Raw genomic sequence first — 56482 nt, 5'->3', positions numbered from 1 at the left:
GAAGTGGATGGCGGCTTCCTGGCCACGCCCAGCATGCTGCCCTTCGTCAAGGCGGGCAAGGTGACGGCGCTGGCGGTGACCAGCCACCAGCGCTCGCGGCTGGCGCCGGGCATTGCTACCGTGGCCGAGCTTGGCATGAAGGAACTGGAGCATGAGGTACTGTATGTGGCGATGGTGCCGGCGGCCACGCCGGAGCCGGTGGTGCGCGTGCTCGAGCGTGCCATCGCCGATGCGCTGGCGCGGCCCGATGTGCAGGCTCGCATGCAGGCGCTGGACCTGCAGCCCGAAGGCATCACCGGCGCGGCGGCCGCGCGGCGGTTGTCGGACCTGTCCGAGCGATATCGTCAACTCATTGTTGCCACCGGCATGAAAGTCGAATGAAACCGAACCTGATCTATATCGTCGCCGACGATCTTGGCTACGCGGACCTGGGCTGCTATGGCGGGCGCGAGCCGGTCTCTCCGGTACTCGACAGCCTGGCCGCCAACGGCCTGATGCTGACGCAGGGCTATGCCAACTCGCCGGTGTGCTCTCCCACGCGCTTTGCATTGATGACGGCGCGCTACCAGTACCGGCTGCGCGGCGCGGCCGAGGAGCCGATCAACAGCAAAAGCCGGGGCAGCAACACGCTGGGCCTGCCGCCGGCGCATCCCACCTTGCCCTCGCTGCTGCAGGCGCAGGGCTACCGCACGGCGCTGATCGGCAAATGGCACCTGGGCTTTGCGCCAGCGTTCGGGCCGCTGCTGTCGGGCTATCAGGCATTTTTTGGCCCCATGGCGGGCGGTGTCGATTACTTCACGCATTGTGATTCCAGCGGCCGTCACGATCTGTGGCACAACGACGCGCAGCACCAGGAACCCGGCTACCTGACCGATCTGCTGTCGCGGCGCGCGGTAGATTACGTGACGCGCATGAGCGGGGAGGGCGCGCCGTTTTTCCTGAGCCTGCATTACACCGCGCCGCACTGGCCGTGGGAAACCCGCGATGACGCCGCGCTGGCGCCGCAGGTCAGCAACAACCTGTTCCATCTCGACGGCGGCAACATCCACACCTACCGGCGCATGATCGGCCACATGGACGAGGGCATCGGCTGGCTGGTGGACGCGCTGCGCCGGCTCGGCCAGCTCGACAACACGCTGATCGTCTTCACCAGCGACAACGGCGGCGAGCGCTTCTCGGACAACTGGCCGCTGGTGGGCGGCAAGATGGACCTGACCGAGGGCGGCATCCGTGTGCCATGGATCGCGCACTGGCCCGCGATGATCGCGCCGGGTGGCACCAGCGCACAGCACTGCATGACGATGGACTGGTCGGCCACGATGCTGGATGCGGCGGGCGTGCAGGCCGATCCCGGCTACCCGCTGGACGGCGTGTCGCTGATGCCGTTGCTGCGCGACGCGGCGCACCGCTTCCACCGCCCGCTGCACTGGCGCATGAACCACCGCGACCAGCGCGCGCTGCGCGACGGCGACTGGAAGTATCTGCAGGTGGACGGACACGAGTACCTGTTCGATCTCAGCCGCGATGAGCGCGAGCGCGCTAACCTGGCGAAGCGCGAGCCCCAGCGGCTGGTGGCGATGCGCGAGGCTTGGCTGGCATGGAATGCGGGCATGCCGCCGATTCCGGAGGATGCCACGGTCAGCCTGGGGTATTCGGCGGCGGATATGCCGCAGCGGTAACGACCCGGCCGCGGCTCCGATCCGCACCTTGGTGTATCGTTGAAGATTGCGCGAAACGCGGGAATCTCCAACGGGAATACATCGAATGCTGACGATCTGGGGCCGTGCGAATTCGGTCAATGTGCAAAAGGTACTGTGGGGTTGCGAAGAACTTGGCTTGCCGTTCCGGCGGATCGACGCCGGCATGCAGTTCGGCGGCAACAACGAGCCCGACTATCTCGCCATGAATCCCAACGGGCGCGTCCCGACCATCATCGATGGCGATTTTGTGCTGTGGGAGTCGAATTCCATTCTGCGCTACCTCGCCATGGAGTACGGCAAGTCAGGTGCGCTGTACCCGGCCGGGCCTAAGGTGCGCGCCAGCGTGGACCGCTGGCTGGACTGGGCGCTGTCGACCTTGCAGCCGGCGGAACGGCCGGTCTTCTGGGGTTTCGTGCGCACGCCCGCCGCCGAACGCGACGTGGCTCGCCTGACGGCCGAAGCCGGCGTGGTGGCCGGGCTGTGGCGCTTGCTCGACCAGCACCTGGAAGGCCGCGACTATATGGAAGGCGGCGGCTTCACGCTGGCCGACCTGGTGCTGGGCGCCTACGCACGCCGCTGGTTCGGCCTGGACGCCCAGATCGATCGTCCCGCGCTGCCCAATCTCGAACGCTGGTATGCGCACGTGGGCGAGCGCGCCGGCTTCCGCCAATACGTTGCGGCGCCCTTGAGCTGAGCCTGGATCCCCTCATCACGAACCGATCGCGAACCGATTTCCATGACTATCACCCTGCACACCTGGAATACGCCGAACGGACGCAAGATCAGCGTCGCGCTCGAGGAAATGGCGCTGCCTTATGCCGTCAAGACGGTGAACATCACCAAGGGCGAGCAGCATCAGCCGGATTTCCTGCGCATCAGCCCCAACAACCGGATCCCGGCCATCGTCGATGCGGATGGCCCCGATGGACAGCCGATCAGCGTCTTCGAATCCGGCGCGATCCTGCTTTACCTGGCCGAGAAGACCGGCAAGTTCCTGCCGGCGAGCTTGCGTGACCGTGTGCCGGTGCTGGAGTGGCTGATGTGGCAGATGGGCGGCTTTGGGCCCATGCCGGGCCAGGTACATCACTTCCGCACGGTTGAGGCGGAGGCCGACCGGCACTATGGGCTCAAGCGCTATTCGGAAGAAACGCGGCGCCTTTACGGCGTGCTGGACCGGCGGCTGGCGGAGGTGGAGTACGTGGCCGGCGACCTGTCCGTGGCGGATTTCGCGATCCTGGGCTGGGCCTGGCGCCACGAGCGCCATAAGGTCTCGCTGGAGCAGTTTCCGAATGTCGGGCGCTGGTACGACGCCCTGTTTGCGCGTCCCGGCGTGCAGCGCGGCTTTGCGGTCAAGCTGGATGACCTGGCTTGACGCCGGCAAATCCGTACAAGCTCCATACAATCGCCACACCGCCTTCGCACTACCTTCGCACAAACCGGACGCCCATTTGACATGGGTCAAGAACCCGAATGGTGCCGCCCGCTAATATGATTTCCGTCATGGAGATGCGGGGGCGCTCTTCATGACTTGTCTACCCGTTTCCAGAATACGGAAACTTGGCCCGCGCCACGCAAGTGGGGCGGGCTTTTTTCTTGTCGCTTGTCCGCCCGGCGCTATCGGTTCCTATCGGCCCGGCTCATCCGGTTGTGCGCAGCGGCCAGCGCGTGGCAACTGCTAATATGCAAGACGGTCCCCGCAGACGGGCCAGCGACCCGCAGGTATATCCGGAGGACTCGAATGCCTCAGACAGAAGCCCCTTCGCCGCATGACGCCGCCGTGCAAGACCGCGTGTTCCAGGAAGGCCGCCTCTCGCTTGGCCTGACCTTGCCGATGCTGCAATCCGGTCAGGTCGTCGCGGACTTCCGCGAGCAGGTGGCGCTGGCCAAGCTCGCCGACGCGCTCGGATTCCGCGCGCTGTGGGTGCGCGACGTGCCGCTGAACAGCGTCGGCTACCCGGACCCGGTCGGGCATCTCGATCCCTGGGTGTTCCTTGGCGCGCTGGCCAGCCAGACCGAGCGCATCGCGCTGGTGAGCGGCGCTATCGTGCTGACGCTGCGGCATCCGTTGCATGTCGCCAAAGGGGCGATTTCAGTCAGCGCGTTGTCGCAGGGCCGCTTCGTGCTCGGCCTGGGCTCTGGCGACCGTCCTGCCGAGTACGCTGCGTTTGGGCAGGCTACGGCCGCACGGCGCGATTTGTACCTGCGTCACTGGGAGACGGTGGCGGCGGCGGTGGGAGAGCCTTCGCGGGTGATCCCGGATCAGTTCCATGACGACACGCCCGAGTTTTTCGTGCTCCCCAAGCTCCCCGCGCCCATTCCCTTGCTGGCCGTGGGCTCGGGCGGGCAGAGCGTCGACTGGATCGCGCGCCATTCCATCGGCTGGATGACCTATCACCGCGAGCCTGCGGTGCAGCGGGAGCGCTATCGCATGTGGCGCGCGGCGGTTGAGCGTGCCGCGCCCGGGCAGTTCCGCGCCTTTGGCGTGGCGATGCAACTGGACCTGAGCGCCGATGCCGGCGAGCCGCCTACCGCAATCTCGCTTGGCTATCGCACCGGGCGAAATGGGCTGAGGGAGTTGCTGCGGGACATGCGCGGCAGCGGCACGCATCATGTTTCGCTCAACCTGCAGGCATCCGAACGTGCGCCGCGAGAGGTGATTGAAGAATTGGCCGTCGAGGTCCTGCCGGCATTTCACGCGGACTAGTTTTTTCTCTTCGCTAAGCGATGTCGCGGCGCAGTGCCGCTTCCACGAACGCGACAAAAGCCTTGACCTTCGCGCTGGCCATGCGGCCGGTCGGAAATACCGCCCAGAGGTCGACCGGTGCCAGCGTCCATTCGGCGAGCACCTGTCTGACTTCGCCGCTGGCCAGTTCCGGCGCGAACATCCATTCGGAGCCGATCGCCACACCGATATCCGCGAGCACCGCGGCGCGCACGCCCTCGGCGGCCGTGACCCGCAAGCGGCCGGACACCCCGACGGATACCTCGGCGCCGTCCCGGCGAAATGCCCAGGCATCGCCGCCGCCCTCACGGTCGTAGACGATGGCCTCATGCGCGAGCAAGTCGGCGGGCACCTTTGGCTCGCCGGCAGCGGCAAAGTAGCGCGGCGTGCCGACCACGACCCGCCGGCTCTGCGCGATCTTCCTGGCGGTCATGGCCGAATCTCGCAGCGCGCCCATGCGCAGAGCGACATCCACTCCATGCTCAAGCAGGTCGATATTGCCATCCTCCAGCAGCACGTCCACCACCAGTTGCGGATGCTCGGCCAGGAAGGCTTTGAGGTGCGGGACGATATGCAGCCGCGCGAAGGTGACGGCCGCGGTCACGCGCAGGCGGCCGGAGAGACTGGTGCCCGAGCCCCTGGCCGCATGCTCCGCCGCATCCGCTTGCTCGATCGCGCGCTTGGCGTGTTCGTAGAAATTCTTTCCTGCTTCGGTCGGCGACAGGCCGCGGGTGGACCGCACGAGCAGCCGCACGCCGAGCTGTTCTTCCAGTTGTGCGACCGACTTCGATACGGAGGGCTGCCCGACCTTCAGCAGCCGCGCGGCGCCCGAGAAAGAGCCTGCCTCGACGACGGCAACCAGTGTTTCCATGGCAGTCATCCTGTCCACGATGCGCTTCCTCTCATTGGATTGCCGCCGGGTTATGCCCAGAAAGAATGAATCATATTCCCGCGGCTCGCCTACCGCCGTGAAGCGGCTTGACCGAACATGATTCCAGCGACGTGCACCTTCGCATCGAGCAGCTTACTTGGATCAGATGGAGTAGTCATCATGTCACTGCAGCAAAAACTCGACGCCTTCAAGGCGGACTTCAAGGCCGGCAAGGCACCGTATTTTGCACCGCCGGAAATCCATCCCATCATGGAGCGGGCCACCGCTCAACTGATTGCCTCGGGACAAGCAAGCCGCGCGCTGAAGGCGGGGGACAAGGCGCCCGTCTTCACGCTGACGGACCCGGAGGGCGCACCGGTTCCCTCGGAGGAACTACTGGCGCAAGGGCCTCTCATCGTCAGCTTCTACCGCGGGGTGTGGTGCCCGTATTGCAATATGGAACTGCAGGCGCTGGAGGAGGCCGTGCCGGCGTTCAGGGAAGCCGGCGCCAGCGTGGTGGCCATTTCGCCGCAGAACGCGGTCAATAGCCGCAAGTCCGTGCGCACCAACAAGCTCAGCTTTCCCATCCTCAGCGACACGCATAACGACGTGGCTGCCGCGTTTGGCCTGCGCTTCGCACTGCCGGACTATCTGGTGGATCTGTACAAGCAACTGAAGAACGACTTGCCCGCCTTCAATGGCGACGCGAGCTGGACGCTGCCGATGCCGGCGCGCTACGTGATCGGGCAGGATGGGACCATCCTGTATGCCGAGGTCAATCCTGACTACACGCACCGGCCGGAGCCTTCCGAGATGTTGCCGGCGCTGCGCCACGCCAAGGGCGGCAGGCAAGGGCAGCACCATCCTGTGTCGGTGTGATGGGTGAGCAAGACCGGCGGAATTGTACCGCCGGCTAGCCACGGCGGCCCAGGGAGTGCGCGGCAGGTGTGGCTGCGTCCCCTGGTGCCGCAAGGAGAGCACCGCTGGCCCTGGGCTCCAGGTTGCGGCAGGAACCTAGTCCGGCTGGCGCTTCTTCAACAGGTAGCGCTGTGTGCCTTCCATCACGAGCATCGCGGACTGGTTATGCACCGTGGAACGCATCGTCAGCACGCCGGTGCTCCGGTTCGGCGCGAGTTCGCTGACTTCCAGCGTGCTGTAGAGGGTATCGCCGGCAAAGACGGGATGCAGGAAGCGGCTGCTCTGGTCGATGAACCCCTTCAACGATTCCTCGACCATATGTGGAAAGAGCCCGGCGCCGGCGGCCGTCTGGATCACGACCTGGAAGCCATGGGCGAGCAGTTGCGGCATGCCGTGCGCGCGGCAGTATTCCACGTCGTAGTGCACGGGATGGTTATCGCCGCTGGCGAGTTGAAACGCGGCAAACATGGCATCGGTCATGGTGCGGGATGGCAGTACGAAGCGCTCCCCGACGGTGAAATCCTCGAAATACCGCTGTGCGCACATGCGGTGCTGGCTGGGGTCGAATGCGCTTGCAAAGTCGGGTCGGGTCATGCTTCACGGCTCCTTGATATCGGCCGCCTGCGCGACGGTCCGCCATTTGGCGATCTCACTGCCCACGTGCGCGGCGAGTGCCTGCGGCGTCGGATCGGACTCGAGAACCAGGCCCATCTCGAAGGCTCGCTTCTTGAGGCCGGGGTCGGCAAGCGCACGGCGCAACGCACCATTGAGCGTGGTGATCACCGCCGCCGGCGTTCCCGCGGGGACGAAGGCGCCATTCCACGTATAGGCTTCGTAGTCGGGTACCGCTTCGGCGATGGCCGGCGTGTCCGGTGTCTGTGCGAGGCGCGCTTGCATCGACGTGGCAATCAGCCGCACTGTTCCCGCGCGGACCTGCGCGAGTCCCGTCGGCGCGCTGTCGATCATGAAGCCGATCTGCCCGCCGATCAGGTCGGTCATGGCGGGCCCGGTGCCGCGATACGGGATGTGCGTGGTCTTCAGCGCGGCTTTGAGGTTCAGCAGCTCGGTCGCGACATGCGGTGCGCTGCCATTGCCGGCGGACCCATAGTTGATCTGCCCAGGATGCGCTTTGACGTACGCCAGGAATTCGGGGAGATTCCTGGCTGGGAAGTTCTTGTTCACCAGCAGGACCAGGGGCGCCTTGGCCGCCAGTCCGACAGGCGCGAAGTCCTGCGTGGTGCGGTAGGGCAGACGGGGCACGATACTCTCGTTGACAGCGTGCGCCACCGTCGTCAACAGGACCACATAGCCATCCGGCTTGGCCTTGGCCACATAGTCGGTGCCAACCACCGTGCCGGCGCCCGTGCGGTTCTCCACGATCATCGGCTCGCCCAGCTGCTTGCCCCATTGCTCAGCCAGCACGCGCGCAAAGGCATCGGTCGGTCCGCCGGCTGCATACGGCACCACGAGCCTCACGGCCTGGGCGGGCCATGCATCCTTCGCGCTGGCGCCACCGGGGTGCGCTGCGAGCAGCACAAGGATGGCGGGGGCGCTCCGGCGCAGGGTGTTCAGGAATCGCATGCGTTCACTCCGCTTCCGTTGAGGGCGATTGTTAAATGATTGTTGATGCCGGCACGCTCAGGCTTGCCAGGATGGCTTGCGCTTTTCCACGAACGCGGCGATACCTTCCTTTGCATCGTCCGTTGCCACCACATTGCCGAAGCTTTCCACCGCCGCGGCGACGCCGCGCCGGTAGTCGTTGTCATTGGCGCGCATGAAGGCCTTGCGTCCCATCTTGACGACGACCGGAGATTTCGCGCACAAGGTCTGGGCAAGCGCTCTAGCCTCGCGCATGACGTCCTGCTCGGGCACCACGCGGCTGACCAGTCCGAGGGACATGGCTTCGGCGGCGTCGAACGCGCGTCCGGTGAAAAGCAGGTCGAAGGCCCGGTGACGGCCAATCACACGCGGCAGGTGCGTGTAGTGGATGGCGGGCGTCAGCCCGACGTCGATCTCCGGATAGCCGAAGGTGGCCGTGTCGGCGGCGACGATCATGTCGCAGGAGATCGCGAGCGTCATGCCGCCGCCGCGGGCGGTGCCGTTCACGGCGGCAATGGATGGCTTGCCCAGGTTGAATTGCGCGTCGCACAGTTCGTTGTACAGCTTGTCGACCAGGCCATAGATCCGGGCCGGCTGCGCCCCGTGCAGCGCATCGAGGCGCAGCCCGGCGCAAAAGCGCCGGGGCAGGGCGCTGCCCAGGATGACGGCCCTGACCGAATCGTCCTGGGCCGCGCGTCGCAGCGCCGCCAGCACGTCGTCGATCATCGCCTCGTTCAAGGCATTGACCGGCGCGCTATCGAGGAGGATTTCCGCGACCCTGTCGCGCACTTCATATCTGACTGAATTGACTGAAGGCATGGTGACTCCTGATGTCATGCGGCCGTGCAAAGGCCGCCGGTTTTGCTGGCATCGGCGCTGGCAATCACGCCGCGCGCCTTGAATCGTTCAATGGACTCGGGCGTATAGCCCGCTTGCAACAGGATCTCGTCGGTGTGCTGGCCCAGCAAAGGCGGCGCGCGGTGCGCTTGCCGGCTGCCGCCGCGAAAGCGCACGGGCAAGCCCATATTCCTTATCTTGCCCAGCACCGGATGCTCAGACTCGGCGATCAGCGCGCGCTCGGCCACTTGAGGGTGCGCCAGCGCCTGGTCCAGCGTGTGGATCGGGGAGCAAGCCACGCCAGCCTTGCGCAATGCGTCGATCCAGTAGGCAACCGGCTGGGTCCGAATACGCGCCTGGACCATCTCGACGGTTTCGGTGAAGTGCGCGACACGGGCCGCATTGGTGGCGAACCGCGGTGCGTCGGCCACATCCTGCAACCCGGCGACCGGGCAGAAGCGCCGCCACTGCGCGTCGTTGCCGACGCCGATCATCACCGGCCCGTCGGCTGCGTCGAACACCTGGTAGGGCGCCATGGCCGGATGCGCGGTGCCCATGGCCCGCGGCACCTTGCCGCCGAGCCAATAGTTCTGGGCGAGATAGCCCATGAAACCCATCGCCGTATCCAGCAGGGACACCTCCAGGTGCATGCCGTGGCCGGTCTTCTGGCGCTCGATCAGTGCCGCCAGGATGCCACTGAACGCATGCATGCCGGTGCCCAGGTCCACCGGCGAAAAGCTGGCGCGCGCATGCTGGCCGCCGGCCTGGCCCATCGTGCTGATCATGCCGCTGAATGCCTGCAGCATGACGTCGTAGCCGGGTTCCTGGCCCAGCGGGCCCGTGCGTCCGTAGCCAGAGATCTCGCAGTAGATCAGGGCCGGGTTCAACGCGGACAGCGTGTCGTAGTCAACACCGAGCCTGGCGGCGGCGCCACTGCCGAAGCCTTGCAGCACGACGTCCGCCTTGGCCGCCAGCGTCTGGACGATCTGCCTGCCCTCGCTGGTCTTGAGGTCAACGGCGAGACTGCGCTTGTTGTGATTGACGGCGAGAAAGGTGGCGGACTGCCCGCGATCCTGCGGCAGCCAGGCACGCGTATCGTCGCCGCTGCCGAGCGGCTCGACCTTGATGACTTCGGCGCCAAGTTCACCCAGATACTGTCCGCACAAGGGGCCGGCGAGCACTTTGCTCAAGTCGAGGACGCGAATGCCCTGCAATGCGATCATGGATGTGTCTCCAAAACAGATCAACGGCGGGATCAATGGCCGGATCGACGGCGGACGCCGCCCGGAGTCGCGGGCGCAGGTCCGGCGTCGTGTTGTGGCAATGGGATGCCGGGTGAGTCGGGGCTGCTACTCGGGCTTGATATCGATGGAGCGGGCCAGGGCCGTCCATCGGGCGGTATCGCGATTCACATAGGCCTGCACATCGGCGGGCGCCATGTGGAATGGCTCGGCTCCCCGCGCAATCAGCGCATGGCCGTAGCCTGGATCGCCCGCGCTTTGCGCCACGGCCTGGCGCAGTGTCTCGACGATGGCGGGCGGCGTCTTCGCGGAAGCCTGCAACGACAGCCAGAACTTCAGGTCCAGCGCCGGATAGCCGGCTTCCTGCAGCGTCGGCACATCCGGCAGCAGGGGCGAACGCGCAGCGGAAGTGATCGCCAGGGCCTTGAGCTTGCCACCCTGTATCTGGCCGATGGAGGTGGTCATGCTGTCGAAAAGGAAATCCACATTCCCGGCCATGACATCCGTGCTTGCCGGCGCGCTGCCCTTGTAGGGCACGGCCACCGCGGTGAAGCCCGCGGCCTTCTGCAGCAGCGCACCATAGATATGCGGGGAGCTTCCCGCACCGAAGGTGGCATAGGTGAGATTGTCCGGCCGTTGTTTGCCGACACGGACCAGTTCCGCCAGGGAGCTGACCCCCAGCTTGGTTGGATGCACCACCAGCACGTTCGGCACCATTGCAACCACGCCGATGGCCACCAGGTCGCGTTGCGGGCGAAACCGCAAGTCGGGAAACAGCAGCGGGTTGACCGCATGCATGCCGACCGTGTTCAGCAGCAGCGTATAGCCATCGGCGTTGGCGTCGAGCACATTCTGCGTGCCGAGATTGCCGCCGGCGCCGGGCTTGTTCTCGATCACCACGGGCTGGCCGAGCCGGTTGCCCAGCGGTATGGCAATCAGGCGTGCCACGAAGTCGCCGGGGCCACCCGCCGCGAACGGGACGACAAGCTTGATTGGCCGCGACGGCCATTGCTCGGCGTGGAGCGACGAGGCGAGCAAGGATGCGGCTGCGCCCGTCAGGAAAGTACGGCGGCTGAGTCCCATTGAGTCTCCGTGGTTTATCGGTCTTGGCATCCGCGTGCGTTGCGCGGCAGCTGGCATCACTATGGGCTTCGGTACCGCTATATGTCCAAGATAGATTTTTGATATGCGATATATTTTTATGCTATACCCGGCTGGACCTTGCTGCCATCGTGCCGCCGCCCCGGCAGGCCCTGTGGTGTCACATGCGGAGACTTGCTTATGTCGATCGATGTACGTGGACTCAGATGCTTTCTGGCGGTGGTGTCGGCGGGATCGATCTCCCGGGCTGCGCAGAACATGCATCTCGCGCAACCGGCGCTGAGTCTCCAGATCAAGCACATCGAGCAGGATCTTGGCGTGGCCCTCTTCATGCGCAGCCACAAGGGTGTCGTCCTGACTGCCGCCGGGCTGAGATTCGAGAGCCACGCCAGGGATATCCTCAAGCGGCTCGACGTCGCCTGCGAGGACGTACGTGATCTGGTGACCGATCCCGCGGGCAGGGTCGCGATCGGCCTGCCGCAATCCATGGCAAAGATCCTGACCGTGCCGCTGGTGCGCGAGGCCATCCGGCGCTGGCCTAAGGTCCAGTTGCAGGTGGTGGAGCTCAGCACCGGGTACATCCCCGACCATCTGCTGAGCGGGCGCATCGATATTGGCCTGACCTTCCAGGCGGACGCTGGCTCCGGCCTGCTGTTCGAGCATGTGGTCGACGAGGATCTTGTCTTGCTGGCGCCCCCGGGGCAGTTCGCCGATGCCCGCAAGCGCGGAGCCGATCTGACGAAGACGGTGCGGTTCAAGGACCTGCATCGCTTCCCCATGATCCTGCCGGCCGGCGAGCATGGCCTGCGCGCGTTGATCGATGGGTATCTGCGCGCTCACCAGGTCGCGCTCTCGGTGCTGGCGGAGGTGAATGCCATACCGCAACTCATCAATCTCGCCGCGGCAGGCGTGGGGTGCACGATCCTCTCCTACGCATCGGTCTGCGAGGAGTTGCACAATGGCTTGCTGTCCGCGGCGCGGATCACCCATCCGAGCATGTCGCGCCCGGTCTATCTGTGCCGCTCCGCCACCATGCCACTGTCGATCGCGGTCTCTGCGGTGCTGGATCTGCTGATGGAAACGGTTCGCGCGCTGATCGCCGATGGACAGTGGCCGGCCCGCGTCAACAGCGCAGGCCGCTGACGGCAATGTCCAGGTGGTGAGCCGGGGCGGTCAGCGTCGATACAGGTTGGTGTGCTGGCCGCCCCGGGATGCCGCTGCGCTGAACTCAGGGCGCGGGCGTGGCCAGCGGCTTGCCCTTCTCGACAACGTACACGCCAATCAGCCGGGTCGGTGCCGTGCCGGAATTGTGGGCGTCATGCACAACGCCCGCGGGCACCACGAACGACTCGCCCGCCTTGATGAGGCGAGGTGGCTGCCCCTCGACCAGCAACTCGGCCTGTCCCTCGGCCACATAGCTGATCTCGTCTCCCGGGTGCGTATGCCGTCCGGCATAGATCCCTGGCGCCAGCTCCACGCGCGCCACTACCGCTTCGCGCCCCGGCACGGAAACGTCGGCCTTGCCGACCAGCGTGCGCGTGAGGCCGCTGTTTTGCGCCAGCACGGCGCCGGACGCGATCGACAGGCCGATGCCCGCCAGCACACCCAGAATCCGGATCTTCATCATCTGTCTTCTCCCGTTATGGTCTTCTTCTGCTGCGTTGGACTACAGAAGGCATGTCCCCTGGAAAGCGAAACACGCCGGTGACGCGTGGAACCGGGCTCAAGCGGGCAGGGCGGCTGCATGCCGCTGAATGTCGGACATGCTAGCAGCTGGCTCGTGAAATTGCCTCACCTGCGTGATATGTCGTTTGATGCACATTTTTTGGTGGCCGGTGCCAGTGTCTTGCCTCTGCGAGCCGCGCTACCACCCCCTCCAGCATGTTCATATTTCCGTCGAATCTTATGCGGAAAACGTGCAAGGATCGGCGAAACCATTCGTTCCTTTCAGATAGGCCCCTCGGTAGTCTTCATCCCTGACGCAAGCCTTCCCACACAAGGAGGGCCATGAAACGCGGCGCGCACGCGCCATTTCACGACGAGAATACGGGAGCAAGACACATGATTCGCAAGCTGGCCATCGGACTCGCGGCACTGGCCGTCATCGGTTCCACCCAGACCGCCTGGGCCAACACCGCCCTCCTGAACGTTTCGTACGATCCCACGCGGGAGCTGTATGTGGACGTGAACGCCGCCTTCGCCAAGGCGTGGAAGGCCAAGGGCGGCGACACGCTGACCATCCGCCAGTCGCATGGCGGCTCGGGCAAGCAGGCGCGTTCGGTGATCGATGGGCTGGATGCGGATGTGGTCACGCTGGCGCTGGGCTATGACATCGACGCCATCGCCGAGAAGGGCTTGCTCAAGCCGGACTGGCAAAAGCGCCTGCCGCACAATGCGTCGCCCTATACCTCGACCATCGTGTTCCTGGTGCGCAAGGGCAACCCCAAGGGCATCAAGGACTGGAGCGACCTGGTCAAGCCGGGCGTGCAGGTGATCACGCCTAACCCGAAGACCTCGGGTGGCGCGCGCTGGAATTACCTGGCGGCCTGGGGCTACGCGCTGCGCCAGCCGGGCGGCAACGAGCAAAAGGCCAAGGAGTTCGTCGGCCAGTTGCTGAAGAACGTGCCGGTGCTGGATTCCGGCGCCCGCGGCGCCACCACCACCTTCGTCGAGCGCGGCCTGGGCGATGTGCTGATTGCCTGGGAAAACGAGGCCATCCTGGCGATCAAGGAACTGGGCCCGGACAAGTTCGACATCGTCGCGCCGTCGATCTCCATCCTGGCCGAGCCGCCGGTGGCGGTGGTGGACAAGGTGGTGGACAAGAAGGGCACGCGCAAGGTGGCCGAAGCCTACCTGCAGTTCCTTTACACCGACGAGGGCCAGGAAATCGCGGCCAAGAATTACTACCGCCCGATCTCGGAGAAGATTGCCGCCAAGTATGCGAGCAACTTCCCCAAGGTCAAGCTGTTCACCATCGATGAGGCCTTTGGCGGCTGGCAGAAAGCGCAGAAGGCGCACTTCGCCGACGGCGGCTCGTTCGACCAGGTCTACCAGCCTGGCAAGAAGTAAGGCGTAGCCGCCGGCTTCCGTGCCGTATCCCCGCTTCCTACTCCTATTCCTATTTCGATGCCGATGCGAGCCAGCGCCCCGCCGCGCCCTGCCAAGCATGTACTGCTGGTGGCGCTAGTCACCGGCGCACTGGGCGCTGCCTTGCTGGTGATCGGCCTGGATGCGGCAGGCGAGGGCCGGACGGCCACGATCCACAAACAGAGCTGAAGAGGCACGGACATGCAGGTCTTCTGGTTTATCCCCACGCACGGCGACAGCCGCTACCTCGGCACCTCCGAAGGGGCGCGCGAGGTCAATATCGATTACCTGAAGCAGATCGCTACCGCGGCCGATACGCTTGGCTACGAAGGCGTGCTGATTCCTACCGGCCGCTCCTGCGAGGATCCGTGGGTGGTGGCCTCCACGCTGGCCGCGGTCACCTCCCGGCTGCGCTTCCTGGTGGCGGTGCGCCCGGGGCTGATGGCGCCCACGCTGGCCGCGCGCATGGCGGCGACATTCGACCGCCTCTCGGGCGGACGCCTGCTGGTGAACCTGGTGACGGGCGGCGATGTATCAGAGCTGGAGGGCGATGGCCTGTTCCTGGACCATGCCGAGCGCTATGAAGCTTCGGCCGAGTTCATCCGTATCTGGCGTGAGGTGTTGGCCGCCAGCCATGAAAGCGCCGAGCTCGACTATGAGGGCAAGCATCTCAAGGTCAAGGGCGCGAAGGTGTTGTTCCCGCCGCTGCAGCGTCCGCATCCGCCGGTGTACTTTGGTGGCTCCTCGGCCGCCGCGCACGAGCTCGCGGCCGAGCAGGTGGATACCTACCTGACCTGGGGCGAGCCGCCGGCGGAGGTCGCCAAGAAACTCGCCGACGTGCGCCAGCGCGCGGCGCGCCATGGGCGTAGCGTGAAGTTCGGCATCCGCCTGCACGTGATCGTGCGCGAGACCGAGGACGAGGCATGGGCCGCGGCCGACCGGTTGATCAGCAAGCTTGACGATGCGACGGTGGCGCGCGCACAGGCGGTGATCGGCAAGATGGATTCCGAAGGGCAGCGCCGCATGGCCGCGCTGCATGCCGGTGGCGGCGCACGCAGCCGCGCGGAGCTGGAGATCAGCCCCAACCTGTGGGCCGGCGTGGGCCTGGTGCGCAGCGGCGCGGGCACGGCACTGGTGGGCGACCCGCACATCGTGGCGGCGCGCATCAAGGAGTACGCAGCGCTGGGCATCGATACCTTCGTGCTGTCCGGCTACCCGCATCTGGAAGAAGCCTATCGCTTCGCCGAACTGGTCTTTCCGCTGCTGCCGCGCTCGGTGCGCGACAAGCTGCAGGGCAAGGTGCTGTCCGGCCCCTTCGGCGAAGTCATGGCAACCGGCATCGTGCCGCGCGCGGCGCGCGCTTAGGAGGCAACCATGTCCGCTCCCTTGACCCTGCCCGCGCGCAACCCTGACTGGCTGCGCCATGCCGCTCGCTCGGCCGCGCCCTGGATCGTGCCGGTGCTGCTGGTGGCGGCGTGGCAACTGGCCTCGCAGCTTGGCTGGCTGTCCAACCGCATCCTGCCGGCGCCGCTCGACGTCGTGAAGGCCGCCTGGGGCCTGTCCGTGACCGGCGAGCTGTGGCGCCACGTGTGGGTCAGTACCTGGCGCGCCGTGCTCGGCTTCACCATCGGCGGCGGCTTCGGGCTGGCGCTGGGCCTGCTGACGGGCACCTTCCGGCCGGCCGCGACCCTGCTCGACAGCACCTTGCAGATGGTGCGCAACATTCCGCCGCTGGCGCTGATCCCGCTGGTGATCCTGTGGTTCGGCATCGACGAGACCGCCAAGCTGTTCCTGGTTTCGCTGGGCGTGTTTTTCCCGATCTACCTGAACACCTACCACGGCATCCGCGCGGTCGACCCCGGGCTGATCGAGATGGCGAAGAGCTACGGCCTGTCGGGCTGGCGCCTTTACCGCGAGGTGATCCTGCCGGGCGCCTTGCCCAACATCCTGGTCGGCGTGCGTTTCTCGCTCGGCCTGATGTGGGTGATCCTGATCGTGGCCGAGACCATCTCGGCGCAGTCGGGCATCGGCTACATGACCATGAATGCGCGCGAGTTCCTGCAGACCGACGTAGTGCTGGTGGGCATCCTGCTCTACGCGCTGCTGGGCAAGCTGGCGGATCTGCTGTCACGCGGGCTGGAGCGGTTCTGGCTGCGCTGGCACCCCGGCTACCAAGCGCACTGAGCGCCGCCGGCCAAGGAGAACCCGATATGCAAAGCAACCCGATCGAGCAAGCCGCGCTGGCCGATGTGCCCGCCAGCCAGGATGGCAAAGGCCTCGCGCTGCGCGTGCAGCAGGTGGTGAAGCGCTACGGCGGGCGCGAGGTGCTGCACGGCATCGACCTGCAGGCCGCGCCTGGCGAGTTCCTCGCCATCGTGGGCCGCAGCGGTTGCGGCAAGAGCACCTTGCTGCGGCTGGTGGCCGGCCTGGAAGACAGCGACGGCGGGGGCGTGACGCTGGACGGCGCGCCTGGCAACAAGCAGCGCGAGGCGGTCCGGGTGATGTTCCAGGACGCTCGCCTGCTGCCGTGGAAGACGGTACTGGACAACGTGGCGCTGGGGCTGCCGCGCGCGCAGCTGGCCGATGCGGCCAGGGTGCTGGGCCAGGTCGGCCTGGCCGAGCGCGCAGGGGAGTGGCCGGCGCGCCTGTCGGGCGGCCAGCGCCAGCGTGTGGCACTGGCGCGCGCGCTGGTGCATCACCCGCGCTTGCTGCTGCTGGACGAGCCACTGGGCGCGCTGGATGCGCTGACCCGCATCGAGATGCAGGGCTTGATCGAAACCTTGTGGCAGCGCCTGGGCTTCACGGCGCTGCTGGTCACCCACGATGTATCGGAAGCGGTAGCGCTGGCCGACCGCGTGGTGCTGATCGAAGACGGCCGCATCGCGCTGGACCAGAGGGTGGCGCTGCCGCGTCCGCGCCAGCGCGGCTCGGCGGCGTTCGCGCAACTGGAGGACGCGGTGCTGCGCCGGGTGATGCGGCGTGAGGGCGCGCCGGCTGTCGATGAGCGCCAGCATGGGCAAGCATTGTTGCCTGCAGTGGACTGGTCGGTGGCGCGCACGTTCGATTCAGTGCGCTGGGCGATCTAGGGTGCAAGCAGCGGCGCAGGCAGCAATGCGGGCAGCCCGCCAAGGAAGCAGCAAACAAGCATGAAACAACGGACGCGCGGCCAGCCTCGAGCGATGCCGGCGCAACCCGCGCAAGCGGTGGCAGCTCATGGTGAGCGGGCAACGTCACTCACCCGCGCGGGGCCATCCGCTGAACCCAGGTTTTACGCATTTCTCATTTTCACTCACGCAAAGGAACTTCTATCATGAGCATTCAGGCAATCAACGTACGTAACCAGTTCCGCGGCAAGGTTGCCGCCATTATCGAAGGCCCTGTGGTCTCGGAGGTCGACGTCGAGACGCCGGCCGGCATCGTCACCTCGGTCATCACCACCCGCTCGGTCAAGGACCTCGGCCTTACCATCGGCAGCGAAGTCGTTGCCCTGGTCAAGGCTACCGAGGTATCCCTGGCCAAGCTTTGAAGCCTCGCCCGAGGCGCAAGCGCAACGCAAAGGAAATCGCAATGGCAAGCGCGAACGAAGCAGGCGCGGCACCGACGGCGCTCACCCACTATCTGGAAGGGCTGCCGCGCCGCCCGGAGAGCGATCGCCAGCTGTGGCGCGACGAGCGTGGGCAGGTGCAGGGCCAGTTCTATAACTGCTCGCTGACCAGCGCGTTCGAGCCGCTCATCACCCTGTCCAGCCGCGACGTGGTGGCGCACGAAGGCACGCTGCGCACATACGCCGGCGACGGCGTCGGCCTGACCGCATGGAAGCTGTTTGCGATGGCGGCGGACGATGCCTCGCTGGTCTCGCTTGACCGGCTCTCGCGCCTGGTGCATGCCATCAATTATTTCGCGGCCGATGGCGATCGCAAGCTGGTGCTCAACGTGCACAACCGGTTGCTGGCCGCCGTGGCCGACGATCACGGCGCGGCCTTCCGGCGCGCGCTGCAGTCGCTCGGCCTGCCGCTGGACCGGTTCGTGATCCAGGTGCCGGCCAGCGCCAACGACGACCTGCCGCTGCTGCTGCATGTGGTGGGCAACTACCGCCGCAACGGCTTTGCGGTGAGCCTGCAGGCATCGGACCCGGCGGAAGCCGGCGCGCTGATGGCGCACGCGTTGCCCGACTGGCTCAAGCTGGACATGCGCCGCAATTGGACCGACCGCCAGCTGGCGGGGCTGCAGGCCAGCGCCGACAGCGCCGGCGTGACGCTGATCGGGCGCCGGCTGGAGAACGCCGAGAACGCCGAGCGGCTGCAGGCCGCTGGCATCGTGCTGGGGCAGGGCAGCTTCACCGGCGCGGCGGTGAGCGCGCGCCACCTGCATGCAGTGTCCGGCGAGGCTGGCATTCAGGAGTTCAAGGGCGGGGTGCCCCGGAGCGGATCCGGCGGCGTCCCAATGGCGTTGACCAAGGAGCCGATATGACGCAGACGAAGAGGCCGGCCGCGCGGGAGCAGCGCGGCGGCCAGGCGGGCGCAAGCGCGCGACCCGCCGACGTACGGTTGAAGGTGCCCAAGGGCTTGCAGATCCTGACGGTGCCAGGGTTGCATGGCAGTGGCCCGGGCCACTGGCAGAGCCGTTGGGAGCAGCGCTTTCCGGACTGGCAGCGCGTGGAGCAGCACGACTGGTCGCGCCCGAGCCTGCCGCTGTGGGCCGAGCGCGTGTCGGAAAGCGTCATGCGGGCGCAGCGCGTGGCGCCGCGCGGGGCCATCCTGGTGGCGCACAGCTTCGGCTGCCTGGCCACCTTGCGCCAGGCAGCGCTCGACCCCGAGGGCATCGCGGGCGCGGTGCTGGTGGCGCCGGCAGACCCCGACAAGTTTGGCGTGGCCGGGCTGCTGCCCGCGTACCGGCTGCCGTTTCCCACCATCCTGGTGGCCAGCCGCAACGATCCCTGGATGCAGCAGCGCACCGCGTTCAGCTGGGGCACGCTGTGGGGCAGCGAGCTCCATGACGCGGGCATGCTGGGTCACATTAACGCCGATTCCGGGCTTGACCAGTGGCCCGAGGGGCTCGCCTTGCTCGATACCTTGATCCAGCGGATCGAGGCGGACGGCAGCGCCGGCCCGTCCGGAGACCGCGCCGGGCCTTGGGAAGGCGGGCTGGAAGTGTCGTCCACGTTCCCTTATATCTAAAACGCCTAAGAACATACGCAAAGATTCGTTCTGTTTATAAGGCGGTATCTGCAAAATTTGTCTCGTAGGCCGGTGTGTTATGCGCCGGCGTCATAAAGAAGCCGCCCCCGCTGCTTCGGTTTCCGGCGAATTCCGCCCGGAAGCCATTCTCCGGAGGCGGATACGACACTGACGGCACAGACGAGACAACATGCCACCCTCGATTTCCCTGGCGGACAATCCGCCCCCGGCGAGGCCGGATGCCCCCCAAGCGCGCAAGAGCGCGCCGCCCAAGCCAGGCAAGCAGCGCTTTACCGTGCTGCCAGGCTTTGGCCTCTCGCTGGGCTTCACGCTGTTCTACCTGACGCTGATCGTCCTGATCCCGCTGTCGGCCACTTTCCTCAAGACCTTCACCATGACCTGGGAGGCTTTCTGGGCCGCGGTGAGCTCGCCCCGGGTGGTCGCCTCCCTGCAACTGAGCTTCGGCGCCTCGCTGATCGCCGCCATCGTGAACACGGTGTTCGGGCTGATCGTGGCCTGGGTGCTGGTGCGCTACCGCTTCCCCGGCAAGCGCCTGGTCGATGCGCTGGTCGATCTGCCCTTTGCCTTGCCCACCGCGGTGGCCGGCATTGCGCTGACCGCGCTGTTCGCCGGCAACGGCTGGATCGGCCGCTACCTGGAGCCGCTGGGCATCAAGGTGGCCTTCACCCCGCTGGGCGTGGTGGTGGCGCTGACCTTTATCGGGCTGCCGTTCGTGGTGCGCACGGTGCAGCCGGTGCTCGAAGACGCGGAGCAGGAGCTGGAAGAAGCCGCGGCCAGCCTGGGCGCCACGCGCCTGCAGACCTTTGTCCGCGTGATCCTGCCAACCATCCTGCCGGCGCTGCTGACCGGGTTTGCGCTGTCGTTCGCACGAGGCACCGGCGAGTACGGCTCGGTGGTATTCATCTCCGGCAACATGCCGATGGTCTCCGAGATCGCGCCGCTGATGATCTATTCCAAGCTGGAGCAATACGACTACGCGGGCGCAACCGCGGTGGCGGTGGTGATGCTGGTGATCTCCTTCGCGCTGCTGCTGCTGATCAACCTGCTGCAAGCGTGGACGCGCCGCCACCACCAGGCCGTGCAAGCGTCCGTCTCGCCGGACAAGGAGAGCTGAAATGGCTGGCGTCGTTACCAAGGGCCTGGGCGGCCGTGCTGCCCCCGCCGCCACGCGTTTCCGGGATGCCACGGGTGAAGCGCCGTGGGTGCGCTACACCCTGATCGCGATCGCGGTGCTGTTCCTCGCGCTGTTCCTGTTCATCCCGCTGGCTTCGGTGTTTTATGAAGCGCTGCGCAAAGGCGTGCAGACTTATTTCGATTCGCTGGTGGAGCCCGATGCCGTGGCCGCGATCCAGCTCACCTTGCTGGTGGCCGTCATCGCGGTGCCGCTCAATGTGGTGTTTGGCGTGGCGGCGTCCTGGGCCATCGCCAAGTTCGATTTCCGCGGCAAGAGCCTGCTGACCACGCTGATCGACCTGCCGTTCTCGGTGTCGCCGGTGATCTCCGGCCTGGTCTATGTGCTGCTGTTCGGCGCGCAGGGCTGGCTGGGGCCGTGGCTGGAGGCGCACGACATCAAGATCATGTTCGCGGTGCCGGGCATCGTGCTGGCCACCATCTTCGTCACCTTTCCGTTTGTGGCGCGCGAGTTGATCCCGCTGATGCAGGCGCAGGGCAGCGAGGAGGAGGAGGCCGCCATCGTGCTGGGCGCCTCGGGCTGGCAGACCTTCCGCCGCATCACGCTGCCCAACATCCGCTGGGGCCTGCTGTATGGCGTGATCCTGTGCAATGCGCGGGCGATGGGCGAGTTCGGCGCGGTTTCGGTGGTATCGGGCCATATCCGCGGCCTGACCAACACCATGCCGCTGCACGTGGAGATTCTCTACAACGAATACAACTTCGCGGCCGCCTTTGCGGTGGCGTCGCTGCTCACACTGCTGGCCCTGGTCACGCTTGGCATCAAGACGCTGGTGGAGTACCGGGCGAGCCGCGAGCACAGGGAAGACGAGAACTTTGCGCCGGAGAACCCGAGCGCTGGCAAATTGCAAGGACAGGCATCATGAGCATCCAGGTCAAGAATGTGCAGAAGCGCTTCGGCAATTTCGTTGCGCTCGACGACGTCACCCTCGATTTCGATGAAGGCCAGCTGACGGCGTTGCTGGGGCCCTCGGGCTGCGGCAAGACCACGCTGCTGCGGATCATCGCCGGCCTGGAACGCGCGGACGCCGGCCAGATCCTGCTGGAAGGGCGCGATGCCTCGCACCAGCATGTGCGCCAGCGCCAGGTCGGTTTTGTGTTTCAGCATTACGCGCTGTTCAAGCACATGACGGTGTTCGAGAACGTGGCTTTCGGCCTGCGCGTCAAGCCGCGTGCCGAGCGTCCCAGCGAGGCGCAGATCCGCGACAAGGTGCGCGCGCTGCTGGAACTGGTGCAGCTCGACTGGCTGGCCGAGCGCTATCCGCCGCAGTTGTCCGGCGGGCAGCGCCAGCGCATTGCGCTGGCCCGCGCGCTGGCGGTGGAGCCGCGCGTGCTGCTGCTCGACGAGCCGTTCGGCGCGCTCGACGCCAAGGTGCGCAAGGAACTGCGCCGCTGGCTGCGCCGCCTGCACGACGAGCTCCATGTCACCAGCGTGTTCGTCACCCACGACCAGGAAGAGGCGCTCGAAGTGGCCGACCAGGTGGTGCTGATGAACCGCGGCCATGTGGAGCAGGCGGGCACGCCGGAGGCGGTCTACAACCATCCGGCCACGCCGTTCGTGTTCGGCTTTCTCGGCAACGTCAACCTGTTCCACGGCCGGCTTGAGGTCGGGGAGCGGGGCGGCCTGCTGCATACCGGCGATTCGATCCTGCCGGTGATCGGCAGCGGCCACGAGACCGCCGGCGACGCCGTGGCCTATGTCCGCCCGCACGATCTCGACCTCGAGCGCTATTCGCCCGGCACCGACGGCATTGCCGTGACGCTGCGCCGCGCGCTCACCCTGGGCCCCGTGGCCCAGCTCGAACTGGAACGTGAAGACACCCAGGAAGTCATCGAAGTGGCGCTGCCGCTCGAGCGTTTCCGCCACCAGGGCTTCCGCGAGGGTGAGCTGCTCGCCGTGCGGCCGCGCCGGCTGCGTGTCTTCGTCCAACCCCATTCATCCGCCCCGGCTAGCGCCAGGGGCACGCCGGCAGGAGCCGCACAATGAACTTCCAGCAACTGCGTTCCATCCGCGAGGCGGTGCGCCGCCAATTCAACCTGACTGAGGTGGCCAATGCGCTCTACACCTCGCAGCCCGGCGTCTCGCGCCAGATCCGCGAGCTGGAGGAAGAGCTCGGCGTCGAGATCTTCGAGCGCTACGGCAAGCGCCTGACCGGCCTGACCGAGCCCGGGCGCGAAATCGTGCGCATCGTCGAGCGCCTGTTGCTCGAGGCCGAGAACCTGCGCCAGGCGGGCGACGAATTCGCCGGGCGCCATACCGGCCGCCTGACGGTGGCCACCACCCACACCCAGGCGCGCTATGCCTTGCCCAAGGTGGTGCAGAGTTTTCGCCGTGCCTACCCCCATGTGACGCTGGCGCTGCAGGAAGCCTCGCCCGCGCACATCGTGGAGCTGGTGCTGAGCGGCCAGGCCGATATCGGCATCGCAACCGAGGCGGTGGCCAGCGAGGCCGGGCTGACCTCGTTCGAGGCCTATACCTGGCGCCACGTGCTGGTGGTTTCGCCGGATCACCCGCTGACGCACCTGCCGGAGCCGACGCTGGAAGACATCGCCGGCTTCCCGATCATTACCTACGATGCCGGCTTCACCGGGCGCCGCAAGATCGATGGCGCCTTTGCCGCCGCCGGCCTCCAGCCGGAGATCGTGCTGACCGCGATGGACGCGGACGTCATCAAGACCTACGCGGAGCTGGAGCTGGGCGTGGGCATCATCGCCTCGATGGCATACGACGAACGCAAGGACGCCGGGCTGGTGCGGATCGCGGCCGACCATCTGTTCGAGCCCAACACCACCAGCGTGGCCGTGCGCCGCGGCGCCTACCTGCGCGGCTACGCGCACGCCTTCATCAACATGTTCGCGCCGCACCTCTCGCGCGACACGGTCAGCAGCGCGCTGTCCGAGCCGGCGGGCGGGCAGGTGGTCGAGGCCTGACGGCAGACAGCCCGGGCTAGCGGCACCTGGGCAGGCCCGGTGCCGATCGCGCCGCATCCTCGCGATTCGCGCCATCCGCTTTCCATTCGTCGCACGCTACTTTCGTAGCGACCGGTGTCCGCGTAAAGTCGCTACTGTCCGTGGCGGAATACGTTGATACCGTCACATGGCTTGATGCACCGCAATATCGACGGTGCGCGGGTCCGCGCGAGAGGAGAGCGAGATGAAACAAGGCCGTGGCGGCAAGGGGCTGATCGCCCCGATCATCCTGATTGCATTGGGCGCGGTGTTCCTCGCGCAAAACGGCGGCCTGCTGCCGGCCTACCTGGTGCGGGATGGCTGGCCCGTGCTGCTGATCGCCCTGGGCGCCATCGTGCTTGTGCGCCGCCTGGCCTGGCGGCGCGTCGACCAGCGCGGCCCGAAGCCATGAGCGCGCGCCCTGAAGGGCTGCTGAGCTGGCAATGGCGCGGTTACGCCCGCAATCACAATCACCCTCGCAGCCTGCTGCTGCACATCGTCGCGGTGCCGATGTTCATGGCCGGCAATGTGCTGCTGGTCTATGGCGTGCTGTCGCTGTCCGTGCCTGCTGTAGGGCTTGGTGTGCTGTGCATGGCCTTGTCGATGATGCTGCAAGGGCGCGGGCACCGGCTCGAGGCGGTCAGGCCCGAGCCGTTTGCCGGCCCGCTCGACATCGCCCGGCGCATCCTGGCCGAGCAATGGATCACGTTTCCGCGCTATGTGCTGTCGGGGCAGTGGTGGGCCGCGTTGCACGGCCACGGTGCCGATCCCGCGATTGATGACGCCAACGTGCCGCAGCGTACGTGCGAGCCGGGCGACGGCTGTCAGCGCCTGTGATCGGCCTTTACAATAACGCTCAGTTATCCTCGACCTTGCCCCTATGAAAGCGCTGGATCGCTGTCCCGCCGCCATTCCCTCCAGGATCTCGATCCTCGCGCGCGACCTGGTGTTCGTGCTGTGCGCGAACACCATCATCGCGGTCAGCCTGAACTACGGTTTTCGCACGGGCGGCTCGCTGTGGCACAACTTCGTCTACAGTCAGCTTATCGGCCTGTCGATCTGGCTGCTGATCGACATCGCCCGCGTACTGATCTGGTGGAATGATCGCCCCAGGCGCTGGCCCTTCCTGTGCCTGACCGCCGTTGCCGTGCCGCTGGGCGTGATCATGGGCAGCTGGACCACGCGCGTGGTACTGAGCGAGCCGGCGAAGTCCTTCGAGGAAGCTACCGATATGCTGCGCATGTGCCTGGTAGTGGGCATGCTTGCGTCGGCCAGCATGATTTACTTCTACTGGTCGCGCGAGAAGCTCGCCCATCTCGAACGGCAGGCCGCGCTCGACGCGCTGCAGCGCGAAGAGGCCGAGAAGCAGCTGGTGCGCGCGCAGCTGATGGCTCTGCAGGCGCAGATCGAGCCGCATTTCCTGTTCAACTCCCTGGCCAACCTGGATTGCCTGATTGCCACCGACCAGCAGGCCGCAAGGCGCCTGCTGCAGCGGCTGATCGGCTTCCTGCGCATGTCGCTGTCCCACACGCGCGCCGAGCAATGCACGCTGCGCCAGGAGTTCGAGTTGCTGCGCAGCTACCTGGACATCCAGGCGCTGCGTTTCGGCACGCGCCTGGCCTATGAGATCGAGCTTCCGCCCGAGCTGGCGGAGGTCGAGATCCCGCCCATGCTGATCCAGCCGCTGGTGGAGAACGCGGTCAGCCACGGCATCGAGCCGTGCATGCATGGCGGCAGGATCGTGCTGTCGGCCCGGGCGCAGGGCGACAACGCCGTGCAGGTGATCATCACCGATACCGGGGTGGGTTTCGGACATGCCGTGACCAAGGGCTCCGGCCTTGGGCTGACCCATGTGCGCGAGCGGCTGGCGCGGATTTTCGGGGCGGCGGCCAGCATGCAGATGGAAGAAAACACGCCACGCGGCGTGATCGTCCGGCTGACGTTGCCCGTTGTGCGCACGGCGGCGCCTGCCGCCGCCCACGCACCCATGCCGGTGCCCGCGTGCAAGGCCGCCGGCGCGCGCGCCATCCCCCCCGTGAGCGCTGCCACGCAAGGCATTTCCCATTCTTGAGGCACCTCGCTGCTTAGCCGCTTCGACTTCTTCGACTGCTTAGACTGCATCGACTGCTTAGACTGCATCGACCCATCCGCCCCTTACTTCCGTTTCCATGGCCCCGACCCTGTTGATCGCCGACGACGAGCCGCTGCTCGCGCGCGCCTTGCATGCCGAATTGTCCAGCCTCTGGCCCGAGGCGCAGATCGTCTGCGTGGTCCATGACGGCGTGTCCGCGCTGGAGGCGGCCCGCCAGCACCACCCCCAGGTCGCGTTTCTCGATATCCGCATGCCAGGCATGAGCGGCATGGACGTGGCGCGCGAGCTGATGGAGTTCGATCCGGCGCCGCTGGTGGTGTTCGTCACGGCATACGACCAGTTCGCGCTGGAAGCCTTCGAGCGCGAGGCGGTCGATTACGTGCTCAAGCCGGTGCAGCCCGAGCGGCTGGAGGCCACGGTGCACCGCCTCAAGGCGAGGCTGGCGGCCCAGGCGCAGGCCAGCGAGGAGGGCGGCGCCGCCCTCGATACCGATCGCCTGGCGCAATTGCTGGCGCGCCTGGAGACCATGGAGCCAGGCGGTGGCCCCGGGCAGCATGCGCCGGCGGGCGCGCCGCAACATGGCTACCTGCGCTTTATCAAGGCGCTGGTCGGCCAGGAGATCCGCATCATTCCGGTGGATGAGGTGATCTACCTGGAGGCGACGGACAAGTACGTCAACGTGGTGTCCGCCAGCGGCGAGGCGTTGATCCGCACCAGCCTGCGCGAGCTGTCGCAGCAGCTCGACCCCGAGCGCTTCTGGCAGATCCATCGCGGCACGGTGGTCAATATCGACTGCGTGGCCAGTGCCGTGAACCAGTCGCTGGGGCGGCTCGCGCTCAAGCTGCGCAATCGCTCTGAAACCTTGCCGGTGGCGCGTCAGTACGCCTATCTGTTTAAACAGATGTAACGCGCAGGGCACCCCTGTCACGGGTTGTTTTACTCTATGATGCGGTATTCGCAGCGCGCCTGTTGAGCCTGGCAGCATGGCCGGCGCGCCATGCCAAGCCCAGCCTGATAGCCGCCCGATGACTGCCGCCACCCTCGATCCCGTTCGCAATCCGCTGCGCCACGACGCCCAGGTCATCGGCCTGGTCGGCCTGGCCCACGGCGTTTCCCACTTCTTTCACCTGCTGCTGGCGCCCCTGTTCCCGTGGATCAAGGCCGAGTTCGGCCTGAGCTATGCGGAGCTGGGCTTGCTGATGACGGTGTTCTTTGCCGTGTCGGCCGTGGTGCAGACCGCGTCGGGCTTCGTGGTGGACCGTTTTGGCGCGACGCCGGTGCTGTTTGGCGGCCTCGGGCTGCTGGGCGCGGCGGCCTTGCTGCTGTCGATCAGCCCGAGCTACGCGATGCTGCTGCTTGGCGCGGGCGTTGCCGGGATTGGCAACGGCGTGTTCCATCCGGCCGATTTCACCTTGCTCAACAAGCATGTTTCCCAGCCGCGGCTGGGGCATGCGTTCTCGGTGCATGGCATCTCGGGCAACCTAGGCTGGGCCGCGGCGCCGATCTTCCTGGTCACCATTGCAGAGCTCGGCAGCTGGCGCACCGCGCTCGCCAGCGCCTCGGCGGTGGCCTTTGGCGCGCTGGCCGTGCTGCTGGCTTTTCGGCATGTGCTGGATCCCCGCGCTGGCGCCGGCGCGGCGCCCAGGGCGGCCACCGCGACGGCCAAGGCGGGCGGCAGCATGCTGGCGTTCCTGAAGCTGCCGCAAGTGTGGATCTGCTGGGCCTTCTTCCTCGTCACCACCTTTTCGTTTTCCGGCATCCAGAGCTTCGCGCCGACCGCGCTGACCCAGCTCTACGCCATGCCGCTGACGCTCGCCACGGCGTCGTACACCGTCTATATGTTATGCAGCGCGGGCGGCATGATCGTGGGTGGCTTTGCCGCGGGACGCACCAGCAACCACGACCGCCTGATCGCAATGAGCTTCACGCTGTCGGGCTTGGTCGCGATCGTGGTGGGGCTGGGCGTGCTGCCGGCCGTGATGGTGCCGGTGCTGATGGGTGTGATCGGCTTTGGCGCGGGCACGGCTGGGCCTTCGCGCGACCTGCTGGTACGTGCGGCAGCGCCTGCCGGCGCCACGGGCCGGGTTTATGGCGTGGTCTACTCTGGCCTGGATATCGGCCTGGCCAGCGGGCCGCTGTTCTTCGGCATGCTGATGGACGCGCACTGGCCGAGCTGGGTGTTCTTCATGATCGGCGCCTTCCAGATGCTGGCGATCTTCACCGCTGTCACGGTTGGCAATGGCAACCGCTCCCGCCGCGAGGTGGCAGGCAAGCGGGCGGCCGCCGGCTGACACGGACTGACGCACGCACCCGTACCTCATCCAATTTCCACTTTTCCGATTCGGGAGTCCTTCATGAGCTTTGCTACCACTGATCTGTGCGATGCCAATGAGGCGCGCCTGGCCGACGGCTCGCTGCGCGTGCTGTCGCCGGTATTCCAGCATTTCGGCAAGCGCGCCGCGTTCTCTGGCCCGGCGGCCACGCTCAAGGTGTTCGAGGACAATTCCCTGGTGCGCGAGGCGGTTGAATCACCGGGCAACGGCCGCGTGCTGGTGGTCGATGGCGGCGGCTCGCTGCGCTGCGCGCTGGTGGGCGGCAACCTCGGCGTGCTGGCCGAGAAGAACGGCTGGGCCGGCATCCTCGTCAATGGCTGCGTGCGTGACAGCGGGGAGCTTGCGGTGTGCGACATCGGCGTGCGCGCCCTGGCCCTGCATCCGCAAAAGAGCCAGAGGCGCAATGTGGGCGAGCGCGAGGGCACGGTGCAAATGCCCGGCGCCGTGGTGCGACCCGGCAACTGGATCTATGTTGACGCCGATGGCGTGCTGGTGGCGGACACCAAGCTGGAGGGCTGAGCATGCCGGTGGTCTTTGTCTATGGCACGCTGCGCGCGGGCGAAGTCAACGACCTCAACGCGGCCGCGCGCAGGCACGGCATTGCCGCGCCGCGCCTGATCGGCAGCGCGGCCGTGGCGGGGCGGCTCTATGACTTCGGCACGTATCCCGGGCTGGTGCTGGATGCCGCCGCGCCCGGCGTGGCCGGCGACTTGTACGAGGTCGATGCCGCGCTGGTGCCGGTGCTCGACGAGATCGAGGAGGTCTATCCGGGCCAGGCCTCATTGTTCGTGCGCGAGGAGCGCGTGGTGGCGGTTGGCGGTCAAGCCGTCACCTGCCTGCTTTACCCGGTGGGCGAGGACGCGGTCGCGGGCCTGCCGCGCATTGCATCCGGAGACTGGGTGGCCTACCGGCGCGCCCGCTAGCCCGTTAGTCCGCTTGCGTTTGAAACGCCATGCCGCGCGCTCGCCGCGCGGCCGGTCTTGGCGTAGCATCGGCAACCATTCCATCGTCCGATGTCATGGTTAAGCATGCACGCTCCCCATTCCCTTCCCAACCAGCGATTCGTCCAGTCCGGCGGCGTGCGGCTTGCCATCAAGACCTGGGGTGATCCCGCGCACCCGGCCATGGTGCTGGTGCACGGCTATCCGGACAACAGCGCGGTCTGGCACGGCGTGGCGCCTCTGCTGGCCAATGACTATTATGTCGTGGCCTACGATGTGCGCGGCGCCGGCAGCTCTTCGGCGCCAAAGGGCATGGCGGCCTATCGCCTGGAGCGCCTGGCGGAAGATTTCAGCGCGGTGATCGACGCCGTTTCTCCCGATGCGCCCGTCCACCTGGTCGGCCATGACTGGGGCTCGATCCAGTGCTGGGAGTTTGTCACCGAGCCACGCCTGCGCGGCCGCATCGCTTCGTTCACGTCGTGCTCCGGGCCTTGCCTGGACCATGTCGGCCACTGGATGCGGGGAAACCGGCGCCTGTCGTTCACGGCGCTTTCGCGCTCGCTGCGGCAGATGGCCTCGTCCTGGTATATCTATATCTTCCACCTGCCGTGGCTGCCCGAGCTGAGCTGGCGGCTCTGGATGGGCCGCGCTTGGCCGCTTTACCTGAGACGGACCGAGGGTATCGAGGCGGATCCCAACCCCACCCAGGCCGCGGACGGCCGTCACGGGCTGGCGTTGTACCGCGCCAATATGCTGCCGCGCCTGCTTTCACCGGGCGAGCGCCACGCGCACGCGCCGGTGCAGGTGATCGTGCCGCTGCTGGATCGCTATGTCAGGCCGGCGCTGTCCGAGGATCTGTCGCGCTGGGTGGAGCGCTGGTGGCGCCGGGAGGTCTGCGCGCGCCACTGGCTGCCGCTGGCGGACCCCGCCGGCATGGCGGCGATGGTGCGCGACCTGGCCGGGCATATCGATGGTGGCCCCGAGTCGCTGGCATTGCGGCAGGCACGGATGGCGCCAAATCCCGGAATTTCATAATGCGGAAAGCTGTTCTGCGCGGCAAAAAATGGTGATGCGTAGCACAACGGGCATTTCTCATGATGGAAGATTGCTTGCCGCATCGTGAAAAATATATTGTAAATTATTGATTATAAAAGAGAAAAAAACTAAACAAGGATTGCATTCCGAGCTGTTGCGACGCGAGGTGTTTCCCTACACTCTTATATAAGACACATGACCTGAGCGGCAAAAAACAGGGGTGGCGAGGCCAGCAGAGCAGCGCCGCCGAAACACCCCCGAAAGTGCCCCGGTCGGCAAGTCGGCACCACAGTCCGCCAAGCCTGTCGCAAGTTTCCAATGCCATCCCCGCCCTACACACTAGGAGAGTGAAATGTCCCGCGAAACCGAAGCAAAGAACCTGCAAAAAGAATGGGATACCAATCCTCGCTGGAAGGGCGTCGCGCGTCACTACACGGCGGATGACGTCGTGCGCCTGCGCGGCTCCGTGCAGATCGAGCACACCTTGGCCCGCCGCGGTGCCGAGAAGCTGTGGCACCTGCTGAACACCGAGCCGTTCGTCAACACGCTGGGCGCGCTGACCGGCAACCAGGCCATGCAACAGGTCAAGGCTGGCCTCAAGGCCATCTACCTGTCGGGCTGGCAAGTCGCAGGCGACGCCAACCTGGCCGGCGAAATGTACCCCGACCAGTCGCTGTACCCGGCCAACTCGGTGCCGCAAGTGGTGCGCCGCATCAACAACACCTTCCAGCGCGCCGACCAGATCCAGTGGAGCGAAGGCAAGGGCGATACTGATTTCTTCGCGCCGATCGTGGCTGATGCCGAAGCCGGTTTCGGCGGCGTGCTCAATGCCTTCGAACTGATGAAGTCGATGATCGACGCAGGCGCTGCCGGCGTTCACTTCGAAGACCAGCTGGCTTCGGTCAAGAAGTGCGGCCACATGGGTGGCAAGGTGCTGGTGCCGACGCGTGAAGCCGTTGCCAAGCTGACCGCCGCGCGCCTGGCCGCCGACGTGTCCGGCGTGCCGACCCTGGTGATCGCCCGTACCGATGCCGAGGCCGCGGATTTGCTGACATCCGACGTGGACGAGCGCGATCGCCCGTTCTGCACCGGCGAGCGCACGGTGGAAGGCTTCTACCGCGTCAAGCCGGGCATCGAGCAATCGATCTCCCGTGCCCTGGCCTACGCCGAAGTGGCCGACCTGGTGTGGTGCGAAACCGGCAAGCCTGACCTGGAATTCGCCAAGAAGTTTGCCGAAGCTGTTCACGCCAAGTTCCCGGGCAAGATGCTGGCCTACAACTGCTCGCCGTCGTTCAACTGGAAGAAAAACCTGGACGATGCCACCATCGCCAAGTTCCAGAAGGAACTGGGCGCCATGGGCTACAAGTTCCAGTTCATCACGCTGGCCGGCTTCCACTCGCTGAACTACTCGATGTTCAACCTGGCCTACGGCTATGCCCGCAACCATATGAGCGCATTCGTCGAACTGCAGGAAAATGAGTTCACGGCCGCTGAGAAGGGCTTCACCGCCGTCAAGCACCAGCGCGAAGTCGGCACCGGTTACTTCGACGCCGTGACCCAGACCATCGAAGGCGGCCAGTCGTCCACGACCGCCCTCAAGGGTTCGACCGAAGACGAACAATTCTTCGACAAGAAAGTAGCCTGAGGCTTCAGATCGCGAGATCGAAAAGCTGAATGGCTGAATGGCTGACTGGCCCGATAGCCGGTCATCTTGAAGGGCGTGCGACCATCACGCCCCTCAATTAGGCGCCGCGCCGTCTCCCTCTCAGGGACGGCGCGGTTTTTTGCTTTTTGGGGTCGGCCTGCGAAGAATGTTAAAAATTGTGTCTGTAGCAATTATGTCATTTGTGTGCCGATTGAGATGTTATAGGCGATATGATGCTGCCCGTGTGTAAGCAGCGCCACACCGCAGGTCGCCGGCCAGCCGCCGGCACATCTCCACTCAAGTCACTGGCGAGCAACCCGGCCGGTGTCGATCCCAAGAAGGCAACAAACATGAAGCACAAACTTTCCCTGGCCGCTATCGTCGCGCTCTGCGCTGCCTTGGCCGGCTGTGCCGGCACCAATGTCGACGGCATGATGGGCGCCGGCACCTCGCTGTTCAAGGCGGCCTCGCTGAGCGATGGCGACGTCAAGGCCATGTCCGACCAGTCTTGCGCCGAGCTCGACAAGGCCAACAAGATCGCGGCCCCTGGAAGCACCTACAACAAGCGCCTGACCAAGATCATGGCGGGCCTGCAGTCGAGCGGCCTGCCCAGCGTCAACGCCAAGGTCTACCTGACCAAGGACGTCAACGCCTGGGCCATGGCCAACGGCTGCGTGCGCGTGTACAGCGGCCTGATGGACATGATGACCGACGACGAAGTGCGCGGCGTGGTGGGGCATGAGCTGGGCCACGTGGCGCTGGGCCACACCAAGAACAAGATGCAGGTGGCGTACACCGCCATGGCGGCGCGCGGCGCGCTGGCCGCCGCCGGTGGCACGGTGGCTGCGCTGTCGGCCTCGCAACTGGGCGAAATGGGCGAGCAACTGATCAACGCGCAATTCTCGCAAACGCAGGAAAGCGCCGCCGACGACTACTCGTTCGACGTGCTGACTAAGAACAAGGCCAATACCCGCGGCCTGGTCACGGCGTTCCAGAAGCTGGCCAAGCTCGATGGCGGCAAGTCCAGCATGTTCTCGTCGCACCCTGGCTCGGACGACCGCGCCAAGCACATCGAAGACCGTATCAATAAGGGCAGCTGATCCGGGCCGGCCTTGCCGCATAGGCGGGCCGGGCAGGCAAAAAGGCTGGCTGCCCTGTTCGGGGTGGCCAGCCTTTTTGTCGTTTATCGTTCGTTGTCTGTCGCCAGGGCGCGCTCAGCGATACACGATCACCGGGATGTCGGTGTGCGTCAGCACCTTCTGGGTTTCGCTGCCCAGCAGCAAGCCCGACAAGCCGCGCCTGCCGTGCGAGGCCATGAAGATCACGTCGCAGCCATGGCGCTCGGCCGCGTCGATGATGCCCAGGTAGGGCACCGCAAAGGTGGACATGTCGGCGTCAAAGCTGATGCCGTCGGCCCGGGCGGCGGTTTCCACTTCCTTCAGGTATAGCTTGGCCTGGCTTTCGATGCGGTCCCTGAAGGCCTGTGGCGCCTCCACCACGATCTCGCTGAACGGCGTGTAGGGATACTCCTCCAGGCAGACATAGGCGGTGACCCGCGCGTTGATTGTCTTGGCCAGCTCCAGCGCGCCGTCGATGGCCTTCTTGGACAGTTCCGAACCGTCGGTGGGTAGCAGGATGTGCTTGAACATGCTGGACTCCTTTGGGGCGAATGGACCGGATTTACCTTTGGACGGAGGCAGGCCGCACGGCACCTGTCAGCTTTCATTGTAGGCAGGGGTGGCGCATGCGGCATTGCCCTAAATCAAATCGAACTAGGAATTGACCGCCAGTTGCGGCTTGCCGGCGGCAGATGCCTGTTCCGCGCGGCGCCAGTAGGCCGGGTTCCCATAGGTGTTCTTCAGGTGGTCGATGAACAGCCGTACCCGCAGCGGCAGGTGCTTGCGCTGCGGGAAGACAGCGTGGATGCCGATGGGTGGCGCCTGGAACTCGTCGAGCACCGTGACCAGCCGGCCGCTAGCGATTTCCAGCCCGACTTCCCACCAGGAGCGCCATGCCAGCCCGTGGCCATGCAGGCACCATGCGTGCAGCACCGCGCCATCGGTGCATTCCATGGTGCCGCCCACCTTGACCGTGACCGCGCGGCCTTCCTGCTGGAAGGCCCAGCCGCGCTGCACGTTGGCGCTGGCGCCGAAGGCCAGGCAGTTGTGACGGGTGAGATCCTCGGGCAGGGCGGGCACGCCATGGCGCGCCAGGTAATCGGGGGACGCCACCACCACGCGCCGGTTCTCCGCCAGGCGGATCGACACCAGGCTGGAGTCGGGCAGGTCGCCCAGGCGGATGGCGCAGTCGAAGCCCTCGTTGACGAGATCCACCACGCGGTCCGACAGGTCCAGCGTGATGGTCACGTCCGGGTGCGATTCGATGAACAACGGCACCAGCGGCGCCACGTGCTTGCGTCCGTAGCCCGCCGGCGCGGTCACGCGCAGGTGGCCGCTGGCCTTGACGCCGCCCGCCGAGACGCTGGCCTCGGCGTTGTGCAGGTCGTTGAGGATGCGCTGGCAGTCTTCCAGGAAGGCCGAGCCTTCGAAGGTCAGGCTGATCTTGCGCGTGGTGCGCAGCAGCAGCTTGACGCCCAGGCGCTCTTCCAGCGCATCGATGCGCCGGCCGATGATGGCCGGCGCCACGCCTTCAGCCGCCGCGGCCGCCGAAAGGCTGCCGCGCGCGGCTACCGAGACGAATGTCTCCAATTGTTTGAAATGATCCACGAAGCTCGCCAGTTTTGTGCCTCATGCCGCCCAAAGCAAGGAGTGGGTGAGGCAATGGGGTGGATTTGGTGCCTTATCTTTACACCGTTAGCGAAGATTAGTGGGGTAAAAGTAAAAGATCAAGTGACCCCGACCGACTTTGCCGCACTGCAACGTCTCCCTACAATGCTATGCATTCATTGGTGTACAGGCCCACGCAGTGGCGCTGGCCTGCCGGGTATGCCGGGTTTGTCGGATTTGTCCAAAGGAACCGCTCCAGCTCATGCAAAAGATCCGCGCAGTCGTCTTCGATGCCTATGGCACGCTGTTCGACGTGTATTCCGTCACCGCGCGCGCGGAGCAATTGTTTCCGGGCAAGGGCGAGGCGCTGGCGCTGCTGTGGCGCGAGCGTCAGATCGACTACACCCGCATCCGCTCGATGGCCGCGCCCGACGGCGCCTACTACAAGCCGTTCTGGGCGCTGACGGTGGATGCGCTGCGCTATGCGGCCGAGCGCCTGCAACTGGAGCTGGACCCGGCCCTGGAGGCGCAGCTGCTCAAGGAATACGCGTGCTTGTCGGCCTTCCCGGAAAACCTCGGCGCGCTCAAGCGCCTGCGGGCAGCCGGGTTGCCGCTGGGCATTCTCTCCAACGGCAATCCGCAGATGCTGGATATCTCGGTCAAGAGCGCAGGCATGCACGGGCTGTTCGACCACGTGCTGTCGGTCGACGCGGTGCGCATGTACAAGACGGCGCCCGAGGCCTACGCGCTGGGCCCCAAGGCGTTTGGCGTGCCGGCAGGGGAGATCCTCTTCGTCTCGTCCAATGGCTGGGACGCTTGCGGCGCCACCTGGTACGGCTACACCACGTTCTGGATCAACCGTGCCGGTCATCCGGCGGAGCGGCTCGATGTGAGCCCTTCCGGCACCGGGCACGACATGAATGACCTGCTCGAATTCGTCCGCATCCAAGGTGCGGCGGTTTGACGGCGGGCACCTTAAATCAACCATCGATCACAGGAGAACACTGATGGCCATCACGCTGCCTGCGGGCATGAAGATTACCGGCGAAATCCTGCCGGCCTACGAAGACATCCTCACGCCGGCGGCCCTGGCCCTGGTGGACAAACTGCACCGCGCCTTCGAGCCGCGCCGCCAGGAACTGCTGGCTGCCCGCGTCGAGCGCACCAAGCGCCTGGACGCCGGCGAGCTGCCCGACTTCCTTGCGCAGACCAAGAGCGTGCGCGAAGGCGACTGGAAGGTCGCGCCGGTGCCGCCGGCACTGCATTGCCGCCGCGTGGAAATCACCGGCCCGGTCGAAGCCAAGATGGTCATCAACGCGTTCAACTCCGGCGCGGACAGCTACATGACCGACTTCGAGGACTCCAACACCCCCAACTGGTACAACCAGTTGCAGGGCCAGGTCAACCTCAAGGCCGCCGTGCGCCGCACCCTCACGCTGGATTCCAACGGCAAGCACTACAAGCTCAACGACAAGATCGCCACGCTGCAAGTGCGCCCGCGCGGCTGGCACCTGGACGAGAAGCACGTCACCATCGACGGCCAGCGTGTTTCCGGCGGCATCTTCGATTTCGCGCTGTTCCTGTTCCATAACGCCAAGGAACAGATCGCTCGCGGCGCCGGCCCCTTCTTCTACCTGCCGAAGATGGAAAGCCACCTCGAAGCGCGTCTGTGGAACGACGTCTTCGTCATGGCCCAGAACGAAATCGGCCTGCCGCAAGGCACCGTCAAGGCAACCGTGCTGATCGAAACGATCCTGGCCGCCTTCGAGATGGAAGAAATCCTGTATGAGCTGCGCGAGCACAGCGCCGGCCTGAACGCTGGCCGCTGGGACTACATCTTCTCGTGCATCAAGAAGTTCAAGGTCGACAAGAACTTCTGCCTGGCCGACCGCGCCAAGGTCACCATGACCGCGCCGTTCATGCGCTCGTACGCACTGCTGCTGCTCAAGACCTGCCACAAGCGCGGCGCGCCCGCCATCGGCGGCATGAGCGCACTGATCCCGATCAAGAACGATCCGGAGAAGAACGCCATCGCCATGCAAGGCATCATCAACGACAAGAAGCGTGACGCCACCGACGGCTACGACGGCGGCTGGGTGGCTCACCCGGGCCTGGTCGAGCCGGCCATGAAGGAATTCGTGGCCGTGCTGGGCGACAAGCCCAACCAGTTCGACAAGCAGCGCGACGACGTCAACGTGGCGGCCAAGGACCTGCTGGACTTCCAGCCGGAAACCCCGATCACCGAAGCCGGCCTGCGCATGAACATCAACGTCGGCATCCACTACCTCGGCTCCTGGCTGGCAGGCAACGGCTGCGTGCCCATTCACAACCTGATGGAAGACGCCGCCACCGCCGAAATCTCGCGCTCGCAGGTGTGGCAGTGGATCCGCTCGCCCAAGGGCAAGCTGGAAGACGGCCGCAAGGTGACCGCCGAGATGGTGCGTGCGCTGATCCCGGAAGAGCTGGCCAAGGTCAAGGCTTTCGTCGGTGGCGACACCACGACGTATGACCGCGCCGGCGAGATCTTCGAGCAGATGTCCACGTCGGAGGACTTTGCCGAGTTCCTGACGCTGCCGCTGTACGAAGAGATCTGATCGGGCGGTAGCACTTGCCTGGCCGGGGCTTTTTCCCCGGTGCAAAAAAAACCGCAGCAAACCGCAGCCTGGTGCTGCGGTTTTTTTTATGGTGCGCCCGGCAGGGCGCACTCACTCGATCTCCTCGTCGGCGGGAAATCGATAGGTAGTGATGGGTGGTCTCCACGCATCCATCACACGCGCCCCGAATGCTTGCCGTCGGCCTGGCCGCAAGCCGTTCGCGCAGCGCCTTTGCACGTCGATCCCGCCTTGGATCGCTGAGATCCAGCCCCTGGAATTCTTTGTCCGCCCGCGCGCCCCGGCTCGTTGTCCATTCGCACCAAAAAATACGAGCGTGAAGGCGAGTCCGCGCATGCTCACAGCCCGCTGTGCCCAGATTCCACTAGTGACCGGCCGCATGCTGTCGAGGCGGGGCTTCGACTTTCCTATGACGATAGGGCTTGAAGTATCCAGGTATTGATTTAATTGTTTTTCAGAAAAACAAGAATTGTCTTGGGCTTATTTTATTTCATGAGATCTATGATTTGGTCACCGTCGAGTGGCCTCAGTGCCATTGCGTATCTTTCCGTGACTGCCTCTGGCGTGGAATGCGTCAGGCAGGGTGCGGTTCGATTCGGAAGCCGGTGCATCGGTCCCCTGTGGACCTGCATTTAAACCTGGGTGCATCTAATAGTTTGATGCATTGCCCCATTACCAACGGAAGAAGGAAATCACATGAAGCGTACTATTCTCGGGAAACGTACTGTTCTCGGTTCTCTCGCAGCAGGCTGTGTGGTCATGGCCGCCATGGCTCCCTCGTTGTCGCATGCGTTCGACGGCCATCTGGACTTCACCGGCTCCATCACGGACGTGACCTGCACCATCAACGGCAAGCCGGCCGGGCCCAACAACCGCACCACCGTGGATCTGGGCAGCGTGGACCCGATCATCTTCACCGCCGTTGGCACGAAATCTCCCGCAGTACCGTTCAGCCTGGTGCTGGGCGGCGGCACGGCCTGCAAGGATAAAACGAAGGCCTCTATCTCCTTTGATACGGGCTCCGCCAACATCGATCCCGCCACCGGCAACCTGATCCTGCAGGGCACCGCTGCGGCAAAGGGCGTGCAGATCGAGATCAGCGACAACGGCAACAAGGCCACCGGCAAGATCCCGCTGCACCTGGCTCAGACGAACCCGCAGGTGGCCACGATCGCGGACAACACCGCAACGCTGACCTACAGCGCAGCCTATGTCCAGACCGCTGCCGCCGTCACTGCGGGTGCGGGTAACTCGTTCATCCGCTACACGATGGCCTACTACTAAATCGAGCCAGGTTTCATTGCCAGGAATGCCATGACGTCGGTCGCTCGCATCTCTTCACTTCTTGCCGCCGGTGTCGTGGCGCTCGCCGCCTGCGCCAGCGTGGCGCAGGCTTCCATTGTCATACAGGGTACGCGACTGGTATTCCCGTCCGATGCCCGGGAGGTTACCGTAAGGCTGAACAACATCGGCAGCGAGCCCGTTCTCGTGCAGAACTGGCTGGACGATGGCCAGCCGGACATGCCGCCCGAGAAAGTCCGCGTTCCCTTCATGCTCGCGCCGGCGGTGGGCCGGGTAGAGCCGAGCAAGGGCGCGGTGCTGCGTATCGTCTATACGCAGGAACCACTGCCGGCCGACCGCGAGACGGTGTTCTGGCTCAATGTGCTGGAGGTGCCCTCGAAGAAGGAGGACGCCGAGAATGCGCTTCTGTTCGCCTTCCGCAGCCGTATCAAGGTTTTCTTCCGGCCTGTGCAACTGAAGGACGTCGATGCCGCTCCCGGCAAGCTTGCCTGGAAGCTGGTCACCGTGGATGGCCAGGGGCCGGCCGGAAAGACGGCGAAGCAGCTTGCCGTGGAGGTCAGCAACCCTACGCCCTACTACGTTTCCTTTGGCCGGGTCGACGCCAGGCTGGAGGGCAAGTTTGTCGCCGCGGGTGGTGGCATGGTGGCCCCGCTCGGCAAGGAGACCTTTGTGCTACCCGAAGCAAAGCCCGGAAATCACCCCGGTGCCCTGGTCCGATACGAAGTCATCAACGACTACGGTGGCCGGTACACGGAAGAGAAGGCATTGGCAAATTAGCCGCTAAGCACGCCTGTCCCGATTCCTTTCACTGTGTCCGTTGCACAGCGGCCTCCAGCTTCCGCAGATAGGACAAATTCGTCGGTCTATGCAATCCTCAGTTCGCCTTGTTCAACCCGCTGGCCCGGCTCGCGCCGGCAGCGTGGCTGCGCTGCCGGCCTCCAGGCCGGGGCGCCTTGCGCCTCGCCTGATCGGCGCCGTGGCGGCGATCGCGATGTCGCCTGCCGCCTGGGCGGCGGCGACCGTTGTGGGTGGGCAGGGCGCGGGGACGCGCCAGTCCATGGATCTTGGCGCGCCGATTGGCGAGACCCCGGCGCAGGAACGTAAAGGGGCACAGGATGGTGACCCGGAGCGCGCGCGAAGTGCCGGCAGCGATGGAAACGGGCCCGAGCCGCGGCTGCTGTCCGCCCTGGACGGCAAACGGGTGATATTCGACTCCTACATGCTGGCGCAGGGCACCGAGGGCATCACGATCGATACCAGTCGTTTCGAGCGGCTGGATATTGTCGCGCCGGGCAAGTACCGCGTCGAACTGCATGTCAATGGCCAATGGCGCGGCACCGAGGATATCGAGTTCCGGCAGGTTGCGGGCCGGGAAAGCGCGCAGGCATGCTACGACCGCGATCTGCTCACCCGCGCAGGTGTCGATCTGCGCAAGAGCGCGCGCGGCCAGGATCCCGCGCGGCCGCCCAACCCGATGCCGGAAGGCCCGGTCTGTGCCGACATCGGCAACTATGTTCCCGGCGCCGAACTCAAGTTCGACCAGGCGGAGCAGGCGATCTATCTTTCCGTGCCGCAATACTATCTGCGGCTGACCACATCGAAGAACTATGTCGATCCGCAGCGTTGGGACAGTGGCGTTCCGGCGCTGCTCCTCAACTACAACACCAATGTCTTCACCACGCAGAGCCAGGGACGCAACACCACCCAGGCCTACGCGGGCCTGAACCTGGGGGCAAACCTCGGGCCGCTGCGATTGCGCCACAACGGCTCGGTCACCTGGTCGGCGCCGACTGGCACGCGCTATCAGCGTGGCTATATCTATGGCCAGACCGATCTGCCCGAGCTGCGCTCGCAATTGCTGGTCGGCGAGAGCTCGACCAGCGGCGAGTTGTTCGATTCGGTGTCGTTCCGCGGCGCGCAGATCTTCAGCGACGACCGCATGCTGCCCGAGACGCAGCGCTACTACGCACCTGTGGTGCGCGGTACCGCCGGCTCGAACGCCCGGGTCTCGGTCCACCAGCGCGGCTTCCTGGTCTACGAGACCACCGTGGCACCGGGGCCGTTCGAGATCAATGACCTGCAGGTTGCCAGCTACGGCGGCGACCTGCAGGTGACCGTGACCGAGGCCAACGGGCAGGCGCGTACCTTCCTGGTGCCCTTTGCCACCACCGTGCAGTTGTTGCGGCCCGGTGTCACGCGCTACAGCGTGACCGCGGGCAGGGCTAGCGACCCCGCTCTGCAAGGCAGCGGACAGTACGTCATGCAGGGCACGCTGCAACACGGCATCAACAATATGGTCACCGGCTACGGTGGTGTGGCCTTCGCCAGCAACTATGTGTCCGGGCTGCTGGGCGGGGCGCTCAACACGCGCTTCGGTGGCTTTGGCGCCGACGTCACGTGGGCCAGGGCCGCCGTGCCAAACGGCGATAGCCTGCGTGGCTCCAGCTTCCGTGTTTCGTACAGCAAGAATTTGCCGAACAGCGGTACCAACTTCTCGCTGCTGGCGTACCGCTATTCCACGCGTGGCTATCTTGGCCTGCGCGATGCGCTGATGCTGCACGATGCCGTCGAGCGCGGCGCGGCGGCCGATTCGTTCGCGCGCACGCGCAGCAGAGTGGATGCCAACATTAGCCAGACGCTCGGCGCGAGCGGCGGCAATGTCTACCTCAACGGCTCTTCGCTCCAGTACTGGAACCAGCGTGGCCAGGCGCTCAGTTTCACGCTGGGCTATAGCAACCAGTGGCGCGGCAACACCTATTCCGTGTCCGTGCAGCGCGTGCAGAACGCGGGGGGCGGTGGGGCCTTGTATGGGGGAGCGAGCAGCGGCAGCAGCACGCTGGTCAGCCTCAACCTGTCGATTCCACTGGGAAAGTCCGCCCGCGGCGCTCCCGTCCTGAACGCCTTCGTCACGCACGACGACAGTGCCGGCACGCAGGTGTCTTCCGGCGTTTCGGGGATCATCGACCAGCAGGGCAAGGGCTCGTACTCGCTCTCCGGCACTTATGACGACCGGCGCAATGCCGCCTCGGGCAACGCCAGCATCAACTGGCGCCTGTCTGACGTCACGCTGGGCGCCAGCATTGGCCAGGGTCAAGGCTATCGGCAGGCGTCGGCCAGCGCGCAGGGCGGCCTGGTCGTTCATCCGGGCGGCATATCCATGGCACAGACCCTTGGCGAGACCATCGGCGTGGTCCATGCGGCGGATGCGCAGGGCGCCCGGGTCGGCTACGGCGGCGCCAGCGTGGACCGGCGCGGCTACGCGGTCGTACCCAGCCTGATCCCTTATCAGTTGAACAGCATCGATGTCGATCCCAAGGGCATCCCCGACGACGTCGAATTGAAGGTGACCTCGCGCAGCGTCGCGCCGCGCGCTGGCTCGGTGGTGATGCTCACCTACGAGACCCGCAAGGCGCGCGCCGTGCTCATCAACAGCCGCATGCCCAATGGCGAACTGCTGCCCTTCGCCGCCACCGCCATCGATGCCGAAGGCGGCATGGCGATCGGCGCCGTGGGCCAGGGCAGCCGCCTGGTGGTGCGCACCGAGAAGGACCGCGGCTCGATCCGCGTCGAATGGGGCAAGAAGCCCGAAGAGCGCTGCGTGATCGACTACACGCTGCCCGCGCGCGTGCAGGGCAAACGCAGCGGCTACGAGATGCTGGACCTGCCATGCCTTCCATTGCCGGCCGGCGGCGTGGGCAGCAAAGAGCTGGCGGCGCGTCCGTGAGGCCGAATCAACCCGGAGCCGGGCAACCGTTGAGCACCAGGACGGCAGCGCAAGGCAATCCGGCCGGCATGCTGAACCAGGGAAGGCCGAGCTGCATGACCCATCCGATCATTGCGGGCGGCAGCGATCGCAGGCAGCGCTGCGAGCGGCGGTGGCGCGGCGCTGGGGCCATGCTGGCCTTGCTGCTTTGCCTGGCGCCGGCCGGGGCGCTGGCGGCGTTGTCGATCATCGGCACCCGCTTCGTCTACCCCGCCGAGCTGTCGGCGCTGAGCGTGAGGCTGCGCAATGCCGGCGACAGCCCGATCCTGGTCCAGGCCTGGCTGGACCAGGGGGAGGTCAATGCCGATCCGGCCACGCTGAGCGTGCCCTTCATCTTGTCGCCACCCTTGCTCAGGCTGGACCCGGAGCGCAAGACGGTGCTCCGGCTGCGCTACACCGGTGAGCCGCTGCCCGGGGATCGCGAGTCGGTGTTCTGGATCAACTTTCTGGAGGTGCCGCCGCTGGCCGGGGACACCGCCAGTCTGCTGCGCCTGTCTTACCGCACGCGCATGAAGCTGCTGTTCCGGCCGGCGGGATTGCCCGGCACCGCGGACGAGGCCATCGGGCAGGTGACATGGGCGTTCGGCAATGCAGGCAAGGCGGGCGGCGCCGTCCTGGAAGCAAGCAACCCCACGCCTTACCACGTGTCGCTGGCGCGGATGGCCGTCGGGCGCGGGGGCGCATCGGTGGAACTGGACGGCCAGACCATCGCGCCGCTTGGCGTCACGCGGTTCACGCTGCCCGGCTTGAAGGGCGCCGCCTCGGACGAGGCGGTGGTGCATTACGAAGCCGTCAGGGACAGCGGCGAACTGATCGTCGGCAATGCAAATGTCAAAAGGTAGTTTCGACGCAGGTTGATGGGTGGCTCGATGAGGAAGTCCAACGCCATCGGGCTGAGAGCGGCGCATGCACATCGATTGGGCCGCTCGTGAAATGAATGGATTGCCATGAGAAGAAATCAAGTGACTGCTGGCCGTGGAACTTTTGTCGATGTCGATGTCGATGTCGATGCCTATGCACAAGCCCGCCGGGCGGTCGGTGACCGGGCCGCGCGCCGCGCCTTCGGGCTGCGTGCCTGCGGTGTCGGCCTGATGTTGCTGCTGCCGGTCGCGGGGCATGCGCAGGTGCCCGGTGCGCCCAATGCGGCGAATGCGGCGAATGTACCCAGCATACCCAGGGCCGGGCAGACCATGCGCGATCTCGAGACCGTGCGTCCGGAACTCCCTGCGCCGTCCAGTCTGGAGCTGGACCTGCCCAAGGCCGACGAGCGCAGCGTGCCCACCGCGTCCGCCGACCCGGGGATACGCCTGAAGGTGCAGGGCTTTCGCATCGACGGGAACAAGGTATTCGACTCGGCGCAACTGCTGCCCTTGCTGAGCGACCTGAACGGCAGCGAGCAGGACCTCGCAGGCCTGCGCGTGGCGGCGGACCGCATCACCGCGTATTACCACGCGCACGGCTACCTGCTGGCGCGCGCCTTCCTGCCGCCGCAGGATATCGAAGATGGCTTGATCCGGCTCGAAGTGATGGAGGGCAGGTACGGGCAGGTCGTGCTGCAGAATAAATCGCGCGCGTTCGACGGCGTGCTGCGCCAGCCGCTGTCGAGGCTCAGGCGCGGCGAGGCGGTGCATAGCGCGGAACTGGAAAGCAGCCTGCTGCTGCTCAACGATATCCCCGGCGCCCAGGCCAAGGGTACCTTGCAGTCCGGCACCGAGCCCGGTACCACCGACCTGCTGGTCGAGGCAGAGCCCGGGCCGCTGGCCGGCGGCAGTCTGGAGGCGGACAACTACGGCGGCTACTACACCGGCGAATACCGCCTGGGCGGCAGCTTCTACCTGAACAACCCGTTGCGGCTGGGGGACCAGTTGAGCCTGCGCGTGCTTGGCAGCGACAAGCGGCAGCGCTACTACCGCGCCGGCTACCAGTTGGCGGCCGGTCCCTGGTCCACACGCGTGGGCGTGTCGTACTCGGATATGGGCTATCACCTCGGCAAGAATTTCGCGGTGCTGGAAGCGCACGGCCGCGCCAGCATCCGCAGCGTCTTCGTCTCGCAGCCGCTGCTGCGCGGCCGCGCCTTCAACCTGAGCGCCCAGCTGCAGTACGACGACAAGCGGCTGCGCGACGAGATGGATCTCTTCGAGCGCAACGTCGGCAAGCGCGTGGGGCTGTGGACCGCTGGCGTGAACGGCAACGGCCAGGACAACGTATTCGGCGGCGGGCAGACCATGTTCTCGGCGAGCTACAGCACGGGACGGCTTCGCATCGACGATCCGTACACCGAGTTCATCGACCAGGTCAGCGCGAGAACCGGCGGCAGCTTCAGCAAGATGAACCTGAGCGCGGCGCGCCTGCAGCGGCTGAGCAATCGCTTCCAGCTCTATGCCCAGGCCAATGCGCAATGGGCGTCCGGCAACCTGGACGGCTCGGAGAAGTTCGGCATGGGCGGGCCCTATGGCGTGCGCGCCTACGCGCTCGGCGCCGGCAGCGGCGACCAGGGCTGGCAGGCCAGCCTGGAGTTGCGCTACGCGGCGGCCCCTGGCTGGCAGCTGAGCGCCTTCGTGGACAAGAGCGTGGTGGACACCAACAAGCAGCCCTGGACCAGGGAGCGCAACACGCGCCGGTTGACGGGGGCGGGCATCGGTGGCGCCTGGGCCGGGCAGGGACATCAGATCAGCCTGGCGCTGGCCTGGCCGCTGGGCCAGCGCGACGCAAGCGGGGGGCCGGTGCGCAGCCCCAGGTTTTGGGTTCAGGGCGCGCAGTACTTCTGAGCGCGCCGTGGACCGTGTCGGTGCAGTACCCGTGCTGCCGGGATCGTTGCAGCATTTCAATAACAAGGAAAGAGGTCAATATGAACAAAAGCTATGCACTGGTCTGGAATCAGGCCCAGGGATGCTGGAACGTCGCCAGCGAAGGGGCTCGCCGCCGCGGCAAGTCTGGCGGTGCCAGGCGCGTGATTGCCGCCGCTGTTGCACTGTTGGGGCTGGGGGCGCTTGCGCCGGCGCATGCCTTGCCGACCGGCAATGTGATCGTATCGGGCACCGGCAATGTCGCGTCCTTCAACAATGGCAAGGACATGTCGATCAACCAGTCGAGCGACAAGCTGATCATCAACTGGAACGGGTTCAGCGTTGGCGCGGGGGAGAGAGTCACCTTCAACCAGCCCGACAGCAACTCGATCGCGCTCAACCGCGTGATCAGTGCGAATGCCAGCAATATCCAGGGCCAGATCGATGCCAATGGCCGCGTTTTCCTGGTCAACCCCAACGGGATGGTGTTCGGGCAGACCGCCCAGGTCAACGTGGGCGGTCTGGTAGCCTCGACGCAGGACATCACCAACGCGGATTTCAACAGCGGGACCTACCGCTTTGCCGGCGGCGCGGGTGCGTCGATCATCAATGCCGGCCGGATTACCGCCGCGCCGGGTGGCAGCGTGGCGCTGCTGGGCACGACGGTGAACAACACTGGCCTTATCCAGGCGCAGATGGGCCGGGTGGCGCTAGGCGCCGGCAATGACTTCACCGTGAGCTTCGACGCCAGCAACCTGCTCAACCTGCAGGTGAATGGCGGCCTGGTAGGCTCGCTGGTGCAAAACGGCGGCCTGCTCAAGGCCGACGGTGGCCAGGTGCTGATGACGGCCCGTGCCGCCGGCAGCTTGCAGCAGGCGGTGGTGAACAATACGGGCATGATCGAGGCCAAGACCTTGCGCGGCAATGCCGGCAAGATCACGCTGGACGGCGGCAGCGCCGGCGTCGTGCGCGTGGCCGGCAACCTGAACGCCAGCGCGATGGCCGGTCCGGGCAACGGCGGCACCATCGAGACCCGCGGCGCCGATGTGCAGGTGCAGTTGGGCACCCAGGTCAACACCCAGGCCAATAACGGGCAGACGGGCACCTGGAAGCTCAGCGGGATGGATGTCAACGTCGGCCAGAGCGCCGGCAGTGGCGAAATTACCGCATATAGTGACACGCTCTCGCACAACCTCGGCACCACCAATATCGAGCTGGCCAGCACCGTTGGCAATCTTTCGGTCAACGCGCCGATCGAGTGGAGAAGCGGCAACAAGCTGACGCTGACCTCGGCTGGCGATGTCAATGTGAACGGAGCGCTGAGCGCCACCGGCGTCAACGCCAGCCTGGCCATGACCGCCGGCGACGCCAAGGATATCAACCTGAACAACAAGGTCACGCTCAGCGGAGCTGGCAACGGCCTGGCGTTGAACTATGGCCGTTCGCTGAACCTGAACAACGGCGCGGTGGTCACCTTGTCCGGGACGGGGGCGTCGTTCAGGTCGAACGGCTTTTCCTATAGCGTGATCCAGAACCTCGCGCAGCTGCAGGGCATCAACGACAATCTGGGCGGCTACTACGTGCTGGGCAACAAGATCAGCGGCGGCAGCCTGAAGTCGATCGGCGGCGACTACGGCACGTTCTACGGCACCTTCGACGGCCTGGGCAATACCTTGAGCAATCTCAAGGTGACCAGCACCGGGCCTTTGTCCGGCCTGTTCTCGGCATCGTCCGGCAGCATCAGCAACCTCGGCCTGGCGGCGTTGACGGTCAACGCGACGTCTGGCAATGCCGGCGCCGCTGCGCTGGGCGGGCTGGTGGGGCAGAATTCCGGCACCATCTCCAACGTCAACGCCACTGGCGTATGCCTGTCTAGCAACAGCGGGCGGGCCCATTCAATGGGTGGCCTGGTGGGGAAGAACCTCATCGACGGCTCCATCGACCGCGCTTCGGTGAGCGCCTCCAATCTGTCCGGCAGCAACCTGACCCAATCGATCGGTGGCCTGGTCGGCGAAAACGCGGGCAGAGTGACACGCAGCAGGTCGGATGCCAAGATCGGCGGATACATGCAGCGCACGGCCATGGGCGGCGTGGGCGGCCTGGTCGGGCTGAACGCCGGGCCTAACGCCTATATCGCCGATTCGTCCAGCCGGGGCACCGTCGGCACATACTACGGCGGCCTGAACGTGGGCGGCCTGGTGGGCTACAACAACGGTGGCGTCATCGAGCGCGTCTTCTCCGCCGGCGACACAGGCTCTTCCAGCAACGCCGTGATCGGTGGCCTGGTTGGCCTCAACGACAGCGGCGGCCGGATTGCCGATGCCAGCACCAGTGGCCGCGTAGACGGCAGCGGTGCCGCGGCCATCGGCGGCCTGGTGGGGCAGAACCGGAACGGTAGCCTGATCAATGTCAAGACCAGCGGCCTGGTCAGGGATACTTCGGGCATCGATGTGGGCGGCCTGGCCGGCAGCAACGAGGGCGGCACCATCTTCGGCGCGGAAGCCACCGGCGCCGTGATCGGCGGCGCCAACAACCGCGTGGGCGGCCTGGTCGGCAGCAACTACAGCGGCACCATCCAGAGTTCGGTGGCGCGAGGCAAGACCTCGGGCGGCAGCAACAGCCACACCGGCGGCTTGGTCGGCTACAACGGCGGCAACCTGCTGGCGGTGGAAGCGAGCGGCGAAGTCTATGCCAACACCAACAGCTTTGTCGGCGGCCTGGTCGGCACCAACGTCGCCAGCAATGGCGCCGCGATCGTGTCGGGCGTAGCCAGCGGCAACGTCAAGGGTGAAAGCCGCAGCGTGGTGGGTGGCCTGGTTGGCCAGAACCACGGCGCGGTCAGTGCTTCGTCGGCTTCCGGCACGGTCAGCGGTGGCAACTACGTGACGATGGGCGGCCTGATTGGCCTGAATCAGGGCGAAGTCAATTACTCGACGGCCAGCGGCAAGGTCGACTTCGTGTCGAGCTACGCCCAGAGCTATGGTGGCCTGGTCGGTGTGAACTTCGGTCTCATGCAAGGCAACCGGGTTTCCGGCAATGCTGCCCTGCTGCCGCAGGCCGGCATCAACTACGGCACCATCATTCAGTAAGTTGCTGAAGCAGTCCACTGACCTGCCTGCCTAGCAGGCCCCTTGCGTGCCGTGTTTCGGCATGGCATGCAAGGGCATTTCAGTACCGCACCATGGAACACAAGGACGGATATGCGTTGCTGGCGGCGCAGGTGGCGGGTCCTGTCGGCCGCGCGCACCATGGATTTTGACGCCACCTCGAAAGGCTGGCGAGACAGGGGGGGGAGATGGAGAGCCGCATGAATACGAATCTACTGCCTATTGCCGGGCTGCCGGGGATTGCACGGGCGGCGCGCCAACCGGTACGCCTGTTCATTGCCGCGCTAATGCTGATGCTGGGGTTGGTGAGCGGCAGCGCCCAGGCACAATTTGAAAACCGCATGGCCATCAACTGCACGAACCCCAATCCGCAGGAGATCCAGCCGTGGACGGTCACCAATCCCCTGACCAGCAGTACGGCCATCGGCACGATCCTGATGGAGCGGCGGTTCGCGTTGTCGACGTCCTTCACCTTTGGTGCGACGTCGGCAGTGGTCGCTCACGATCTGGTCACGGGCGCCCACTGGGCAATGGGGTTCGGGCCGCCCGTCGGTGCGGATGGCATTGTGCCAACGAATATTGACGGCATCGGCTTCAAGTGGGAAGCACTATCGTCGGACGGTGTCGCCAGAACCCTGCGCAAAGAGGCCGACCCGCTTGCCGTCGAGAAGATCGATGTCTTGTTTCAGCCCAATCTGGGGATAAAGACCGGGTCCACCATCGCCAGCTACAAACAGTACCTGGTGCTGACCAAGGACCCGAATGCGCTCCCCCCGGGCGAGATCAAGGTGACCCATGTTGCGGGTGGTCTCCAGGTGAAGATCTATGCGGCGGATTTTCTGAAGTCGGTGGGAGTGAGCCTGGGCAGCACGTTCCAGGTGCCCACCTTGGGCCCGGGATGTCATCAGTCCATTACCTACGACAGCACGGGCATCGTCAGCATCGGTGGCGGCCCTCCGCCCCCGATTCCAAACAAATGCGACGTGGTGGCCAATCAGATCATTCCGATCGATCTGGGGAGTGTCCCCATTAATCAGTTCAAGAAGCTCAACGACACTTCCCCGCCGAAGCACTTCGAGATCGCCCTGAGCAATTGCGCGGCCAACGCCAAGCCCACGATCAGCTTCAGGGACAAGGCGACGCCGCCCAATGCAGACAAGACGGTGTTGCGGCTCAGCGCGCCGGGCGGGCAAAGCCTGGCCCAGGGGTTCGGCATCATCATGACGCGCGAGGATGGCAGCCGGGAGCGCATCGCCTATGGCGATCCGGGCGCTGCCAAGAAGTACGAGATGACGCTCGACAAGCCGGGCAGGACAGCAAAGCTTCCGCTGTCGGCGCAGTACATCCGCACCGGTAGCGACGCCGAGGTCAAGGCCGGCTATGCGGGAGGCTCCGCCGAATTCACCTTCACTTTCCCCTGAGGATGGTGTCCAGAACCAGGTTGGCAACGCTGCGCTGACCATATGAGCGCCATCAGATGAAATCGAGGAACCATCTCACCCTACACAGCGTTCGCAGGCTCGCCTTCGCCGACTTGCCAGTGTCGGGTTGCGGACGAAGGAAGTCCCCGTGGGTTACGGCACAGCGTCGCCGCGCGCAGGAATTGGAGGTGGTGCTGCCGGTGCAGCGCGCCGCTGAGTCGCTGCGCCAGATTCAGCTATTTCCCAATATGCAGTTAAAGGTTGGAAAGCGTTGATTCGGTGTTTTCTACCCACCGATGGCGTAGCACTGTGACTTTTGAAGCGGGTGGTTTGGGGCGGACTTCGTGCCGTTATACTGCGCAGGTCGTTGCAACCATAGCGACCGGGTTTAGCGGCCCGCGGAAAAAGGTGAACAATCCGCCATCAATCCGCGTGAAGAAGGAGGCACACCCATGCCCCAGTCTTCGCTCGCCCATCCCGGGCAAATCGTATCCTCCAAGCCAGCCATCCTCTGCCAGCGCCTGCGCGCCTCCCAACGGAGGGCGCCCGATGCATAGGTATCCGCACTACAACATCACCGCCCAGCGCGCCGGGCGCGACACCTTCCTCACGGCCCACGCGCCTTCCGAAAGCCCGCTAAGCCTTGCCGCGGAAAAAACCGCGCAACTCAACGCGCTGCTGTCGGTGGCGGTCGAGAACGCTGCCGGCGGTTCCTTGTGCAACATCACCGAAGAGGCGCAGAGTCATCTGCTTTCGCTGGCGGCCGTGCTCGCGCATGAAACGCTGGTGTTGAGCGAGTTGGCCGCGCAGGACGATGAGGGGGAGGGTGGCGATGGATAGTGGGTAGACGGCCAAGCGCAGACGTAGATGAAGTCCAAAGCCCGGAGCCGATTGGGTCGCTCAAAGCTCGTCGTCTGCCAAGGCCTCGCGTGTATCCATTGCAGCCTTCTTTAGCGGCCTATCTTGGGCGGATTGGATGGCAATCCCTTGCCAACATCATGCCAGGCTAACGCGAGCCACGGGTGCCTGGGCGTGATCAGCGGCCTTCGCCAACATCGTTCTGCGCAAACTGGACTGCAAGGCCGATCGCCCGTAGGCTGTATCCGTTCACTTGCCAGCCACCCCCGGTCCTCTGCGGATGATCGGGGCCAAACGGTATCGCCAGGATCCTGAGCCCCGCCCAGGGGATCTCAATGCGCGCCGATGGCCGCACGTCGATCAATATGTCGTCCCGATGCAAGCCACCCCGCGTTTCGGAGTAAGGCTGTGCGATGGCACCCCAACGGCGTAGCCAGGCACACAGGTGCGTGGCGACCTCCCTCACGTCCGAGCGCACGTACACCACGCCAGGCCGTAGTTGAGGCATCTCGATATCCGGTGCATCGATGGACAACGAGAAGGGCAACGTAGCCGAGAAGAGGCTTCCGAGCCCAGGCTCGCTTACCACCTGGATAGCGCCGCCCATCAACTGGGCAAGCCGATGGCAGATCGAAAGCCCGAGTCCAGAACTGGCGGCCGGCTGCCGGCTGCCGCTTGCCTGATAATACGACTCGAAGATGCGCTCCTGGCTTTGCGCGGCAATGCCGACGCCGGTGTCCGCCACTTGCCACATCAGCTCGACGCCTTCCGGCCGGGTTGCCACCATCCGCGCGCGCAGCACCACCCGGCCCATCTGCGTGAACTTGATGGCGTTGCTCAGCAGGTTGTTCAGGATCTGGCGCACGCGAACCGCGTCGCCCAGTACGCTCCCGGGAATGTCCGCATCGATACAGGCGTAGATGAGCAGGCCCTTGCGCTGCGCGCGTGCAGCGTACGAGCAAAGCACGTCTTCCGTCAGGTCGAGCGGCGAGAAGGCAGCCGGTTCGAGCATCAGGCTCCCGGCTTCGATCCTCGAGATGTCCAGCGCGTTATCCACTACCTGCAATAGTGAAGCCGAGGCCCCTTCGATGGCCTTGATGTACTCCCGCTGCTGCCCTGACGCGCCGCTCAAGGCCAGGAGCTCAAGTGTTCCCAGGATGCCGTAAAGTGGCGTACGAATTTCATGACTCATGGTGGTCAGGAAAACGGTCTTGGCCTCATTGGCGGCTTCCGCCCGTTGAATGGCCAGCTGCGTTGCTGCTTCCATTTCCTTGTGGGCGGTGATGTCGCTGAACGCGCAGATCACCACGTCTTCGCCCTGGTAGCGCGCCGACGCGAAAGATACATAGACGCTGCGGCCGTCATGCAGCACCAGTTCGCGGCCGGTGCCCGGATGGCGGTCATTGGACAGTGCGGCTTCGCGCCACGAGACGTCGGGATCAAACCAGCTTCGCGCCAATCCGTTGGCAAGTGGCACGTTGCCGTCGCGGCGGCGAAGCACACACAATGCCACCGGTGCCGCCTCGATAATGGATCGGCTAAACGCTTCGCTTTCAATCAGGCTGTCAAATTGCCGCTGCGCCGGCCGCACCTGGTGCCGATTGATATACACGATGCCGATGCCCATGCCGATGATCAGCAGAACGAAGCCCCCCAGTGCCAGCCGGATAGCCGGCATGCATGCGTTCAGCAGCGCGCTCGCACGAATGACATACACAACACGCCAGCCGTCGTCGCCTACCGCCTTGCTGAGCGTTAGGTACTTGGGTATTGGGCCCATTCCGTATCGAATAAACGCATCCTCGCGCGTCATTCTCGCCAGATCGCGCCTTAATTCGGCATCTCCCGTGCTTTCGAGAACAACGTTATCCTGACGGTCCAGCAGCATATAGCTTAGGCCAGGCTTGGACAGCAGAAGACCCGGCTCGACATTGTCCAACGCCAATCCAAGCCAGCCGGCTGTTTTCTCGCCAGGATCGACCCGGCCAAACATGTAAAGACGGTGATGCGTGCGATCGCTGGCCCAGATAATCGACCCGGTGTCAGCCGATTGCGCGTGCCGCGCAACCAGCATGTTTGTCACCTCGGGCGAGAGAGCCTCCCGGATTCCACGGCGGTCGCTCTCCAGCCCTACCTGAGTGGACTTGGCAGCGGTCCAGTAGACCAGATGGGCGCCTGAACGCGCGATGGCGTCCCTGTCCCGTTCAGTCACATACAAGGTCCAGCTCTTCCCGGCTTGCCGATCGATGGCGAGCGAAATCCCTTCGATGCGATGGGCCGCGCTTGTCGGCAACTGGACAGGCTCGCCGCTGCCTTCGGATATGGAGTCGATCAAGGATCTCAGCAGCGAGCTACGTCGCCCCAGGAAAATCTGCGCGTTATACGCCGCAGCATTCATCTGGCGCCGATAGGCAGAAATACTTCTCTCGAATTGAGACTCCAGGTACAGCACCGCGGCCATGCCCGCGCACAGCAGCAACGTCGCTGCCAGGAGATATAGCATCACAACGGCTACGCGCGGCGGCGATATCTTGACGCTACGGCGCCCAGCACGAAGTCGGTGGAAATGCATGATTGAATATTGCCGTCGATCGGAATTCTTTCCTATCGGACAATTCTCAATCTTTGATTTCAGCAGTGATTTGCCATAGCCCCCCATCCCCCCCGCAATGCCGCTGGCAAGCCCCCGGAGTGTCGTTATCCACGCAGCGACTTGACGGTCTCCACTGCAGCGGTATCCTCGTTGGCAGGGGCAAACCGAAATGCGAACGCGTACTCGTACAGCTCGCGGTCGTTCGCAAGGCCCAGTTTTTTCATGCCCGCAATGCGCTGCGTGCTCACGGTCTTGACGCTGCGCCCCAGCGCCGTGGCGATCTCACCGACGGTCATGCCTCGCGTATAGCGGCGCAGCACTTCGGTCTCCCGTGCCGAAATGCAGTCGTTGGCAAAGACGTCGATCGGCTCCTCCGCCATCCGGGAGTGAGCCATCAACTTGCGCACCGATTGCGCGATGTACATTCGCCCTCGCGCGACGGCCCGGATGGCACCCGCGATCTCCCTGGCCGGGTCGCTCCTCAGCAGCAGACCATGGGCACCCGAGACGATCATGGCTCGCAGGACCAAGGGGCTGGATACCTTCGTGATGATCACAACCTTCAAGCGAGGACAGGTGCCATGCAGAAGATCCAGCAATGCGATATTGTCGTCATGTCGCCGGCCCGGACGATGAAAGGCGCAGAGCAGGACATCGGCCCTGGCTCTGCCCGGCCACTGCATCAGTTCGGCGGAATCCACGGGTTCTCCAACGATCTGGACTTCATCCATCAGCGCTAACACCTGGCGCGTCTTTTTCCGCGACGTGGAATGGTCATCCGCAAGAAGCACTCTGATTGGCACAACTAAGCCCTCCGATCAACGAATCTGTGTAAAACCGATCCGGCGCCCGGCGGACCGTGCCCGGCGCGGCGCGCCCCGCTCCGTAGAGCCGGCCCATCCGGGATGCCGCGACCATCCACTACACGTTGGCCTGCACTCGGATGAACGGCTCCCGGATATTCGGTCTCGGAAATCTCTGGCGTGGCGGCGGCCGCGTAGCCGCCGGCTGGCAGCAGCACACACAGGCTGGCGCGGCCGGCCTGGCGGGCCACTTCGATTATTTCGGGCGATCGGTATGGCAAGGGGTTGTAAATCTCCAGCCGCGTAACAGCGGCACGGCAAATAGCGATGACCGGAATGGCGTAGCAATATCTCGCCCCTGCTTCAAGGCGGCAGGGCCTGACAGCAAGCCAATCCTCCTGCGGGTAGCGGCAAGGCGTGACCCAGATCAATCGGGGGCGGGCAAGACCTTCCGATGGCTTGGTTACATGAAAGTGCATATTGGCCGCCAAAGCCCCGGTATGGATCGCATGTGTCAGCAGATATTCGCCAGAATTCCCCGGTAGCGACACAGGACAGTTCTTGTTTTCGGTAAAAATAAATGAATTGAGATTATCGCCACGCTTAACAACGCGTGTGAGATCGGGTGCCCGCCAGTGCAAGTCAGCCTCTCATCAAGGTCAGGTGTGGCCCCATTCGAAAAATCCCTCCCGAGTTGGTCATCTGGTGTGCACAAAGACCTTAACCTCATCTGGAACGCGCGCTGTTCTTTGCGCGCGTCAGATATCGAGATTCTGTCTATCGTGGAATTACAATTCTTTTTCGCTAATAAAATTGTAATAAAGTATACAAAATACTTAAATTATAATGAATTGGGAATTGTGATATTGTCGGCTGGGAAATTAAAGAAAATAGGCTTCTACGGTGCGGATGAAGTCAGGGAAGTTATCCGGCGCGCACCTGCCAAGTGGTGGGGATTCTTGCGTCGTTCTGGTCGATGATGATCAACCATCCCCGCTAGCCAGCCGCCCGGCGGCTGTCAATGTCGAACTGGCTGTGTGCCGGCACGTTGCTGCAGAACCAGATTATTCTGGTAGAAGAGGCGTGATGACTTCAGTATTCTTGAGGTCGTCGGCATCAACATTCCCTGGTGATGCCGACTCCCGATTCCGGCGAGGATTCCCCCCCCTCTGCCCGGACTTCTACCCACCCAAGCGACCCTCGCGGGCAGCTTGGGTTTTTTTTGTGCGCCCGGCAGGGCGCATCCATAGCGCCCCGCTACTGAAAAAGCTCGGTAGCAATGCAGAAGGTAATGAGCTGCTGGTCGGTTGTGACACCGAGCTTCTGCATTGCTGCCACCTTGTGGCCACTCACGGTCTTGATACTGCGGTTGAACTGCCTGGCGATGTCCTGAACCGATTCCCCGCCAACGAAATGGCGAAGCACTTCATATTCCCGCGGCGACAGCGTCTTGATTCGCTCGCCAATGGAATCCGACCCCGAGTTCTCGCGAAGAGACCCCTGGAGGGATGCTGGAATGTATCTGCGGCCACTCCGGATCGCGAACAGGGCGGCGAGGATGTCGTTGAGAGAGTCGCCCTTGAACACCACGCCGTGCACGCCGGTATCGTAAAGGGCCGACACGATGATCGGGTTGGTGAGCATTGTCAGCACCAGCAGCTTGACGCCGGGAAACGTCCTGGCCAGGTATGCGATGAGCTTCAGGCCATCCCCGAAGACCGGATCACCGGGCATGGCAAAGTCGGTGACAATAATATCCGGACGGGCAAGGGGAATCTTGGCGATCAGGTCCGAGGGGCCCGAGGCGGAATCCACCACCACGAAACGCAGGTCCCGTTCGATGACTTCGCGTATTCCCATGAGTACCAGGGGATGATCGTCCGCTAAGATGATTTTGGTCTTTTTCATGGAGTTCAAAAAATCGGATAAAGGGAAGCCGCCGCCTGGTCGATTGTCAAAACTCAGCGAGAATGGCCTCGATCTGCGAGGCAACCAGCGTTATGCCTGCCTTCTGCTTTTGCTGAAGGCCTTCGCTGCGAATGTCTTCCTCCAGGGCTTCACAGTATTTCACGAGTCTGAACAATTTTACGGTAGCAAGTGCTCCGCGGATACGATGCAACGTATCCAGGGCAACGTCGGTGGACGAATTCACGCTTGCTCGATTGAGCGCCGTGATATCGCCACGCATGGTCTCGGAGAATACGTCGCGGAACCTGAGCGGCACGATCCCGATTTCATCATGGCTGGCCGGGGACTCCGGGACTGCCTCCGGCGCGTGCCGTATGACCGCAGGCGAGCGCAGATGAGACCGTAGCGCCCCCAGGTCAAATGGCTTGACCAGCCAGGACGTCATGCCTGCGTCCATGCAGCGTTGCTCCTCTTCGCGCATCGCATTGGCGGTGATCCCGATAATAGGGCCCTCGTAGCCTTGTTGTCTCAACGCTTCGGCCAACTCGTAGCCATTTGCCCTCGGCATGTTGATGTCCGTGATCACGACATCGAACAGATCGGGGTGCCATCGGGCCAGCGCATCCACCCCATCGCAGACCAGGACAACCAGGCAGCCGATTTGTTCAAGTTGCTCCTTCAGGATCATGCCGTTGATAGCGTTATCCTCGGCCACGAGGACCCGAAGCTGTGCGCAGGCAGCGAGCGGCTCCGCCTGCCTGTCAACTGGCTCGGATATACCCGGCACCGCGAGGGCGATGGCGCTGCCGATCGCTTGAATGCTGTGCGCACTCAGGTAGCCACGTCCCGCCGACAACGCCGCGTCCGCCGCGGCAGGCTCGCTGCCGGCAAACAGATAATTCCCGGTCCAGCCCTCGGGCACCGGGTAGGCGACGAGAAGGTCCAGCACACGCACGTGCCGCGCAGCATCGACAGGAACATCGTCTGCCGTGTGCGTGGTGGCCCCCCAGCGCTTCAGCCATGCGCACACATTGTCGGTCAACTCCTTGCTCGGGGATCGCACGTAGACGGCTTCCCCCGTCAGCACGGGCGCTTGCGACGGTACCTGCACCGCAGCGTGCGACAAGGGGAGCATCAGCGAAA

At 65.0% G+C, this 56482-nt stretch carries 52 protein-coding genes and 1 pseudogene (2 of these 53 cut by a window edge); 39 read left to right on the top strand and 14 right to left on the bottom strand.

Annotation, left to right across the window (positions count from 1 at the left end):
- From AC1RQC_RS01750 to AC1RQC_RS01730, 5 genes are all read left to right on the top strand, one after another.
- Positions 1–381, top strand: partial view of a Bug family tripartite tricarboxylate transporter substrate binding protein gene (locus tag AC1RQC_RS01750; RefSeq protein WP_492371623.1) — the 3' end only. It extends 597 nt beyond the left edge of the window; the window shows 381 of its 978 coding nt (coding positions 598–978); its start codon lies beyond the left edge, outside the window; its stop codon occupies positions 379–381.
- A complete protein-coding gene (locus AC1RQC_RS01745; protein ID WP_492882330.1) occupies positions 378–1679 on the top strand; it encodes a sulfatase family protein in 1302 nt (433 codons plus the stop codon). Before AC1RQC_RS01750 ends, AC1RQC_RS01745 begins: the two co-directional genes overlap by 4 nt.
- A gap of 85 nt (positions 1680–1764) precedes the next feature.
- Positions 1765–2394 (top strand): glutathione S-transferase family protein, encoded by a 630-nt coding sequence (locus AC1RQC_RS01740; RefSeq protein WP_492371625.1) that lies wholly within the window; start codon positions 1765–1767, stop codon positions 2392–2394.
- Between the two features lie 42 nt (positions 2395–2436).
- Positions 2437–3072, top strand: coding sequence for a glutathione S-transferase family protein (locus tag AC1RQC_RS01735; RefSeq protein ID WP_492882329.1), 636 nt, complete (start codon positions 2437–2439; stop codon positions 3070–3072).
- Positions 3073–3438: 366 nt separating this feature from the next.
- Positions 3439–4404 carry an LLM class oxidoreductase gene (locus AC1RQC_RS01730; protein ID WP_492371627.1) on the top strand — a complete coding sequence of 322 codons (966 nt, stop codon included), beginning with the start codon at positions 3439–3441 and terminating at the stop codon, positions 4402–4404.
- A gap of 13 nt (positions 4405–4417) precedes the next feature.
- Here the strand turns inward: AC1RQC_RS01730 and AC1RQC_RS01725 are convergent, their stop codons facing one another.
- On the bottom strand, positions 4418–5311 hold the full coding sequence (locus AC1RQC_RS01725) for a LysR family transcriptional regulator (protein ID WP_492371628.1): 894 nt from the start codon (positions 5309–5311) through the stop codon (positions 4418–4420).
- Positions 5312–5473: 162 nt separating this feature from the next.
- Between AC1RQC_RS01725 and AC1RQC_RS01720 the strand changes: the two genes are divergently transcribed.
- Entirely contained in the window at positions 5474–6172 is a 699-nt protein-coding gene (locus AC1RQC_RS01720; RefSeq protein WP_492371629.1) for a peroxiredoxin-like family protein, read from the top strand.
- 135 nt (positions 6173–6307) lie between these two features.
- On the opposite strand, the gene AC1RQC_RS01715 is transcribed toward AC1RQC_RS01720, so the two are convergent.
- The 5 genes from AC1RQC_RS01715 to AC1RQC_RS01695 form a co-directional block, all read right to left on the bottom strand.
- On the bottom strand, positions 6308–6805 hold the full coding sequence (locus tag AC1RQC_RS01715; RefSeq protein WP_492371630.1) for a MaoC family dehydratase: 498 nt from the start codon (positions 6803–6805) through the stop codon (positions 6308–6310).
- 3 nt (positions 6806–6808) lie between these two features.
- Positions 6809–7792 carry a tripartite tricarboxylate transporter substrate binding protein gene (locus AC1RQC_RS01710; protein WP_492371631.1) on the bottom strand — a complete coding sequence of 328 codons (984 nt, stop codon included), beginning with the start codon at positions 7790–7792 and terminating at the stop codon, positions 6809–6811.
- 57 nt (positions 7793–7849) lie between these two features.
- Positions 7850–8629, bottom strand: coding sequence for an enoyl-CoA hydratase/isomerase family protein (locus tag AC1RQC_RS01705; RefSeq protein ID WP_492371632.1), 780 nt, complete (start codon positions 8627–8629; stop codon positions 7850–7852).
- Positions 8630–8643: 14 nt separating this feature from the next.
- Positions 8644–9870 (bottom strand): CaiB/BaiF CoA transferase family protein, encoded by a 1227-nt coding sequence (locus AC1RQC_RS01700; protein ID WP_492371633.1) that lies wholly within the window; start codon positions 9868–9870, stop codon positions 8644–8646.
- Positions 9871–9996: 126 nt separating this feature from the next.
- Complete coding sequence (locus AC1RQC_RS01695) at positions 9997–10971, bottom strand: Bug family tripartite tricarboxylate transporter substrate binding protein (RefSeq protein WP_492826423.1); 975 nt, start codon at positions 10969–10971, stop codon at positions 9997–9999.
- Positions 10972–11169: 198 nt separating this feature from the next.
- Here AC1RQC_RS01695 and AC1RQC_RS01690 point away from each other — a divergent pair, with 198 nt between their 5' ends.
- Positions 11170–12132 (top strand): LysR family transcriptional regulator, encoded by a 963-nt coding sequence (locus AC1RQC_RS01690; RefSeq protein WP_492882328.1) that lies wholly within the window; start codon positions 11170–11172, stop codon positions 12130–12132.
- 85 nt (positions 12133–12217) lie between these two features.
- Here AC1RQC_RS01690 and AC1RQC_RS01685 read toward each other — a convergent pair whose 3' ends face one another.
- Positions 12218–12613, bottom strand: coding sequence for a cupin domain-containing protein (locus AC1RQC_RS01685; protein WP_416050504.1), 396 nt, complete (start codon positions 12611–12613; stop codon positions 12218–12220).
- Between the two features lie 437 nt (positions 12614–13050).
- On the opposite strand from AC1RQC_RS01685, the gene AC1RQC_RS01680 reads away from it, so the two are divergent.
- The 22 genes from AC1RQC_RS01680 (at position 13051) to loiP (ending at position 32560) form a co-directional block, all read left to right on the top strand.
- The gene (locus tag AC1RQC_RS01680; protein ID WP_492371636.1) at positions 13051–14058 is read left to right on the top strand and encodes a sulfate ABC transporter substrate-binding protein; all 1008 of its coding nucleotides are present in this window, start codon (positions 13051–13053) and stop codon (positions 14056–14058) included.
- Positions 14059–14121: 63 nt separating this feature from the next.
- The gene (locus AC1RQC_RS01675) at positions 14122–14265 is read left to right on the top strand and encodes a hypothetical protein (RefSeq protein ID WP_492371637.1); all 144 of its coding nucleotides are present in this window, start codon (positions 14122–14124) and stop codon (positions 14263–14265) included.
- Between the two features lie 12 nt (positions 14266–14277).
- Entirely contained in the window at positions 14278–15441 is a 1164-nt protein-coding gene (ssuD, locus tag AC1RQC_RS01670) for an FMNH2-dependent alkanesulfonate monooxygenase (protein WP_492371638.1), read from the top strand.
- Positions 15442–15450: 9 nt separating this feature from the next.
- A complete protein-coding gene (gene ssuC, locus AC1RQC_RS01665) occupies positions 15451–16260 on the top strand; it encodes an aliphatic sulfonate ABC transporter permease SsuC (protein ID WP_043347110.1) in 810 nt (269 codons plus the stop codon).
- Between the two features lie 26 nt (positions 16261–16286).
- On the top strand, positions 16287–17162 hold the full coding sequence (locus tag AC1RQC_RS01660) for an ATP-binding cassette domain-containing protein (RefSeq protein WP_492882327.1): 876 nt from the start codon (positions 16287–16289) through the stop codon (positions 17160–17162).
- 224 nt (positions 17163–17386) lie between these two features.
- Positions 17387–17602, top strand: coding sequence for a TOBE domain-containing protein (locus AC1RQC_RS01655; RefSeq protein ID WP_006161487.1), 216 nt, complete (start codon positions 17387–17389; stop codon positions 17600–17602).
- Between the two features lie 41 nt (positions 17603–17643).
- Complete coding sequence (locus tag AC1RQC_RS01650; RefSeq protein ID WP_492371640.1) at positions 17644–18546, top strand: EAL domain-containing protein; 903 nt, start codon at positions 17644–17646, stop codon at positions 18544–18546.
- Entirely contained in the window at positions 18543–19253 is a 711-nt protein-coding gene (locus AC1RQC_RS01645; RefSeq protein WP_416048847.1) for an RBBP9/YdeN family alpha/beta hydrolase, read from the top strand. The genes AC1RQC_RS01650 and AC1RQC_RS01645 overlap by 4 nt, the downstream gene beginning before the upstream one ends.
- 190 nt (positions 19254–19443) lie before the next feature.
- Entirely contained in the window at positions 19444–20388 is a 945-nt protein-coding gene (gene cysT, locus AC1RQC_RS01640) for a sulfate ABC transporter permease subunit CysT (protein WP_492882326.1), read from the top strand.
- A gap of 1 nt (position 20389) precedes the next feature.
- Entirely contained in the window at positions 20390–21331 is a 942-nt protein-coding gene (gene cysW, locus AC1RQC_RS01635) for a sulfate ABC transporter permease subunit CysW (protein WP_416048845.1), read from the top strand.
- Complete coding sequence (locus tag AC1RQC_RS01630) at positions 21328–22452, top strand: sulfate/molybdate ABC transporter ATP-binding protein (protein WP_174427321.1); 1125 nt, start codon at positions 21328–21330, stop codon at positions 22450–22452. Before cysW ends, AC1RQC_RS01630 begins: the two co-directional genes overlap by 4 nt.
- A complete protein-coding gene (locus AC1RQC_RS01625; RefSeq protein ID WP_441630199.1) occupies positions 22449–23396 on the top strand; it encodes a CysB family HTH-type transcriptional regulator in 948 nt (315 codons plus the stop codon). The genes AC1RQC_RS01630 and AC1RQC_RS01625 overlap by 4 nt, the downstream gene beginning before the upstream one ends.
- A 223-nt stretch (positions 23397–23619) precedes the next feature.
- The gene (locus AC1RQC_RS01620; RefSeq protein WP_150983578.1) at positions 23620–23826 is read left to right on the top strand and encodes a LiaI-LiaF-like domain-containing protein; all 207 of its coding nucleotides are present in this window, start codon (positions 23620–23622) and stop codon (positions 23824–23826) included.
- Positions 23823–24251 carry a terminase gene (locus tag AC1RQC_RS01615; RefSeq protein WP_492371642.1) on the top strand — a complete coding sequence of 143 codons (429 nt, stop codon included), beginning with the start codon at positions 23823–23825 and terminating at the stop codon, positions 24249–24251. Before AC1RQC_RS01620 ends, AC1RQC_RS01615 begins: the two co-directional genes overlap by 4 nt.
- A 43-nt stretch (positions 24252–24294) precedes the next feature.
- Positions 24295–25485: a sensor histidine kinase gene (locus tag AC1RQC_RS01610; RefSeq protein ID WP_492808656.1), complete on the top strand. Its 1191-nt coding sequence runs from the start codon at positions 24295–24297 to the stop codon at positions 25483–25485.
- Between the two features lie 97 nt (positions 25486–25582).
- The gene (locus AC1RQC_RS01605; protein ID WP_492882325.1) at positions 25583–26413 is read left to right on the top strand and encodes a LytR/AlgR family response regulator transcription factor; all 831 of its coding nucleotides are present in this window, start codon (positions 25583–25585) and stop codon (positions 26411–26413) included.
- A 118-nt stretch (positions 26414–26531) separates the two neighbouring features.
- Positions 26532–27797: an MFS transporter gene (locus AC1RQC_RS01600; RefSeq protein ID WP_492882324.1), complete on the top strand. Its 1266-nt coding sequence runs from the start codon at positions 26532–26534 to the stop codon at positions 27795–27797.
- A gap of 63 nt (positions 27798–27860) precedes the next feature.
- Complete coding sequence (rraA, locus tag AC1RQC_RS01595) at positions 27861–28358, top strand: ribonuclease E activity regulator RraA (RefSeq protein WP_492371646.1); 498 nt, start codon at positions 27861–27863, stop codon at positions 28356–28358.
- A gap of 2 nt (positions 28359–28360) precedes the next feature.
- Entirely contained in the window at positions 28361–28762 is a 402-nt protein-coding gene (locus AC1RQC_RS01590; RefSeq protein ID WP_492371647.1) for a gamma-glutamylcyclotransferase family protein, read from the top strand.
- Positions 28763–28867: 105 nt separating this feature from the next.
- On the top strand, positions 28868–29815 hold the full coding sequence (locus tag AC1RQC_RS01585; RefSeq protein WP_492371648.1) for an alpha/beta fold hydrolase: 948 nt from the start codon (positions 28868–28870) through the stop codon (positions 29813–29815).
- Between the two features lie 352 nt (positions 29816–30167).
- Positions 30168–31460, top strand: coding sequence for an isocitrate lyase (gene aceA, locus AC1RQC_RS01580; protein ID WP_416048836.1), 1293 nt, complete (start codon positions 30168–30170; stop codon positions 31458–31460).
- Between the two features lie 350 nt (positions 31461–31810).
- Positions 31811–32560 carry a metalloprotease LoiP gene (loiP, locus tag AC1RQC_RS01575; protein ID WP_150983571.1) on the top strand — a complete coding sequence of 250 codons (750 nt, stop codon included), beginning with the start codon at positions 31811–31813 and terminating at the stop codon, positions 32558–32560.
- A gap of 114 nt (positions 32561–32674) precedes the next feature.
- Here loiP and AC1RQC_RS01570 read toward each other — a convergent pair whose 3' ends face one another.
- Both AC1RQC_RS01570 and AC1RQC_RS01565 read right to left on the bottom strand, forming a co-directional pair.
- Positions 32675–33109 (bottom strand): universal stress protein, encoded by a 435-nt coding sequence (locus AC1RQC_RS01570; protein ID WP_006161942.1) that lies wholly within the window; start codon positions 33107–33109, stop codon positions 32675–32677.
- 123 nt (positions 33110–33232) lie between these two features.
- Positions 33233–34186 (bottom strand): LysR family transcriptional regulator, encoded by a 954-nt coding sequence (locus AC1RQC_RS01565; protein WP_492882323.1) that lies wholly within the window; start codon positions 34184–34186, stop codon positions 33233–33235.
- Between the two features lie 262 nt (positions 34187–34448).
- Between AC1RQC_RS01565 and AC1RQC_RS01560 the strand changes: the two genes are divergently transcribed.
- On the top strand, positions 34449–35150 hold the full coding sequence (locus AC1RQC_RS01560) for a haloacid dehalogenase type II (protein ID WP_492371649.1): 702 nt from the start codon (positions 34449–34451) through the stop codon (positions 35148–35150).
- Between the two features lie 43 nt (positions 35151–35193).
- The gene (gene aceB / locus AC1RQC_RS01555) at positions 35194–36780 is read left to right on the top strand and encodes a malate synthase A (protein WP_492882322.1); all 1587 of its coding nucleotides are present in this window, start codon (positions 35194–35196) and stop codon (positions 36778–36780) included.
- A 169-nt stretch (positions 36781–36949) separates the two neighbouring features.
- On the opposite strand, the pseudogene AC1RQC_RS01550 reads toward aceB, so the two are convergent.
- Positions 36950–37108 (bottom strand): annotated as a pseudogene (locus AC1RQC_RS01550) (IS4/Tn5 family transposase DNA-binding protein); the annotation flags it as partial.
- A 386-nt stretch (positions 37109–37494) separates the two neighbouring features.
- Here AC1RQC_RS01550 and AC1RQC_RS01545 point away from each other — a divergent pair.
- The 8 genes from AC1RQC_RS01545 to AC1RQC_RS01510 all read left to right on the top strand — a co-directional run bounded on the left by AC1RQC_RS01545 (position 37495) and on the right by AC1RQC_RS01510 (position 50017).
- Entirely contained in the window at positions 37495–38082 is a 588-nt protein-coding gene (locus tag AC1RQC_RS01545; RefSeq protein WP_492371650.1) for a fimbrial protein, read from the top strand.
- Between the two features lie 30 nt (positions 38083–38112).
- A complete protein-coding gene (locus AC1RQC_RS01540) occupies positions 38113–38877 on the top strand; it encodes a fimbria/pilus periplasmic chaperone (protein ID WP_492826410.1) in 765 nt (254 codons plus the stop codon).
- An 88-nt stretch (positions 38878–38965) separates the two neighbouring features.
- Positions 38966–41824 carry a fimbria/pilus outer membrane usher protein gene (locus tag AC1RQC_RS01535; protein WP_492882321.1) on the top strand — a complete coding sequence of 953 codons (2859 nt, stop codon included), beginning with the start codon at positions 38966–38968 and terminating at the stop codon, positions 41822–41824.
- Between the two features lie 95 nt (positions 41825–41919).
- Positions 41920–42705, top strand: coding sequence for a fimbria/pilus periplasmic chaperone (locus AC1RQC_RS01530; RefSeq protein WP_492387166.1), 786 nt, complete (start codon positions 41920–41922; stop codon positions 42703–42705).
- A gap of 105 nt (positions 42706–42810) precedes the next feature.
- The gene (locus tag AC1RQC_RS01525) at positions 42811–44631 is read left to right on the top strand and encodes a ShlB/FhaC/HecB family hemolysin secretion/activation protein (RefSeq protein WP_492882320.1); all 1821 of its coding nucleotides are present in this window, start codon (positions 42811–42813) and stop codon (positions 44629–44631) included.
- A gap of 80 nt (positions 44632–44711) precedes the next feature.
- Entirely contained in the window at positions 44712–47738 is a 3027-nt protein-coding gene (locus AC1RQC_RS01520; protein ID WP_492882319.1) for a two-partner secretion domain-containing protein, read from the top strand.
- Positions 47739–47956: 218 nt separating this feature from the next.
- The gene (locus tag AC1RQC_RS01515) at positions 47957–49177 is read left to right on the top strand and encodes a fimbrial protein (protein WP_492882318.1); all 1221 of its coding nucleotides are present in this window, start codon (positions 47957–47959) and stop codon (positions 49175–49177) included.
- 549 nt (positions 49178–49726) lie between these two features.
- Positions 49727–50017 (top strand): hypothetical protein, encoded by a 291-nt coding sequence (locus AC1RQC_RS01510; RefSeq protein WP_416048823.1) that lies wholly within the window; start codon positions 49727–49729, stop codon positions 50015–50017.
- A 196-nt stretch (positions 50018–50213) separates the two neighbouring features.
- Here AC1RQC_RS01510 and AC1RQC_RS01505 read toward each other — a convergent pair whose 3' ends face one another.
- The 4 genes from AC1RQC_RS01505 to AC1RQC_RS01490 form a co-directional block, all read right to left on the bottom strand.
- On the bottom strand, positions 50214–52538 hold the full coding sequence (locus tag AC1RQC_RS01505) for an ATP-binding protein (RefSeq protein WP_492882317.1): 2325 nt from the start codon (positions 52536–52538) through the stop codon (positions 50214–50216).
- Between the two features lie 194 nt (positions 52539–52732).
- On the bottom strand, positions 52733–53359 hold the full coding sequence (locus AC1RQC_RS01500) for a LuxR C-terminal-related transcriptional regulator (RefSeq protein WP_492371659.1): 627 nt from the start codon (positions 53357–53359) through the stop codon (positions 52733–52735).
- Between the two features lie 1329 nt (positions 53360–54688).
- On the bottom strand, positions 54689–55339 hold the full coding sequence (locus AC1RQC_RS01495; RefSeq protein WP_492371661.1) for a response regulator: 651 nt from the start codon (positions 55337–55339) through the stop codon (positions 54689–54691).
- A 46-nt stretch (positions 55340–55385) separates the two neighbouring features.
- Positions 55386–56482 carry the end of a hybrid sensor histidine kinase/response regulator gene (locus tag AC1RQC_RS01490; protein ID WP_492882316.1) on the bottom strand. 2206 nt of this gene lie beyond the right edge of the window, so the window shows 1097 of its 3303 coding nt (coding positions 2207–3303); its start codon lies off the right edge, out of view; it ends in the stop codon at positions 55386–55388.

The sequence above is a fragment of the Cupriavidus sp. GW822-FHT03E04 genome (assembly GCF_058801495.1).
Note: the sequence above shows the minus strand (reverse complement) of the source record. Positions and strands in the feature narration are given on the sequence as shown.

What these genes read in the sequence shown, in the direction of transcription:
- AC1RQC_RS01745 (WP_492882330.1), top strand. Translation starts at nt 378, where the DNA reads ATGAAACCGAACCTGATCTATATCGTCGCCGACGATCTTGGCTACGCG.
- AC1RQC_RS01740 (WP_492371625.1), top strand. Translation starts at nt 1,765, where the DNA reads ATGCTGACGATCTGGGGCCGTGCGAATTCGGTCAATGTGCAAAAGGTA.
- AC1RQC_RS01735 (WP_492882329.1), top strand. Translation starts at nt 2,437, where the DNA reads ATGACTATCACCCTGCACACCTGGAATACGCCGAACGGACGCAAGATC.
- AC1RQC_RS01730 (WP_492371627.1), top strand. Translation starts at nt 3,439, where the DNA reads ATGCCTCAGACAGAAGCCCCTTCGCCGCATGACGCCGCCGTGCAAGAC.
- AC1RQC_RS01720 (WP_492371629.1), top strand. Translation starts at nt 5,474, where the DNA reads ATGTCACTGCAGCAAAAACTCGACGCCTTCAAGGCGGACTTCAAGGCC.
- AC1RQC_RS01715 (WP_492371630.1), bottom strand. Translation starts at nt 6,805, where the DNA reads ATGACCCGACCCGACTTTGCAAGCGCATTCGACCCCAGCCAGCACCGC.
- AC1RQC_RS01710 (WP_492371631.1), bottom strand. Translation starts at nt 7,792, where the DNA reads ATGCGATTCCTGAACACCCTGCGCCGGAGCGCCCCCGCCATCCTTGTG.
- AC1RQC_RS01705 (WP_492371632.1), bottom strand. Translation starts at nt 8,629, where the DNA reads ATGCCTTCAGTCAATTCAGTCAGATATGAAGTGCGCGACAGGGTCGCG.
- AC1RQC_RS01700 (WP_492371633.1), bottom strand. Translation starts at nt 9,870, where the DNA reads ATGATCGCATTGCAGGGCATTCGCGTCCTCGACTTGAGCAAAGTGCTC.
- AC1RQC_RS01695 (WP_492826423.1), bottom strand. Translation starts at nt 10,971, where the DNA reads ATGGGACTCAGCCGCCGTACTTTCCTGACGGGCGCAGCCGCATCCTTG.
- AC1RQC_RS01690 (WP_492882328.1), top strand. Translation starts at nt 11,170, where the DNA reads ATGTCGATCGATGTACGTGGACTCAGATGCTTTCTGGCGGTGGTGTCG.
- AC1RQC_RS01685 (WP_416050504.1), bottom strand. Translation starts at nt 12,613, where the DNA reads ATGAAGATCCGGATTCTGGGTGTGCTGGCGGGCATCGGCCTGTCGATC.
- AC1RQC_RS01680 (WP_492371636.1), top strand. Translation starts at nt 13,051, where the DNA reads ATGATTCGCAAGCTGGCCATCGGACTCGCGGCACTGGCCGTCATCGGT.
- AC1RQC_RS01675 (WP_492371637.1), top strand. Translation starts at nt 14,122, where the DNA reads ATGCGAGCCAGCGCCCCGCCGCGCCCTGCCAAGCATGTACTGCTGGTG.
- ssuD (WP_492371638.1), top strand. Translation starts at nt 14,278, where the DNA reads ATGCAGGTCTTCTGGTTTATCCCCACGCACGGCGACAGCCGCTACCTC.
- ssuC (WP_043347110.1), top strand. Translation starts at nt 15,451, where the DNA reads ATGTCCGCTCCCTTGACCCTGCCCGCGCGCAACCCTGACTGGCTGCGC.
- AC1RQC_RS01660 (WP_492882327.1), top strand. Translation starts at nt 16,287, where the DNA reads ATGCAAAGCAACCCGATCGAGCAAGCCGCGCTGGCCGATGTGCCCGCC.
- AC1RQC_RS01655 (WP_006161487.1), top strand. Translation starts at nt 17,387, where the DNA reads ATGAGCATTCAGGCAATCAACGTACGTAACCAGTTCCGCGGCAAGGTT.
- AC1RQC_RS01650 (WP_492371640.1), top strand. Translation starts at nt 17,644, where the DNA reads ATGGCAAGCGCGAACGAAGCAGGCGCGGCACCGACGGCGCTCACCCAC.
- AC1RQC_RS01645 (WP_416048847.1), top strand. Translation starts at nt 18,543, where the DNA reads ATGACGCAGACGAAGAGGCCGGCCGCGCGGGAGCAGCGCGGCGGCCAG.
- cysT (WP_492882326.1), top strand. Translation starts at nt 19,444, where the DNA reads ATGCCACCCTCGATTTCCCTGGCGGACAATCCGCCCCCGGCGAGGCCG.
- cysW (WP_416048845.1), top strand. Translation starts at nt 20,390, where the DNA reads ATGGCTGGCGTCGTTACCAAGGGCCTGGGCGGCCGTGCTGCCCCCGCC.
- AC1RQC_RS01630 (WP_174427321.1), top strand. Translation starts at nt 21,328, where the DNA reads ATGAGCATCCAGGTCAAGAATGTGCAGAAGCGCTTCGGCAATTTCGTT.
- AC1RQC_RS01625 (WP_441630199.1), top strand. Translation starts at nt 22,449, where the DNA reads ATGAACTTCCAGCAACTGCGTTCCATCCGCGAGGCGGTGCGCCGCCAA.
- AC1RQC_RS01620 (WP_150983578.1), top strand. Translation starts at nt 23,620, where the DNA reads ATGAAACAAGGCCGTGGCGGCAAGGGGCTGATCGCCCCGATCATCCTG.
- AC1RQC_RS01615 (WP_492371642.1), top strand. Translation starts at nt 23,823, where the DNA reads ATGAGCGCGCGCCCTGAAGGGCTGCTGAGCTGGCAATGGCGCGGTTAC.
- AC1RQC_RS01610 (WP_492808656.1), top strand. Translation starts at nt 24,295, where the DNA reads ATGAAAGCGCTGGATCGCTGTCCCGCCGCCATTCCCTCCAGGATCTCG.
- AC1RQC_RS01605 (WP_492882325.1), top strand. Translation starts at nt 25,583, where the DNA reads ATGGCCCCGACCCTGTTGATCGCCGACGACGAGCCGCTGCTCGCGCGC.
- AC1RQC_RS01600 (WP_492882324.1), top strand. Translation starts at nt 26,532, where the DNA reads ATGACTGCCGCCACCCTCGATCCCGTTCGCAATCCGCTGCGCCACGAC.
- rraA (WP_492371646.1), top strand. Translation starts at nt 27,861, where the DNA reads ATGAGCTTTGCTACCACTGATCTGTGCGATGCCAATGAGGCGCGCCTG.
- AC1RQC_RS01590 (WP_492371647.1), top strand. Translation starts at nt 28,361, where the DNA reads ATGCCGGTGGTCTTTGTCTATGGCACGCTGCGCGCGGGCGAAGTCAAC.
- AC1RQC_RS01585 (WP_492371648.1), top strand. Translation starts at nt 28,868, where the DNA reads ATGCACGCTCCCCATTCCCTTCCCAACCAGCGATTCGTCCAGTCCGGC.
- aceA (WP_416048836.1), top strand. Translation starts at nt 30,168, where the DNA reads ATGTCCCGCGAAACCGAAGCAAAGAACCTGCAAAAAGAATGGGATACC.
- loiP (WP_150983571.1), top strand. Translation starts at nt 31,811, where the DNA reads ATGAAGCACAAACTTTCCCTGGCCGCTATCGTCGCGCTCTGCGCTGCC.
- AC1RQC_RS01570 (WP_006161942.1), bottom strand. Translation starts at nt 33,109, where the DNA reads ATGTTCAAGCACATCCTGCTACCCACCGACGGTTCGGAACTGTCCAAG.
- AC1RQC_RS01560 (WP_492371649.1), top strand. Translation starts at nt 34,449, where the DNA reads ATGCAAAAGATCCGCGCAGTCGTCTTCGATGCCTATGGCACGCTGTTC.
- aceB (WP_492882322.1), top strand. Translation starts at nt 35,194, where the DNA reads ATGGCCATCACGCTGCCTGCGGGCATGAAGATTACCGGCGAAATCCTG.
- AC1RQC_RS01545 (WP_492371650.1), top strand. Translation starts at nt 37,495, where the DNA reads ATGAAGCGTACTATTCTCGGGAAACGTACTGTTCTCGGTTCTCTCGCA.
- AC1RQC_RS01540 (WP_492826410.1), top strand. Translation starts at nt 38,113, where the DNA reads ATGACGTCGGTCGCTCGCATCTCTTCACTTCTTGCCGCCGGTGTCGTG.
- AC1RQC_RS01535 (WP_492882321.1), top strand. Translation starts at nt 38,966, where the DNA reads ATGCAATCCTCAGTTCGCCTTGTTCAACCCGCTGGCCCGGCTCGCGCC.
- AC1RQC_RS01530 (WP_492387166.1), top strand. Translation starts at nt 41,920, where the DNA reads ATGACCCATCCGATCATTGCGGGCGGCAGCGATCGCAGGCAGCGCTGC.
- AC1RQC_RS01525 (WP_492882320.1), top strand. Translation starts at nt 42,811, where the DNA reads ATGAGAAGAAATCAAGTGACTGCTGGCCGTGGAACTTTTGTCGATGTC.
- AC1RQC_RS01520 (WP_492882319.1), top strand. Translation starts at nt 44,712, where the DNA reads ATGAACAAAAGCTATGCACTGGTCTGGAATCAGGCCCAGGGATGCTGG.
- AC1RQC_RS01515 (WP_492882318.1), top strand. Translation starts at nt 47,957, where the DNA reads ATGAATACGAATCTACTGCCTATTGCCGGGCTGCCGGGGATTGCACGG.
- AC1RQC_RS01510 (WP_416048823.1), top strand. Translation starts at nt 49,727, where the DNA reads ATGCATAGGTATCCGCACTACAACATCACCGCCCAGCGCGCCGGGCGC.
- AC1RQC_RS01505 (WP_492882317.1), bottom strand. Translation starts at nt 52,538, where the DNA reads ATGCTATATCTCCTGGCAGCGACGTTGCTGCTGTGCGCGGGCATGGCC.
- AC1RQC_RS01500 (WP_492371659.1), bottom strand. Translation starts at nt 53,359, where the DNA reads ATGGATGAAGTCCAGATCGTTGGAGAACCCGTGGATTCCGCCGAACTG.
- AC1RQC_RS01495 (WP_492371661.1), bottom strand. Translation starts at nt 55,339, where the DNA reads ATGAAAAAGACCAAAATCATCTTAGCGGACGATCATCCCCTGGTACTC.